Annotated in this window: 41 protein-coding genes and 2 riboswitches (2 of these 43 running past the window's edge); of the genes, 22 read left to right on the top strand and 19 right to left on the bottom strand. The window is 60.4% G+C overall.

Translation table 11 applies throughout. The features are described 5' to 3' along the window. From AC06G5_RS13395 to AC06G5_RS13385, 3 genes are all read left to right on the top strand, one after another. A protein-coding gene (locus tag AC06G5_RS13395; protein ID WP_413423496.1) for an acetoacetate--CoA ligase crosses the window boundary here: on the top strand, window positions 1–872 show its final stretch. It extends 1084 nt beyond the left edge of the window; the window shows 872 of its 1956 coding nt (coding positions 1085–1956); its start codon lies beyond the left edge, outside the window; its stop codon occupies window positions 870–872. 167 nt (window positions 873–1039) lie between these two features. Then, window positions 1040–3577 (top strand): PAS domain-containing hybrid sensor histidine kinase/response regulator, encoded by a 2538-nt coding sequence (locus tag AC06G5_RS13390; RefSeq protein ID WP_413423498.1) that lies wholly within the window; start codon window positions 1040–1042, stop codon window positions 3575–3577. A 67-nt stretch (window positions 3578–3644) separates the two neighbouring features. Beyond that, window positions 3645–3920, top strand: coding sequence for a peptidylprolyl isomerase (locus AC06G5_RS13385; protein ID WP_007898282.1), 276 nt, complete (start codon window positions 3645–3647; stop codon window positions 3918–3920). Between the two features lie 123 nt (window positions 3921–4043). Here the strand turns inward: AC06G5_RS13385 and AC06G5_RS13380 are convergent, their stop codons facing one another. The 8 genes from AC06G5_RS13380 to AC06G5_RS13345 all read right to left on the bottom strand — a co-directional run bounded on the left by AC06G5_RS13380 (window position 4044) and on the right by AC06G5_RS13345 (window position 10645). Beyond that, entirely contained in the window at window positions 4044–4976 is a 933-nt protein-coding gene (locus AC06G5_RS13380) for a sugar kinase (RefSeq protein ID WP_413423500.1), read from the bottom strand. A gap of 129 nt (window positions 4977–5105) precedes the next feature. Then, on the bottom strand, window positions 5106–6323 hold the full coding sequence (locus tag AC06G5_RS13375) for an amino acid deaminase (protein WP_480459658.1): 1218 nt from the start codon (window positions 6321–6323) through the stop codon (window positions 5106–5108). A gap of 39 nt (window positions 6324–6362) precedes the next feature. After that, the gene (locus AC06G5_RS13370) at window positions 6363–7127 is read right to left on the bottom strand and encodes an IclR family transcriptional regulator (protein WP_413423504.1); all 765 of its coding nucleotides are present in this window, start codon (window positions 7125–7127) and stop codon (window positions 6363–6365) included. A gap of 74 nt (window positions 7128–7201) precedes the next feature. Next, window positions 7202–7591: a RidA family protein gene (locus tag AC06G5_RS13365; protein WP_480459657.1), complete on the bottom strand. Its 390-nt coding sequence runs from the start codon at window positions 7589–7591 to the stop codon at window positions 7202–7204. A 29-nt stretch (window positions 7592–7620) separates the two neighbouring features. Then, on the bottom strand, window positions 7621–8415 hold the full coding sequence (locus AC06G5_RS13360) for an amino acid ABC transporter ATP-binding protein (RefSeq protein WP_413423508.1): 795 nt from the start codon (window positions 8413–8415) through the stop codon (window positions 7621–7623). Then, a complete protein-coding gene (locus AC06G5_RS13355) occupies window positions 8412–9074 on the bottom strand; it encodes an amino acid ABC transporter permease (protein WP_413423510.1) in 663 nt (220 codons plus the stop codon). Before AC06G5_RS13355 ends, AC06G5_RS13360 begins: the two co-directional genes overlap by 4 nt. Before the next feature lie 8 nt (window positions 9075–9082). Beyond that, the gene (locus tag AC06G5_RS13350) at window positions 9083–9745 is read right to left on the bottom strand and encodes an amino acid ABC transporter permease (protein ID WP_008015908.1); all 663 of its coding nucleotides are present in this window, start codon (window positions 9743–9745) and stop codon (window positions 9083–9085) included. A gap of 51 nt (window positions 9746–9796) precedes the next feature. Then, window positions 9797–10645 carry a transporter substrate-binding domain-containing protein gene (locus tag AC06G5_RS13345; protein WP_480459654.1) on the bottom strand — a complete coding sequence of 283 codons (849 nt, stop codon included), beginning with the start codon at window positions 10643–10645 and terminating at the stop codon, window positions 9797–9799. A gap of 390 nt (window positions 10646–11035) precedes the next feature. On the opposite strand from AC06G5_RS13345, the gene wecB reads away from it, so the two are divergent. From wecB to AC06G5_RS13325, 4 genes are read left to right on the top strand one after another with little or no spacing between them, the layout of a single operon-like run. Further along, window positions 11036–12190: a non-hydrolyzing UDP-N-acetylglucosamine 2-epimerase gene (wecB, locus tag AC06G5_RS13340; protein WP_413705017.1), complete on the top strand. Its 1155-nt coding sequence runs from the start codon at window positions 11036–11038 to the stop codon at window positions 12188–12190. After that, window positions 12187–14361, top strand: coding sequence for a cyclic di-3',5'-guanylate-activated glycosyltransferase NfrB (nfrB, locus tag AC06G5_RS13335; RefSeq protein WP_480459653.1), 2175 nt, complete (start codon window positions 12187–12189; stop codon window positions 14359–14361). Before wecB ends, nfrB begins: the two co-directional genes overlap by 4 nt. Continuing rightward, window positions 14358–17522, top strand: a complete 3165-nt coding sequence (locus tag AC06G5_RS13330) for an NfrA family protein (protein ID WP_480459650.1) — start codon at window positions 14358–14360, stop codon at window positions 17520–17522. Before nfrB ends, AC06G5_RS13330 begins: the two co-directional genes overlap by 4 nt. Beyond that, window positions 17522–18430 carry a DUF4434 family protein gene (locus tag AC06G5_RS13325; protein ID WP_413423520.1) on the top strand — a complete coding sequence of 303 codons (909 nt, stop codon included), beginning with the start codon at window positions 17522–17524 and terminating at the stop codon, window positions 18428–18430. Before AC06G5_RS13330 ends, AC06G5_RS13325 begins: the two co-directional genes overlap by 1 nt. Before the next feature lie 137 nt (window positions 18431–18567). Here AC06G5_RS13325 and AC06G5_RS13320 read toward each other — a convergent pair whose 3' ends face one another. Continuing rightward, window positions 18568–18972: a MerR family transcriptional regulator gene (locus AC06G5_RS13320; protein WP_413423522.1), complete on the bottom strand. Its 405-nt coding sequence runs from the start codon at window positions 18970–18972 to the stop codon at window positions 18568–18570. A gap of 76 nt (window positions 18973–19048) precedes the next feature. Here AC06G5_RS13320 and AC06G5_RS13315 point away from each other — a divergent pair, with 76 nt between their 5' ends. Beyond that, window positions 19049–20272, top strand: coding sequence for an NADH:flavin oxidoreductase/NADH oxidase family protein (locus tag AC06G5_RS13315; protein WP_413423524.1), 1224 nt, complete (start codon window positions 19049–19051; stop codon window positions 20270–20272). A gap of 145 nt (window positions 20273–20417) precedes the next feature. Here AC06G5_RS13315 and AC06G5_RS13310 read toward each other — a convergent pair whose 3' ends face one another. From AC06G5_RS13310 to cobW, 4 genes are all read right to left on the bottom strand, one after another. Beyond that, entirely contained in the window at window positions 20418–20963 is a 546-nt protein-coding gene (locus AC06G5_RS13310; RefSeq protein ID WP_413423526.1) for a vWA domain-containing protein, read from the bottom strand. A 119-nt stretch (window positions 20964–21082) separates the two neighbouring features. Beyond that, on the bottom strand, window positions 21083–22090 hold the full coding sequence (locus AC06G5_RS13305; protein ID WP_413423528.1) for a magnesium chelatase ATPase subunit I: 1008 nt from the start codon (window positions 22088–22090) through the stop codon (window positions 21083–21085). A gap of 57 nt (window positions 22091–22147) precedes the next feature. After that, complete coding sequence (cobN, locus tag AC06G5_RS13300; RefSeq protein WP_480459647.1) at window positions 22148–26011, bottom strand: cobaltochelatase subunit CobN; 3864 nt, start codon at window positions 26009–26011, stop codon at window positions 22148–22150. A 3-nt stretch (window positions 26012–26014) separates the two neighbouring features. Next, on the bottom strand, window positions 26015–27085 hold the full coding sequence (gene cobW, locus AC06G5_RS13295) for a cobalamin biosynthesis protein CobW (protein ID WP_413705482.1): 1071 nt from the start codon (window positions 27083–27085) through the stop codon (window positions 26015–26017). A gap of 103 nt (window positions 27086–27188) precedes the next feature. Then, window positions 27189–27401, bottom strand: a riboswitch (cobalamin riboswitch). A gap of 195 nt (window positions 27402–27596) precedes the next feature. Further along, window positions 27597–27820: riboswitch (cobalamin riboswitch) on the top strand. A 122-nt stretch (window positions 27821–27942) separates the two neighbouring features. On the opposite strand from cobW, the gene AC06G5_RS13290 reads away from it, so the two are divergent. From AC06G5_RS13290 to cobM, 4 genes are all read left to right on the top strand, one after another. Next, on the top strand, window positions 27943–28134 hold the full coding sequence (locus AC06G5_RS13290; protein ID WP_413423532.1) for a CbtB domain-containing protein: 192 nt from the start codon (window positions 27943–27945) through the stop codon (window positions 28132–28134). Between the two features lie 11 nt (window positions 28135–28145). After that, on the top strand, window positions 28146–28853 hold the full coding sequence (locus AC06G5_RS13285; protein ID WP_480459645.1) for a CbtA family protein: 708 nt from the start codon (window positions 28146–28148) through the stop codon (window positions 28851–28853). Further along, window positions 28850–29263, top strand: coding sequence for a cobalamin biosynthesis protein (locus AC06G5_RS13280; RefSeq protein ID WP_413423536.1), 414 nt, complete (start codon window positions 28850–28852; stop codon window positions 29261–29263). The genes AC06G5_RS13285 and AC06G5_RS13280 overlap by 4 nt, the downstream gene beginning before the upstream one ends. A gap of 85 nt (window positions 29264–29348) precedes the next feature. After that, a complete protein-coding gene (cobM, locus tag AC06G5_RS13275) occupies window positions 29349–30095 on the top strand; it encodes a precorrin-4 C(11)-methyltransferase (protein WP_413423538.1) in 747 nt (248 codons plus the stop codon). A gap of 157 nt (window positions 30096–30252) precedes the next feature. Here the strand turns inward: cobM and nfuA are convergent, their stop codons facing one another. Both nfuA and AC06G5_RS13265 read right to left on the bottom strand, forming a co-directional pair. Next, on the bottom strand, window positions 30253–30837 hold the full coding sequence (nfuA, locus tag AC06G5_RS13270; RefSeq protein ID WP_007912592.1) for a Fe-S biogenesis protein NfuA: 585 nt from the start codon (window positions 30835–30837) through the stop codon (window positions 30253–30255). 202 nt (window positions 30838–31039) lie between these two features. Then, window positions 31040–33337, bottom strand: coding sequence for a fatty acid cis/trans isomerase (locus AC06G5_RS13265; protein WP_413423540.1), 2298 nt, complete (start codon window positions 33335–33337; stop codon window positions 31040–31042). A 155-nt stretch (window positions 33338–33492) separates the two neighbouring features. Here AC06G5_RS13265 and metH point away from each other — a divergent pair, with 155 nt between their 5' ends. Next, on the top strand, window positions 33493–37203 hold the full coding sequence (gene metH / locus AC06G5_RS13260) for a methionine synthase (protein WP_413705020.1): 3711 nt from the start codon (window positions 33493–33495) through the stop codon (window positions 37201–37203). Between the two features lie 65 nt (window positions 37204–37268). Here the strand turns inward: metH and AC06G5_RS13255 are convergent, their stop codons facing one another. Further along, window positions 37269–43943, bottom strand: coding sequence for an NEL-type E3 ubiquitin ligase domain-containing protein (locus AC06G5_RS13255; protein WP_413423544.1), 6675 nt, complete (start codon window positions 43941–43943; stop codon window positions 37269–37271). 178 nt (window positions 43944–44121) lie between these two features. On the opposite strand from AC06G5_RS13255, the gene AC06G5_RS13250 reads away from it, so the two are divergent. Continuing rightward, the gene (locus tag AC06G5_RS13250) at window positions 44122–44340 is read left to right on the top strand and encodes a DUF2970 domain-containing protein (protein WP_413423546.1); all 219 of its coding nucleotides are present in this window, start codon (window positions 44122–44124) and stop codon (window positions 44338–44340) included. 6 nt (window positions 44341–44346) lie between these two features. Here the strand turns inward: AC06G5_RS13250 and AC06G5_RS13245 are convergent, their stop codons facing one another. Next, window positions 44347–45432, bottom strand: a complete 1086-nt coding sequence (locus AC06G5_RS13245; protein ID WP_413423548.1) for an ABC transporter substrate-binding protein — start codon at window positions 45430–45432, stop codon at window positions 44347–44349. 523 nt (window positions 45433–45955) lie between these two features. Here AC06G5_RS13245 and AC06G5_RS13240 point away from each other — a divergent pair. Both AC06G5_RS13240 and AC06G5_RS13235 read left to right on the top strand, forming a co-directional pair. Beyond that, the gene (locus tag AC06G5_RS13240; protein WP_413423550.1) at window positions 45956–47614 is read left to right on the top strand and encodes a nitrite/sulfite reductase; all 1659 of its coding nucleotides are present in this window, start codon (window positions 45956–45958) and stop codon (window positions 47612–47614) included. Then, window positions 47598–48092: a DUF934 domain-containing protein gene (locus AC06G5_RS13235; protein ID WP_413423552.1), complete on the top strand. Its 495-nt coding sequence runs from the start codon at window positions 47598–47600 to the stop codon at window positions 48090–48092. Before AC06G5_RS13240 ends, AC06G5_RS13235 begins: the two co-directional genes overlap by 17 nt. A gap of 45 nt (window positions 48093–48137) precedes the next feature. Here AC06G5_RS13235 and AC06G5_RS13230 read toward each other — a convergent pair whose 3' ends face one another. Then, window positions 48138–52052: a dermonecrotic toxin domain-containing protein gene (locus AC06G5_RS13230; RefSeq protein ID WP_480459642.1), complete on the bottom strand. Its 3915-nt coding sequence runs from the start codon at window positions 52050–52052 to the stop codon at window positions 48138–48140. Window positions 52053–52356: 304 nt separating this feature from the next. Between AC06G5_RS13230 and AC06G5_RS13225 the strand changes: the two genes are divergently transcribed. After that, complete coding sequence (locus tag AC06G5_RS13225) at window positions 52357–52944, top strand: hypothetical protein (RefSeq protein WP_413423556.1); 588 nt, start codon at window positions 52357–52359, stop codon at window positions 52942–52944. A gap of 143 nt (window positions 52945–53087) precedes the next feature. Here the strand turns inward: AC06G5_RS13225 and sohB are convergent, their stop codons facing one another. Continuing rightward, window positions 53088–54110, bottom strand: coding sequence for a protease SohB (gene sohB, locus AC06G5_RS13220; protein WP_413423558.1), 1023 nt, complete (start codon window positions 54108–54110; stop codon window positions 53088–53090). A gap of 201 nt (window positions 54111–54311) precedes the next feature. On the opposite strand from sohB, the gene AC06G5_RS13215 reads away from it, so the two are divergent. From AC06G5_RS13215 to AC06G5_RS13195, 5 genes are all read left to right on the top strand, one after another. Further along, window positions 54312–55022: a histidine phosphatase family protein gene (locus AC06G5_RS13215; protein ID WP_413423560.1), complete on the top strand. Its 711-nt coding sequence runs from the start codon at window positions 54312–54314 to the stop codon at window positions 55020–55022. A gap of 64 nt (window positions 55023–55086) precedes the next feature. Next, window positions 55087–55401, top strand: a complete 315-nt coding sequence (locus tag AC06G5_RS13210) for an SCP2 sterol-binding domain-containing protein (RefSeq protein ID WP_007987439.1) — start codon at window positions 55087–55089, stop codon at window positions 55399–55401. Window positions 55402–55552: 151 nt separating this feature from the next. Further along, window positions 55553–56416 carry a LysR family transcriptional regulator gene (locus tag AC06G5_RS13205; RefSeq protein ID WP_413423562.1) on the top strand — a complete coding sequence of 288 codons (864 nt, stop codon included), beginning with the start codon at window positions 55553–55555 and terminating at the stop codon, window positions 56414–56416. A 105-nt stretch (window positions 56417–56521) separates the two neighbouring features. Next, on the top strand, window positions 56522–57667 hold the full coding sequence (locus AC06G5_RS13200) for a sterol desaturase/SRPBCC family protein (RefSeq protein ID WP_413423564.1): 1146 nt from the start codon (window positions 56522–56524) through the stop codon (window positions 57665–57667). Further along, on the top strand, window positions 57664–57671 hold the 5' portion of the coding sequence (locus tag AC06G5_RS13195; RefSeq protein WP_413423566.1) for an SMP-30/gluconolactonase/LRE family protein. 1072 nt of this gene lie beyond the right edge of the window; only the first 8 of its 1080 coding nucleotides appear in the window; the start codon lies at window positions 57664–57666; the stop codon falls past the right edge of the window. Before AC06G5_RS13200 ends, AC06G5_RS13195 begins: the two co-directional genes overlap by 4 nt.

Raw genomic sequence — 57671 nt, 5'->3', positions numbered from 1 at the left:
CCAGCCCGAAATTTCTCGCGACCCTGGAAAGCAGCGGCATCAAGCCGCGTGAAAGTCATGACCTGGGCAGCCTCAAGACCTTGCTTTGCACCGGCTCGGCGCTGTCGCCGCAGAGTTACGACTTCGTTTATCGCGACTTCAAGGCTGACGTGTGCCTGGCCTCGATGTCCGGCGGCACCGACATCGTCTCGTGCTTCGTCAACGGCAACCCTGTGTCGCCAGTGCGGCGTGGCGAAATCATGGGCAAGAGCCTGGGCATGGCCGTCGAAGTGTGGAACGACGCCGGCCAACCGGTGATCGGCGAAAAAGGCGAACTGGTGTGCACCCGCCACTTCCCGGCAATTCCCGTTGGCCTGTGGAACGATGCCGATGGCGAAAAGCTGCGCAAATCCTATTTCAGTCTGTTCCCCGGCGTCTGGGCCCAGGGTGACTACGCCGAACAACTGCCCCATGGCGGGATGATGATCCACGGCCGCTCGGATGCCGTGCTCAACCCCGGCGGCGTGCGCATCGGCACGGCGGAAATCTATCGCCAGGTGGAAAAAATCCCACAGGTGCTCGACAGCGTGGCCATCGGTCAACAATGGCAGGATGACGTGCGGGTGGTGCTGTTCGTAAAGCTGCGCGAAGGGCTCGAACTGGACGAGGCATTGCAACAGCAGATCCGCCAGACGATTCGCGCCAACACCACGCCGCGTCATGTACCGGCGAAAATCGTCGCGGTCACCGACATTCCCCGGACCATCAGTGGCAAAGTCGTTGAGCTGGCGGTGCGTAATGTGGTGCATGGGCAGAAGGTGAAGAACACCGATGCGCTGGCCAATCCCGAAGCGCTGGAGCAGTACCGGAACAGACCCGAACTCCTGGATTGAAATATGGTTACCTGTAGGAGCGAGCTTGCTCGCGATAAACCCGAGAGCGCCGCGGGGCACCTGGCAACCAGCGTAATCGTTGACGACCATCGCGAGCGGGCTCGCTCCTACAACAACCTGTGCAAGAATGGTTGCCAGATAAAGCGACTCAGGCGCAGGACTCCTTGATGAACGCAATACCGACCGGCAGTGATGCCCAGGCCCTGATAGCCCGGCTCGACTGGGCAAACAGTCCGCTGGGCGCTGCCAGCACCTGGCCACAGAGCCTGCGAACCGCCGTGGACATCGTCATTCACTCACCGATGCCGATGCTGCTGCTTTGGGGCCCGCAACTGACGCAGATCTACAACGACGGCTTCGCCCTGCTCGCCGGAAACAAACATCCACATGCTTTCGGACAACCGGCACACCTGATCTGGCCTGAGTTGAAAGACTTTACCGACCCGATTTACCGCGCCGTCCTGCAGGGTCAGGTGCGAACCTACAGCGAACAACGCTTTACCCTGCAACGTGACGGGCGGGAGTCCGACTTCTGGCTCGACCTGACCTACAGCCCGATCCGCGACGAAAGTGCCGAGGTGGCCGGGATTCTGGTCACCGCCATCGAAACCAACGAACGCCGGCGCATCGCCCTCGAGCTCGAACAGCGCTCGGCGGCCAGCCTCAAGGCCCAACGTGAAACCGAGGAGCGCCTGCAACTGGCCCTCGCCGCCACCGATGCGGTCGGTACCTGGGACTGGGACATCAGCGAGGACCGTTTCATCGCCGATGCGCATTTTGCCCAGTTGCACGGCATCGACCCGGCCATGGCCAACCAGTTGCCGATCAGTGAGTACCTGCATGGCGTACATCCGCAAGACCGTGCCCTGATCGCCCGCAGCATCAAGCATTGCATCACCCACGGCAGCGAATACGCCGAGGAATATCGCCTGCTGCAATCCGACGGCCAGATGCGCTGGGTGTTTGCCCGCGGTCGCTGTTACAAGGATCACCACGGCCGGCCGACCCGTTTCCTCGGCGCCGCCCTGGACCTGACCGAACGCAAACATACCGAACAGGCTCTGCGCCAAAGCCAAACTGAGTTGCAACTGATCATCAACGCCATGCCGATCCTGATCAGCTACGTCGACCGCGAAGAACGCTTTCGCCTGAACAATTCGGCGTACCTCGACTGGTACGGGCTGACGCCGCAAGAGCTTTACGGGCGAACCATTCTTGAAGTGCTCGGCGAAGAAGCCTATGCGCTGCGCGCCCCGTACATCACCGAGGCGCTGTCCGGCCGGCCCTGCTGTTTCAGCATCAGCACGCCACACCGCGACGGCAGCATCCGCCAGGCCTTGATGAATTACCTGCCACGCCACGGTGCGGACGGCGCGGTGAACGGCTTCTACATCTTCGTGATCGACGAAACCGAACGCAAAAAGACCGAAGAAGCCTTGCGCAACCTGAACGAAACCCTTGAGGAACGGGTTGCCGCCCGCACCCGGCAACTGGCCGAGGCCAACGAGCGTTTGCAAAACGAGATGTTCGAGCGTGAGCGCGCCGAAGACGCCTTGCGCCACGCCCAGAAAATGGAAGCGGTCGGCCAGCTGACCGGCGGCATCGCCCATGACTTCAACAACATGCTCACCGGTATCATTGGCAGCCTCGACCTGATGCAACGCTACATCGCCGACGGGCGTTTCAGCGAGATCGGCCGATTCACCGAGGCGGCCGTGTCTTCGGCCAACCGTGCCGCCGCGCTCACCCATCGCTTGCTGGCATTCTCTCGGCGTCAATCGCTCAACCGCAAGCCGCTGAATCCCAACGAGCTGATTCATTCGCTCGAAGAGCTGCTCAGTCGCACCAAGGGCGACCACATCGAACTCAAACTGCAATTGGCCGAGAACGTCTGGCGGGTCAACACCGATGTCAGCCAGCTGGAAAACGCCTTGCTCAACCTGGTGATCAACGCCCGGGACGCCATGCACGAGGGCGGTGAGTTGCAGATCGAAACGGCCAACGTGTACCTCGACGGCAGTGACCTCACGACCCTGGAACCGGTCAAGGCCGGTGACTACGTGATGATTGCCGTCAGTGACAACGGCACCGGCATGACGCCCTCGGTGCTGGCCAAGGCATTCGACCCGTTCTTCACCACCAAACCCATCGGCCAGGGCACCGGATTGGGCTTGTCGATGATTTACGGCTTCGCCCAGCAATCGGGGGGCCACGTCAGTCTGTTCAGCCTGCCCGGTCGGGGCACCAGCGTGCGCTTGTACCTGCCGCGCCTGCACTCGATCGAGCCGGAAAAGGTCCTGTCACCCGTCGTCGGCGAGGCACCGGCGGCGATTGCCGGCGAAACCGTGATGCTGGTCGAGGACGATGCGGCGGTACGCATGCTGGTACTGGACCTGCTCAAGGAGCTCGGTTATCGCGCCCATGAAGCCGAAGATGCCAGGGGCGCCCTGCCGGTACTGGAGTCAGACCTGCGGGTGGACCTGCTGGTGACCGACGTGGGATTGCCCGGCATGAACGGCCGACAACTGGCAGAAATCGCCCGCCAGCATCGCCCCGGACTGAAAGTGCTGTTCATGACCGGTTACGCGGAGATCGCCGCCGAGCGCCAGGGTTTCCTCGAAGAAGGCATGGACATGGTGAGCAAACCGTTTTCCATCGACCTGCTGGCCAACAAGATTCGCACGATGATCGGTCAACCGGACTGAGTTGGGGCATAATCGCGCGCCCCCGCTGGCATCCACATAGCCACCACCGTTGCAAGGTAACCGCCACATGAAAGCTCAAGCCCGCCATATTCTGGTGAAAACCTCGGAAGAAGCCGAGCAGCTCAAACAACGCATCGCCAAGGGTGAAGCGTTTGATGTGCTGGCCAAGAAGTATTCGACCTGCCCATCGGGCAAGCGCGGCGGTGACCTCGGCGAAGTGCGGCCGGGGCAGATGGTCGGCGTGATCGACGCGGTGATCTTCAAGAAGCCGCTGCGGGTGGTCCATGGGCCGATCAAGAGCAAGTTCGGGTATCACCTGGTGCAGGTGTTCTACCGGGATTGATGCATTTGGCTTGAGGGCCTCTTCGCGAGCAAGCCCGCTCCCACAGGTCGTGTGAACACTGAGGATCCATGTGGGAGCGGGCTTGCTCGCGAACCGATGGCGCAGCCAGCGGCCATTCAACGCTTACTTCGGAATCAACGCCCCCGGCAGCTGAATCACCCGGCTCGCCAACCGATGTCCCGCTTCAGCCGCCTCCACCGGACTCCCACCCTTCAGCCGCGAGGCCAGATACGCCGCACTGAACGAATCCCCCGCCGCCGTGGTGTCCACCACCCGCTCGACTTTCTGCGCCGGCACCTCGAACGACTCGCCCGTACAACGAATCAGGCACGCTTCAGCACCGCGCTTGAGCACCACCTCCGGCGTACCGATCTGCTCATACGCGGCAAACACCGCGTCACAATCGGCATAACCGAACAACGCCTGTTCGTCATCCACTGTCAGCAACGCCAGGTCGACATACGCCAGCACTCGGCGATACGCCGCCCGGGCGTCCTCGACCGAGGCCCACAGCCGTGGCCGGTAGTTGTTGTCGAACACGATTCGCGCATCACGCTGGCGCGCTTCGATCAGGGTTTCCAGCAGTTTTCCCCGGCCTTGCTCGCCGAGCACCGCCAGGGTGATGCCGCTGAAGTACAGCACGTCATAATCCGGCAGCGCCGCCAGGATCGGCTCGGCGGCCGGCGTAGTGAAGCAATCGCGAACCGCCGCTTCATTGCGCCAGTACAGGAAGCGCCGCTCACCCGCCGCGTCAGTCTGGATGCAATACAAACCCGGCAGACGCCCGGGCAAGCGCTGAACCATGCCGAGCCCGATGTTTTCCGCCGCCCAACTGCGGCACATCGCATCGCTGAAACTGTCATCGCCCAAGGCGGTGACGTAGTCCACGATGCCGTTCGCCCCCAGTTCCCGGGACAGGTACACCGCCGTGTTCAAGGTGTCGCCACCGAAGCTCTGTTGCAGGCTGCCGTCGGCGCGATGCTGCAACTCGATCATGCACTCGCCGATCAGGGCGATGCGTGGGGTGTCGGGGCCGAGGGTGTTGATGGTGTTCATACGCGGATTTCTCTTTTTGTCTGGTAGGGCCTCTTCGCGAGCAAGCCCGCTCCCACATTGGATCTTCGGTGTACACAAAACCCTGTGGGAGCGGGCTTGCTCGCGAACGGAGCGCCTCGTTCTCAAGCCTTAGAAACAGGTTTCCATGGTCTCGATGACGTTCAGTTGCTCATCCACCAGACAGCCGATGCGCCACTTGTCGAACGTCAGGCACGGGTGCGAAGTGCCGAACGAAATGATGTCGCCCACCCGCAGATCAACCCCAGGCGCCACGGTCATGAACGCATGCTGGTCCATCACAGCGGTGACTTTGCAGGCACTCACATCATCGCCAACAGCTGGCACCACGCCAGCCTTGTAACGCAGCAACGGCACCGGCAAACCGGCGTCATAGGCCACGTCGCGTTTACCCAGGGCAATCACCGCAAACCCGGGTTCGGGCAACGACTGCACGTGCGCCCACACTTCCAGCGCCGGACGCAGGCCTTCGTGCAGGTCGCTGCGCCGGTCGAGCACACAGCACTGAGCTTCCTTGTAGATGCCATGATCGTGAGCCACATAACTGCCGGGACGCAACACGCTGAGGAAACGTCCACCAGCGTTCTGCGCTTCGAAGGACTCGGCAATCAGGTCGTACCAGGCCGAGCCCGATGCCGTAATGATCGGCTTGGCAATGGCGAACGCGCCGCTGTCCTGCAACTGCACCGCCAGACGCACCAGTGACGCGGCGAAATCGCGAATACCGGTCACGGCATGATCGCCATGAATCACCCCTTCGTAGCCTTCGATCCCGGTCAGGGCCAGGGCCGGTTGTGCGGCGATGGCCTTGGCCAGATCCAGCACCTCCTGCTCACTGCGACAACCGCATCGACCACCGACCACGCCGTATTCGATCATGACGTTGAGGCGCACGCCCCGGGAGGCGAAATAGGTGCCGAGATCGGCGACGTTGTCCGGATGGTCGACCATGCAATAGAAGTCGAACGTCGGATCGATCAACAGGTCGGCGATCAGCGCCATGTTCGGTGTGCCGACCAACTGGTTGGCCATCAGCACACGACTCACGCCATGGGCGTAGGCCGCACGGGTTTGTGTGGCACTGGCCAGGGTGATGCCCCAGGCACCGGCGTCCAGTTGGCGACGGAACAATGCCGGGGTCATGCTGGTCTTGCCATGGGGCGCCAGCTCTGCACCGCTGTGACTGACGAACGCCTGCATCCAGCGGATGTTGTGCTCCAGCGCCTCGCGGTGCAGTACCAGCGCGGGCAGGCTGACGTCACGCACCAGGCTGGCACCGATCGGGGCTGCGCCTTTATCCACGTTGGCTGTATTGGGGGCAGTAGACATGGTCGAACTCCTCGTTCACGCGGCCGCAGGCAGCCGCTGTTATTCGTTGATGCGACGGGCCAGGCTGTTGGCGCTTTCGATCAGCACCCGGCGATATTCGTTGTAGTTGTTCCTGGCATCGGCCCTGGGGGCGACGATGCACAGGGTCGCGATGGCCACGCCGCCGGGGTCTTTGACCGGCGCGGCGAAGCAATGGGTAAAGGTGTCGGCGACGCTATCGAAAGAAAAGAAACCATCGATACCGGCCTGACGGATTTCCTTGAGGAACTGCTCAAGCGGCAGACGCTCGCCGTCGGGCAGGATGAAGTCGTCGTGGTCGATCAGGTCGACGATTTCCTGGTCGCTCAAGTGCGCCAGCAACAGGCGCCCGGATGCGGTCCAGGGGATGGGCGCGTTTTCGCCGATGTCCGAGGAAATGCGGAAATGCCGTTCCCCCTCCTTCATCAGCGCAACGGTGTATTTGCGCCCGTTGAGCAGGCACATCTGCGCCGTTTCACGGGTCTGGCTGACGATTTCCTGCAAGGCGTGATCGGCCTCGCGGGTGAGGTCGAAATGGCGCAAATGCGCCTGGCCGAGAAAGTACAACTGACGACCGAGGTAGACATGACCGTCCTTGCCCACCGGCTCCAGGATCCGCCGTTCCAGTAGCGAGGCCACCAGTTCGTAGACCGTGGATTTGGGGCTGCCGATGCCGTTGGCGATGTCGTTCGGGCGCAGGGGCTGGCCGATCTCCTTGAGGAAATCGAGGATATCGAACGCCCGGTCCAGACCGCGTGCCCGGCGCTTGATGGTGTCTTCGGTCATTTCAGTGGTTCCCATTCAAAGTGCCGGGAGTTTACCTGTAGGAGCTGGCTTGCCAGCGATGAAGCCACCTCGGTTCAGGCCTTTTTCTTGTACGCAATGCAGTCGATCTCGACCTTGCAGTCGACCATCATGTTCGCCTGCACGCAGGCACGGGCCGGGGCATGTTCGGGCTTGAAGTACTCGGAGAAGACCTTGTTGAAACTGGTGAAATCCCGCGGATCCTCCAGCCACACACCAGCACGCACCACATCTTCCAGGCCGAAACCGGCCTCTTCGAGAATCGCGATCAGGTTCTTCATGGCCTGGTGGGTCTGTTCGACGATGCCGCCAACAATGATCTCGCCATCCACCGCCGGCACCTGGCCGGAGACGTGCAACCAGCCGTCGGCTTCAACGGCGCGGGCGAAAGGACGAGGCGTGTCGCCAGCGGCGGAGCTGCCGGTGCCGTAACGAGTAATGCTCATGGGTGTTTCTCCTGATTGAAATCAAAGGATCAAAAACGTGTGCTTTTGAGGAATTCCGCCAGTCGTGGCGATTGCGGGCGTTCGAACAGGTCCTTGGGTGGCCCCTGCTCTTCGATTCGCCCCTGATTCATGAAAACGATCTTGTCCGACACCTCGAAGGCGAAGCGCATTTCGTGGGTCACCAACAGCATGGTCATGCCATCATCCGCCAGGCCCTTGATCACATTGAGCACTTCGCTGACCAGCTCCGGGTCCAGCGCTGAGGTCACTTCGTCGAACAGCATCAGGCTCGGGTTCATTGCAATCGCCCGGGCTATCGCCACGCGCTGCTGCTGACCGCCAGACAACTGACCAGGAAAGTGATCGCGCCGTTCCAGCAGGCCGACACGCTCCAGCCATTTCTCGGCCAGGGCCACCGCCTCGTCCTTGTGCAGCTTCTTGACCTTGAGCAGTCCCAGGGTGACGTTCTGCAACGCGGTCAGGTGCGGAAACAGGTTGAACTGCTGGAACGCCATGCCGGTCATGGCGCGATGACGGGCAATGACCTTTTCCGGGTGGCGAATGCGTTTGCCGTTGACCTCGTCATAACCGATGGATTCACCGTCAAGCAGGATCTGCCCGCCCTGGAATTCTTCAAGCATGTTCACGCAGCGCAGCAGCGTGGTCTTGCCCGAGCCGCTGGAGCCGATCAGTGTCACCACGTTGCCGCGCTGCATGGTCAGGTCGACGCCCTTGAGCACTTCGAGCTGGTCGTAGCGCTTGTGCAGGCCGCGAATGTCCAGCAGCGGTTGGCCGTTTTGTGCATTGGATTGAGTCTGAGTCATGGCAAAGCCACCCGCTTTTCAATGTGCCGGCCGAGTAACTCGATGCCGTAGTTGATGACGAAGAACAGGAAACCGGCGAACAGGTAAAACTCCAGGGTCATGAAGGTCCGGGCAATGATCTGCTGGGTACTGAGCAGCAATTCCGCCACACCGATCACCGACAACAGGGTCGAGGCCTTGACGATCTCGGTAGACGAATTGACCCAGGTCGGCAGGATCTGCCGCAACGCCTGGGGCAACAGCACGTACCCGAGGGCCTGGAAGAACGTCAGGCCGATGGCCTTGCTCGCCTCCATTTGCCCGCGCGGCAAGGCCTGCAACGCACCGCGCACGATCTCGGCGACGTGGGAGCCGCAGAACAGCGTCAACCCCAGTGCACCAGCCTGGAACGCGCTGATCTGCCAGCCGAGTGCCGGCGCCATGTAGAAGCACGCCAACACCAGCACGAACACTGGCGTGCCGCGAATCACATCGACATAAAAACGAAACGGTGCGCGCATCCAGAATTTGCCGTAGGTCAGTACCAGACCGGCGACGACGCCAACGAGCGTGCCGAGCAAAATCGCCAGCACCGACACCTGGACACTGGTCACAAAGCCTTGCCACAGCACTTCGCGCGCCACCCACAACTCATGCAACCAACTGGGGGATTCGTACATGGAGCCTCCTATCGGCGAATCGCCAGACGCTGCTCGAGGTAACGCAGCATCATGGCAATGAGGTAACAGGCCGCCACATAGAGCGCCGTGGTCACCAGCCAGGTTTCAATCACCCGGTAGCTTTCGACATTGATCTTGCGCGCGTAATAGGTCAGCTCCGGTACGGCGATTGCCGCCGCCAGCGAGGTGTCCTTGAACAGCGAAATGAAGTTGTTCGACAGCGCCGGCAACACATTGCGCAGCATCACCGGCACGGTGACGTAGGCCTTGACCTGCCATTCGCCGAGGCCAATGGCCAGGCCGGCTTCACGCTGGCCCTTGGGAATGCTCAGCAGACCGCCGCGGAACACTTCGGTCAGGTAGGCCCCGGCATACAGCGACAGGGTGATGATGAACGATGGAATCTTGTCCAGACGAATGCCCAGGCTCGGCAACGCAAAGTAGATCAACAGAATCAACACCAGGATCGGCGTATTACGGATCACCGTGACATACACCGACGCCAGCACCCGCAATGCGCGGTGCTTCGACAGCAAAGCAAACGCCATCATCAGGCCAATCACGCAGCCGATGGCGATCGACACCAGGGCCAGTTCGAGGCCCAGACCGAGCCCCGCCAGCAAGGTGTCGAAATCGCGCCAGACGGCGGCAAAATTCAACTGATAGTTCATGGTCAGCAGTACCTTGAGCGGGGCGCTCGGCGGCGCCCCACTCTCACGGAGTCATTTGAATTCGACGGGAAAGCCAATCGCCGGCGAAGGCAGATCGACACCGAACCACTGCTTGAACGATGCCGCGTAAGTCGGGAACTCAACGCCGGTCATGGCCTCATGCAGTGTGGTGTTGACGAAGTTCAGCCAGTCCTGGTCGCCGCGCTTGACCGCGCACGCATAGGTCTGCGGGCTCCAGGCGTAAGCCGGGCTGCGATATCGGCCAGGGTTCTGCACCATCAGGTATTTCACCGAAGACTGGTCGGTGGCCGCCGCGTCGGCGCGGCCGGAGTTCACGGCCTGATACATCAGGTCCACGCTGTCGTACTGATCGACCTTGGCCTTGGGCAGCGCCTGATGCACCAGTTCTTCGGCATAGACGTTTTGCAGCACCGCCACGGTCAGGCCACTGCCAGCGGCCTGCATGTCGTCGATTTCCTTGTACTTGCTGTTGGCCGGCAGCAGCAGGCCGACGCCTTCGCGGTAGTACGGCAGGGTGAACGCCACTTGCTGGGCACGGCTGGCCGTCACAGTGATGAACTGGCAGCTCATGTCGACTTTGTCAGTCAGCAGGTTGGGGATACGCGCGTCGGACGACTGCACCACGAACTCGACTTTGTCCGGATCGTTGAACAACCCCTTGGCCACCATGCGCCCGATATCAATATCAAAGCCTTGCAACTTGCCATCCGCGCCCTGGAAGTGCCAAGGCGCATTGGTACTGCCGGTGCCTACAATCAGTTTGCCGCGGGCCAGAACACTGTCGAGCTTACTGTCCGCCGCCTGAGCCACGCCCATGGCAGCGGCGGATGCCGCGAAAAGAAAAACACACGCTTTGAATAACGAAGGTCGGCGATGCATGGCAAGCACTCCAGGGTGATGTTTATTCCGCTATACCGGAACTTGGTATGTAACAACGGAATAGACAGCAGAAAGTGTGCCACAGGATGTGGAGGGAATGTGAGGGGGATTGAAATTTGTTTTGAATCAGGGGGATGCGTACAATCAGGAAAAAACGCTACCAAATGCACAGAACCCCGACCGCTACCGTTGGCTACAAAGGGCGGGTATCTGGTTCACAACCTGGCGCGCCATGAGCCAACTCAGGGCAGTCCCTGCAAACGGCAGGACATTTGCCAGTCGCTGCCGCTCATTGGACAACCCCCCGTCCGGCTGCTTTATTCAATGCTCCAGTGATAATCGGTCTCAACAGCCGCGTCGCTTCGGCGTGTGCAGTCCCAGGAGAGGTTCATGTCCTTCAAAGTCATGATGGTTTTCGGCACGCGTCCGGAGGCTATCAAGATGGCACCGCTGGCGCGGGTCTTGCGTAACTGGCCCGGAATCGACCTGAACATCTGCTCCACCGGCCAGCACCGGGAAATGCTCAAGCAGGTCCTCGACTCGTTTGAACTGACGGTCGATGAAGACTTGCAGGTGATGACCCAGGGCCAGACCCTCAACGGCCTCTCCGAACAGCTGCTGGGGCAGCTCGACAAAGCCTACGAGCGGGTGCAACCGGATATCGTGCTGGTACACGGCGACACCACCACCAGCTTCATTGCCGCCCTCGCCGCCTTCAATCGCCAGTTGCCCATCGGCCATGTCGAGGCCGGGTTGCGTACCGGCAACTTGCGCGCACCCTGGCCGGAGGAAGCGAACCGGCGCCTGACCGGTGTCATCGCCGACCTGCATTTCGTGCCGACCCTCAATAACGAAGACAATTTGCTGCGCGAAGGTGTGTCCAAGGCCAACATTGAGGTCACCGGTAACACGGTGATTGATGCGCTGGTATGGATGCGCAATCACCAACAGGAAATCCACTGGCACCCGGCCGCCGACTCGCCGCTGGCCGTGCTCGACGACAACAGGCGCATGGTGCTGATCACCGGGCATCGCCGGGAGAACTTCGGCGGCGGTTTTCGCAACATCTGCCTGGCCCTGGCCACCCTCGCCGAACGATATCCCGATGTGCAATTCGTTTACCCGGTGCACCTCAATCCACAGGTGCAAAGCGCGGTGTACAGCGTGCTATCGGACAAACCCAATATCTATCTGGTGGCGCCGCAGGATTACCAGCATTTCGTCTGGCTGATGGACCGCGCGTATTTCATTCTTACCGATTCCGGTGGCATCCAGGAGGAAGCCCCCGCCATTGGCAAACCGCTGTTGGTGCTGCGCGATGTCACGGAGCGGCCATTGGCGCTTGAAGGCGGAACGGTGGTGCTGGTGGGCACCGACACCGATCGTATCGTCAAGGAATCGAGCCTGTTGTTCGATGATCACGCGACCTTCCAGCGCATGAGCCGAGTCCATAGTCCTTATGGCGACGGACACGCCAGCGAGCGCATTGCCAATCGCCTCGGCATCTGGCTGAAACACCGTGCGGCGGTGGGTAAAGCCATATGAGCCTGGCTTTTGTCGACTTCTTTGCCTATGCGTTGTTCGGACTCAAATACCTCGCGATTATCCTGGCCCTGCTGATGTTCATACTTGGGCTCGATGATCTGTTCATCGACCTGGTGTACTGGACCCGCAAACTGATCCGGCGCTGGCGGATCTATGAAAAATTCGAACGCGCCGATGAGCAACGGCTGTATTCCATCGGCGAAAAACCCCTGGCGATCATGGTGCCGGCGTGGAACGAAGTCGGCGTGGTCGGCGAAATGGCGCGCCTGGCCGCCTCGACCATCGACTACGAGAACTATCAGATTTTCGTCGGCACCTACCCCAACGACGCCGAGACCCAGGCCGACGTCGATGCGGTGTGCCTGCACTACCCCAACGTGCACAAAGTGGTGTGCGCGCGCCCCGGCCCGACCAGCAAGGCTGACTGCCTGAACAACGTGATCGACGCGATCCTGCGCTTTGAAAACGCTGCGAAAATCCAGTTCGCCGGCTTCATCCTGCATGATGCCGAGGACGTGATTTCGCCCATGGAATTGCGTCTGTTCAACTACCTGCTGCCGGCCAAGGATCTGATCCAGATTCCGGTCTACCCCTACGCCCCGGAATGGAAAGGCTTCACCGCCGGGCACTACGTCGACGAGTTCGCCGAGAACCACGGCAAGGACGTCATCGTGCGCGAGGCATTGACCGGGCAAGTGCCCAGCGCCGGGGTCGGCACCTGTTTCAGCCGCAAGGCCATCATTGCCCTGCTCGAGGACGGTGACGGTATTGCCTTCGACGTGCAGAGTCTTACCGAAGACTACGACATCGGCTTTCGCCTCAAGCAAAAAGGCATGAAGTGCATCTTCGCCCGTTACTCAGTGACCGACCCGAAACTGGCGCTGGAACAGCCATGGGTATTCGGGATGGACCGTGCGTTTTCCCAGGTGATCTGCGTGCGCGAGCATTTCCCCCGGGATTTGCGGCACGCGATCCGCCAGAAGTCACGATGGATCGTTGGCATCGTGTTCCAGGGCACCAAGAACCTCGGTTGGAGCCCCAAGGGCCTGCTCAATTATTTTCTGTGGCGTGACCGCCGTGGCCTGATTGCGTACCTGTTGAGTTTCCTGGTGAACATCCTGCTAGTGGTATTGCTGGCGATGTGGCTGGTCACCGTGATCACGCCGAATGCCTGGCGGTTCCCGTCGATCCTCTCAGACTCCACGTTGTTGGTGACCCTGCTGTGGCTCAACGGCTTCATGCTGCTCAATCGGCTGTTTCAGCGCGGATGGTTTGTCACCCGTTATTACGGTCTGGGCGAAGGACTGCTGTCGGCCCCCCGGATGATGTGGAGCAATTTCGTCAACTTCTTCGCCAACCTCCGGGCGCTGCGCCAGGTGATGCAAATGGGCGATTCACGTCGCGTCGCCTGGGACAAGACCACTCATGAGTTTCCGGCCCTGGCCGAGGCCCAACGCACCCCGCTGGGCCATCGACTAGTGGAAAAAGGCCTGCTCTCTGAAGATCAGCTCGAAGCCGCAATCACCAACCCGGTACGCCGGCGCCTGGGTCAGGAACTGCTGCTGCGCGGACACATCGACACCACGCAACTGGTGCAAACCCTGGCCGAACAACTGGACCTTGAGTGGGCCCCACTCAATCCGTTCAAGCTCGACAAACGCCTGATCGACGCCGTGACACGCAAAATCGCCACGCACTACGGCGTGCTGCCGGTCGCCGAGGACAACGAAACCCTGGTGTTGGCGTCCGAAGGTCCCGTGAGCCAAGTGTCTCTGGGGGCCATCAGCCGTCAACTGAAACGCCCGGTGCGGTGCCGCCTCGCACCACAAGGCCGGGTTACGCTGGGGATCCGCTACTGGTACGCCAGCCCTCGTCAAAGCGAGGAAGTACATCAGATGCTTGAGGTGCTCGAGCAACATCAGGACGACGAAGACCTGATCGAGCGCGTCAGCCATCACCAAGTGTTGCTGGGCAATCTGTTGCAAGTACGTGGCATGGTGCCGCCAACCCTGTTCAATCAGGCGCTGATCGATTTCGATGCGGAAAAAATGTCTCTGGGTGAACACTTGATTGAACGCGGCATGATCACACAGGAAATCCTCGAACAGGCCCTGGCCGATCAGACGAGCGAGCAGCACGCTGCCTACTGCATTGCCCGGGAGGCTGCATGAAGCCTGTCCATCGTCAGACCCTGATGGCCGGTAGCCTGTTGCTCTGCCTGAACACGACGGCATGGGTGCAAGCCGAACCCTTGACCGATTTCGATCGCTTCCGCAGTTACCCCTATATGGACCGCAGTTACCGCGAAGCGAAAAACGGCAACTGGAAGGAAGTCGAACGGCTGATGCGCCACCTGCTGAGCAACGTGCCGGAAAACGATGAAGCGCGGGCCCTGCTCGTGCAATCGCTGGTCAAACAGCGACGCTACAACGACGCCGTGCAGGCACTGCCCGACAATCCGGCCAACAGCGACGCCCTGCTCAACCTGCGCCTGACTTGGATAGAACAGGATCCGCCGGATAGCGAACAGGTGGAACAGTGGATCGCCAGCAGCGACATCACTCAGCGCATCCGTTTGTGGCAGGCCTACAGCCTGAGCCTGGCCAGGTACGGCGGCGCGGCCAAAGCCCATGACTGGCTGGCGCAACTGCCGCCCAAAGGTGACGCGCGCCTTCTGCATCTGGCGCGTGCCAATTGGTCCGAACAGTTGCACGACTGGGACGGCACCATCAAAGAGCTGGCGCCCCTGGCCGCGAATCAACAACTCGATGATCAAGGCTGGCAACGCCTGGCCAATGCCTACGTGCAACGCCTCGACGAGCAACCCCTGCAGCAATTGCTGCAGACAGCGCCTGGCCCGGAAGCGGCGCGCAAGGTTCGACTGGCCATGGTCGACCGGGCGATTGCCACGGGCCACGTCCAGCAGGCGCAGCGCTGGATGCAGTCGCTGTCACCTGCCGACCTTGCCGATCCGGCGCAACGCCAGCGCCTGTGGGAACTGGCGCGACAGACCGGCGACAGCGCCACGGTGCAACGCTTGAGTGGCGAGTTGCAGCGTCCGTGCCTTGAGACGGCCGAGTGGTTGTCCCGCCACGACCCACAAGCTGCGCTCGTCCAACTGAACAGTTGCCAACCCGAAGAAAACCCGCAGACCTGGCTGATCCTTGCCCAGCGCCTGCAAGCCACCGAACTGTTGCAAGCGACACGCCTGCCGGAACCCTGGGACTCGCGCCGCCGCGAACGCCTGCTCGACGTCTGGCACAATGAGGGCCGCAGCGACAAAATCATGGCCTACCTCGCCGGCCAGCCGCAGACCGCCGACGTGGTGAAACGTCGTGCCGAACTGCTCCAGGCCTCGGGTCGAAACCGCGAAGCGGCGACTTTCTGGGAGCGGCATTATCAGCAGACCGGCAACCTCGATTCGCTCGGTCAGGCGACCTATCTGGCGCTGAATGCCGGCCAACGGGAACAGGCGCAACAGTTACTCGAAACGGCCTACGACCATCACGGCGGCAAGCTGCCAACAGCCCTGCTACAACGGTTGGCGGGGTTATATGCCGCGTCGACGCCGACCGCGGCACAACAGCAACGCATCGTTTCGTTGCTCAACCGCGTCGACCCCGTCACTCGCGGGCAACTGCTCGCGCAACTGGCGGAAAACGGCCAGTGCGACGCTGTTCAACAGGCGATTGGCGATCTCCCGCAAGCCGCGGGCGACTACCGCGCCCTCGGCCGTTGTGCAATGCCCGAGCGCCCCGGTGAAGCGGTGGTGTATTACCAGACCGCCGAAAAAATGGGCGACCAAAACAGTCGCTTGCCACTGGCTTACGCCCTGGAAGCTGGCGGAGACTCGGCGGGTGCCCTGGCCATCTGGCGCAGTTTTCCGGACGCCGAACTCAGCGACAATGCCCGCCTAACTGCCAGCCGCGGTGCCCTCAGCATCGGCGACACGCAAACGGCCGAACACTACTGGCAACAAAGCCTCACCCGCAGCGCCAATGAGTGGGCGTTGGGCGCGGCGATCGCCGATGCCCGGGGCGATCACACTCTCGCGCTACAGCGTCAGCGTTCCGCCCTGCAGCTGGTACCGGATGCCGAGCATTTCTATGCGGCCTCGGTCACGGCGCAAAAGGCCGGCGACCTGCAACAAAGTACCGAATGGCTGGCCGAGGCCGTGCGCCGCGCCCCGGACAACCCCCGTTATCGCGCCGACTACGGCGTGCGCCTGGCCGGTGCCGGGACCCAGGCAGAACGCGCCCGAGCCATCCCGTACCTGCAACGCGCCACCCGGGACTTCCCGGAGGACTATCACCTTGGCGAAACCCTGGCCTGGCGTTATGACGAGGTCGAAGACAGCGCCTCGGCGCGCAAGGAACTGCGTCGGGTGATCGACCTGGAACAGAACCCGGTAGCCACCGATGACGAGGATGGCAGCATGCAAGCGCGTCGCTATCGCCAGCGCCGCGCCCACGAAAGCCTGTCCCGTCGCGACTCCGTCACCATCGCCAGCACCTGGTCACCGGCCGGGGTATCGACCAACGACATCCTGCGCCCCGACGACAGCACCGGCACGCAACGCCGCTCCAGCTCGCAGAACGTGCAACTGGCCATGTGGGACCACGCGCTGGGCGAGGAACCCAGCCGCGCCGGCAGCACGTTGTCGGTCTACGGCCGTGTATTGCTCGGTGGTGTGGGCCGGTCAAGCTATGCCGAATCCCTCGGCACCGGCGTCGGTCTGCGCTACAAGCCCTGGGGCACCGCCAACATCAACTTCTACGGCGAGATCTACAAACAAAGCCAGTTCGATGCTGAAGACAACCACGGCCTGAGCCTTGGGCAAATGCTGGTTCCGGAAAAACTCTCCGATCAGGTCAGCGATCATCGTCAGGACGGCCACACCACCACCGATTATCTGCTGCGTACAACAGCGTCGTTCCTTGATCAGGGGCGATTGCGCAACGATTGGCGGGTCGATGAAAGCGATTGGGAAGAGCGCTTCCTCTACCTTGACGCGGCATGGTGGACCAAGGCCGGCGAGCATCAATGGCTGTCACGCTTCCAGCAGGGACACACCTGGAAGCTGCCGTTCAACGGCGCGCAAACCCTCATGCCGTACGGTTTTCTCGAGTTCGCCACCCAGGACCCGAGCAACGAATGGCGCCAGGACTTGCGCACAGGGTTGGGCTTGCGTTGGCAATGGTGGTTCAACGATGACCACTACAACGCCTATCGCGCACACCTGTCGGTGCGCACCGAATATCAGCAATGGCTGGGCGGCAATCTGTATGAAGGCGGTAACGGTGTGCTGGTGGGCGTGGAGTTGAATTTCTGATGAGGCGATTTCTTTTGGTTTTTTGCCTGTTACTGGGGGGTGTGGCGAGCCATGCTGACGAGCGGATTTTCTATCAGCCACTCAATGTCGATGCCAACCTGAGCCAGGCGCAATGGCAGCAAATCTGGCAAGACACCGCCCGCCAAGGTGCGCACACGGTGATCGTGCAGTGGACGGCCTACGGTGATTCGGACTTCGGCGGTGCCAACGGCTGGCTCGCCGACAGCCTGAAACTGGCCCAGGCCCAAGGCCTGAAACTGGTGCTGGGACTGCGCATGGACCCGGCCTACTACCAGCGCATCGATGAATTGGACAGCGCCGGGTTGGCAATGTACTGGCAGACGCAGCTGGGGCAGTCCCTGACCCAACAGCAGAAATTGCGCAAAGACTGGAAACTCCCGGTCAGCGGCTGGTATTTGCCCATGGAACTGGATGACCTGCACTTTCTGCCGCTGGATCGCCGGCAAACGCTGCAACGCCAGCTCAAGGACTTTTCCGGCAAACTCGACGCGCCGCTGCACATCAGCGTATTCAACGTCGGCAAACTCGCGCCGCCAGTCAATGGTCAGTGGCTGGGCGAAATGGCGAACGCCGGAATTCAGGTGTGGTGGCAGGACGGCGCCGGCACCGGACGTTTGCCACTCTTGATTCGCAACGGCTACGCCAATGCTCTGCCCTGCTCCATTGGCATCGTCAGGGAAGCCTTCCGGCAAGTCAGCACTGCCGGGCAACCGTTCCGCGCCGAACCGATGCCCCCCCAATCGACATCGCCGGGTTGCCACCTGACATCGGTTTTCTCCCTGCGCTACCGTCCGTGGGGCAAGGTGATCCTCGATAACCAGCACAACAGCAAGGTCGGCGATGTACAAAACCATCAGCATCGGCCTGGCCCGGGTACTCGATGGTGACACCCTGAACCAGGCGCTGGTCAAGGCCGATGAAGCCCTGTAAGCGTCAAAACATACGGGCAAGGGTCGGTATTCGTTTCATCAATGAACTGATCCACCCAATCGCGAGCAGGCTCGCTCCCGTATCCCGACCCGACCTAGTGCTTGAATGACGTCATCACCCGTTCCGCATTTTCATCGCAACTCATGCCTTCGGGCCGGGCCTGGATGGTGTCGATCCAGCCCAGCAACTGTGCCTTGCTATGGGCCAGGTGCCGTTGCATCTCTTCGATCTGCTCGATCTTGCGATGCAGGCCGGCCATCAACTCATCGTGCTTGAACGCGCCCGTCAGATTATCCGGCAGTAACTGCTTGAGTTCCTCCAGGCTGAAACCGGCTTGTTGCGCACACTGGATGATTTGCAGGGTTTGCAACGCCTGTTGCGAGTAACGCCGATAACCGTTGGCAGAACGCTCGACCTGCCGGATCAATCCCTGAGACTCGTAAAAACGGATGCGCGAGGCGGTCAGCCCGCTCAACTGTGCCAATTCACCAATCTTCATACGGATCTCATTTACCTGCTTGACATTAAAGTTAACTTTAAGCTTAGCCTCTGCTCATCACTACGAGGAGTCAAGCATGTCGCCCTTCCAAACCTTGAATTTGCCCAACGGCCAGACCATCGGTAATCGCATTGCCAAAGCCGCGATGGAAGAGAACCTCGCCAACACCGATCAGGTGCCCGACCAGGCGCTGTTTCGCCTGTACCAGGCCTGGGCCGAGGGCGAGGCCGGCTTGCTGCTGACCGGCAATGTAATGATCGACCGCCGTGCAATGACCGGACCCGGTGGTGTAGCGCTGGAGGACGAGCGTCATCTGGAACGTTTTCGCCAGTGGGCCACTGTCGGCCGGGCTGGCGGTGCGCACTTCTGGATGCAGCTCAACCATCCTGGCCGCCAGACCATGGCCAATCTTGGCCAGCAAGCTCTGGCGCCGTCGGCGGTTGCACTGGATCTCGGCCAGTTCTCGAAGATGTTCGCCGAACCCAAGCCCATGAGCGAGGACGACATCCAGGAGGTGATCCGGCGCTTCGCCACCAGCGCCGCACTGGCGGAGAAAGCCGGCTTTACCGGTGTGCAGATCCACGCCGCCCATGGCTACCTGATCAGCCAGTTCCTTTCGCCGATCACCAATCGGCGCACCGATCATTGGGGCGGTTCGCTGGAAAATCGTGCGCGCCTGCTGTTGTCCGTTGTCGAGGCGGTTCGCCAGGCGGTGTCGCCGCAATTCTGTGTATCGGTAAAACTCAACTCAGCGGATTTCCAGCGCGGTGGTTTCGATGCCGATGATGCACGGCAAGTGATCCAGTGGCTTAACGAACAACCGATCGACCTGCTGGAACTCTCCGGTGGCAGTTACGAAGCACCGGCCATGCAGGGCGAAGCGCGCGACGGCCGGACCCTGGCACGGGAGGCGTACTTTCTGGAAATGGCCGGTGAACTGGCCAGCGTGGCGCGGATGCCGGTGATGGTGACCGGCGGAATCCGGCGTCTGGCAATCGTCGAACAGGTCCTCGACAGCGGCCTCGCCATGGCCGGCATCGGCACCGCCCTGGCCGTGGAACCGCAATTGGTCAAACACTGGCGCGAAGGCCAGAACAGCCATCCGCAACTGCCGCCGATCCGCTGGAAGCGTAAACCCCTGGCAGCGCTGGCGAGCATGGCAGTGGTCAAGTTCCAGCTGCATCGCTTGAGCCGTGGGCGCAAAACCCGGCCTGAAGTCTCGGCGCTATGGGCGTTGATTCTCGACCAGCTGTACATTGGCAAGCGTACCCGGCAGTACAGGCAGGCGATGGGCAAGTAATCCGAAATGGATGGTGACTGACCCACCGCTTTCGCGGGCAAGCCCGCTCCCACAAGGTTTGGCATCTACCGAATGTTTCAGGCAAGGCAAATAACCTGTGGGAGCGGGCTTGCCCGCGATGAGGCCAGTACAGGCGAAACAGATCTCAGCCAGGAATCAGCTCGTCAATGTGCCGATACTCAGCCTGCAACTGCGCAGCCAGCAACTTGCTGCGCCCAAGCCGGATCGGCCCGCGCTCGATGTCGATCAACAGCCCCGGACATTCCAGCGTCGGCAGCAGCGGCCAGTCCTTCAGCCGGCCATCGGTCACCAACAACAACCGCTGCTGCTCTGCCGGAAAGCGCTTTTGCCGTGCGCCAAGCCATCGCCCTGCTTCGCTCAATGCCGCCAGCAACGGCGTGCCGCCACCCGCGCCAAGGCCATCGAGCCAATGGCGCAGCCCCGTGAAAGCCTTGAAGCCCTGCACCTGCCACTTGGGCGCAGAACCGCTGGCCGTGAGCAGGGCCAGGCGTGCACGCTGGCGATAGGCATCGTCGAACAGTTGCGCCAGCAAGCCCTTGGCATCGCTCAATGCCTGATGACGGCGGGTCGATGCGGAGGCATCAACGATCACCAGCCACAGTTCATGGGGCGAGCGAGTACGCAGGTGAAACAACAGATCGTCGCGCTGACGCGGCCGGCCATTGAGCAATGTGCCGGGCCAGTTGACCGAACCACTGCGGGCTGCGTGACGTTTGCCCAGTTTGCCGTGGTCCAGCCGCCCGGCTCGAGGTCTGGCATTCGCCCCCGCGTCGGAGCGAGGGCGAATGCCTAGGGCTTTTTTGGCCAGCTCGGCACTTCACGTCGGGCGCCGACCGCCAGCGCCTGGGCAGGCAATTCGCCCCACTGGCCCTGCCCTTCGCTCGGGTTGGCGTTCTGCGGTGCAGTGGATTGCGGCGCGTGGGATTCCTGAGACGTCGGCGCCGAATGCTCGCGACGGCGATGGCGCAAAGCGAACTCGGCGACTGCGTCGATATCTTGTTCGGCGATAGCGTTTGCCCCGCGCCAGGCGGCGTGAGCCCGTGCGGCACGCAGCCAGACCAGATCGGCGCGCAAGCCATCGACGCCGGCGGCAAAGCAACGTTCAGTGATACATGCCAGCGCCTGGTCGTCGAGGGGAATGCTTGCCAGGGCGTTGCGTGCGTTCTGGCAACGTTCGCGCAGAGACGCCTGCGCCGATTCCCATTCGACGCAGAAAGCTTGCGGATCGCTGTCGAAATCCAGGCGACGGCGAATGATCTGGCCTCGTTCTGTCGGAGCTGTTTGGCCACTCAGGGCGACGTTCAAGCCGAAGCGGTCGAGCAGTTGCGGACGCAGTTCACCCTCCTCCGGGTTCATGGTGCCAATCAGCACGAACTTCGCCGAGTGCCGATGGGAAATGCCATCACGCTCGACCAGATTGGTGCCGCTGGCGGCCACATCGAGCAGCAGGTCAACGAGGTGATCAGGCAACAGATTGACCTCGTCGACGTAAAGCACGCCGCCGTCAGCCCTGGCCAGTACGCCGGGCGAAAACTGCGCGCGACCTTCGCCCAGCGCCACGTCGAGATCGAGGGTACCGACCAGGCGTTCCTCGGTGGCACCCAAGGGCAATGTGACGAACTGACCGCTGGCCAGCAGGTCCGCCAGACCGCGGGCCAGGGTCGACTTGGCCATGCCCCGCGGGCCTTCGATCAGTACACCGCCGATTTTCGGGTCGATGGCGGTCAAGTACAGGGCCAGCTTCAAATCGTCGGCGCCGACCACGGCGGAGAGGGGGAAATGCGGGGTGTAGGTCATCTTGAATACTCGGTCATGGTCGGTAATTTCACAGTCACTTGAGTGCCATGTGGCGCATCAGCTGTCTTCTTCTATATCCAGCAACAAATTCTCCAGCGCCTCGCGGTACTCGCCCGGGTCCTTCCACATCCCGCGTTGTTGCGCCTCGAGCATGCGTTCAGTCATGTCGCGCAAGGCATGGGGATTGTGTTCGCGAACGAAGTCCCGGGTGTCCGGGTCGAGCAAATAGGCATCGGCCAGCAACGCGTACTGGTGATCGTCAATCAACTGCGTAGTGGCATCGAAGGCGAACAGGTTATCGACTGTCGCGGCCATTTCGAACGCACCTTTGTAGCCGTGGCGTTTAACGCCTTCGAGCCATTTCGGATTGGCGGCCCGGGAGCGGATGACCCGGTTCAGCTCTTCCTTCAGGGTGCGAATCTTCGGCAGATCCGGCTGGCTGTGATCGCCATGATAACTGGCCGCCGTCTCGCCCTTCAGGCTTTCCACCGCCGCGAGCATACCGCCCTGGAACTGGTAGTAATCGTTGGAGTCGAGCAGATCGTGCTCGCGGTTATCCTGGTTTTGCAGCACCGCCTGTACCTGGCTCAGGCGCTGGGTGAACTGTTCACGAGCGGCGGTGCCCTCGTCAGCACCACCGTAAGCGTAGCCACCCCAGTTGAGGTAAACCTCGGCCAGGTCCTCGCGGGTCTGCCACAGCCGACCATCGATGGCGCCCTGCACGCCTGCGCCGTAGGCACCGGGTTTGGCCCCGAAAATCCGCCAGCCGGCCTGACGTCGCGCCGCGTCTTCATCGAGCCCTGCCTGCAACAAGGCTGCACGCTCGGCGCGCACCTTGGCCGCCAACGGGTTGAGGTCGTCGGGCTCATCCAGGTCGGCGACCGCTTGCACCGCCGCGTCGAACAAGCGAATCAGATTGGCAAAGGCATCGCGGAAGAAACCGGACACACGCAAGGTCACGTCCACCCGCGGACGGTCAAGCAAACTCAACGGCAGAATTTCGAAATCATCGACCCGCTGACTGCCAGTCGCCCAGACCGGACGCACCCCCATCAACGCCATCGCCTGGGCTATGTCATCGCCGCCGGTGCGCATGGTCGCGGTGCCCCATACCGACAGGCCGAGCTGGCGCAAATGATCGCCGTGGTCTTGCAGGTGCCGTTCGAGAATCAGGTTGGCCGACTGGAAACCGATGCGCCACGCCGTGGTGGTCGGCAGGTTGCGCACGTCCACCGAGTAAAAGTTGCGCCCGGTGGGCAGCACGTCCAGACGACCGCGACTCGGTGCGCCACTCGGGCCAGCGGGGACGAAGCGACCGCTCAGGGCATCGAGCAAACCGCGCATTTCCGCCGGGCCGCAGGCGTCCAGCCTTGGCGCGACCACCTCGAGCAGGTTGTCGAGGATGGCTTGTACCTCAATCCAGCCTGCCCCCTGTAGGAGCAAGCTTGCTCGCGATGGAGTGTCAGTCGACACCAATGTGGCTGACACAACATCGCGAGCAAGCTCGCTCCTACAAGGGCCAGGTTTGGTTTGGGAGGGAGCATCCACTGCCTGCGAGATCAGTTGTGTGGCGAACAGCTCGAGGCGTTCGCGGGTATCGCCAGTGGTGCGCCAGAGTTCATGGCTGATCGACAACAAGGCATTCGGTCGAGGCCCGGTCCACGGCTCGGCCAATGCACAATCGAGCGGATCGAACCCCAGCTCGAAAGCCTTGGCCAACGCCCGCAGCAGACTCGACTGCGCCCCACGGCCATCGCCCCGTGGAATGCGCAACAGCGCGAGCAAAGTGTCAATGCGCAAGCGCCCGGTGGGCGATTCGCCGAACACATGCAGGCCGTCGCGGATCTGCGACTCTTTCAAGTCGCACAGGTAAGTGTCCAGACGCGGCAACCAGATCGCTGCGTCAGCATCGCTGTCGAGTTGCTCGTCCAGTTGCAGTTCACGGTCGATGTGCGTATCGCGCACCAGTTGCAGGATGTCGCGCTGCAACTCTCGGGCGCGGCGCGGATCGAGCAGCTGCGCTTCGTAATACTCGTCTGCCAACAGTTCGAGGTTGCGCAGCGGGCCGTAGGTTTCGGCACGGGTCAGCGGTGGCATCAAGTGATCGATGATGACCGCCTGGGTGCGCCGCTTGGCCTGGGCGCCCTCGCCCGGGTCGTTAACGATGAATGGATAGATGTTCGGCAGCGGCCCGAGCAAAGCATCTGGCCAGCAATGTTCCGACAGCCCGACGCCCTTGCCCGGCAGCCATTCGAGGTTGCCGTGTTTGCCGACGTGGATCACGCCGTGGGCGCCATAGGTGTTGCGCAGCCAGAAATAAAACGCCAGGTAACCGTGGGGCGGTACCAGGTCCGGGTCGTGATACACCGCGCTCGGGTCGACCTGATAACCCCGGGCCGGTTGAATGCCGACGAAGGTCAGGCCGAAGCGCAGGCCGGCGATCATCATCCGCCCGCTGCGACACATCGGGTCGTTTTCCGGCGCACCCCAACGCTCGAGCACCGCCGCGCGGTTGGCTTCGGGCAGTGTGTTGAACATCGACAGGTAGTCGTCCATGGCCAGGCTTTGTTGGCATGGACGCTGGTCGATCGTGTCGACGTCGTTGCTGACTCCGCCCAGCAACTGCTGGATCAGCGCCGTACCGCTGTCCGGCAACTCAGCCGGCAATGGATAACCATCGGCATACAGTGCCTGCAGGATATTCAGCGCGGCCGCCGGAGTGTCGAGGCCGACGCCATTACCGATGCGACCGTCGCGGGTCGGGTAATTGGCGAGAATCAAGGCAATGCGTTTATCCGCATTGGACACCCTCGCCAGATCGACCCAGCGCCGCGCCAGTTCGGCAACGAAGTCCATGCGTTCCGGCTGCGGCCGGTAGCAGACCACATCCGACTGGCTGCGCTCACTGCGCCACGCCAGGTCCTTGAAGCTGATTGGGCGGCTGATGATGCGCCCGTCCAGTTCCGGCAAGGCGATGTGCATCGCCAGGTCGCGAGGACCAAGCCCCTGTTCACTGGCGCGCCAACCCGGTTCGTTGTCCTGGGCGCAAATCGCCTGGATCACCGGAATATTGCGGCGAAACGGGCGCAGATGGGGTGCTTCCGGGCTGGATTGGGCGAAGCCGGTGGTATTCAGAATCACCGAGACGTTGGCCTCGTCGAGCCAGTCCTCGACCACGCCAAGGCAGCCGGGCTCTTTCAGGCTCGCCAGCGCGATCGGCAACGGATTCAACCCCGCTGCCTGCAAACGCTGGCAAAAAACATCAATGAAAGCGGTGTTCGCCGCCTGCAAATGCGAGCGGTAAAACAGCACCGCCGCCACGGGTTGATCGGCGTACCAGTCGGCCTGCCAGTCGCGCAGTGCGGCAGAATGTTTGTGCGGATGGTAAATCGCTGTGCGTGGCAGGGTTTGCGGTTCGCCCCAGGTGTAATCACGTGCCAGCCAGCGATTGGCCAGACAGCGGAAGAAGTCCAGGGCGTTACCCATGCCACCCTGACGCAGAAATTGCCAGAGCCGGTCGCGATCCTCGACGCCGACGGTGCTCAGGTCGCTGAGCTCCGGGTCCGGGCGATCATCGCCCGGTACCAGAATGACCTGCACACCGCGCTGCGACAGCTCGACCAGGCGCTCGATGCCATACCGCCAATAGGCGATGCCGCCGTGCAGTGAAATCAGGATCACCTTGGCGTGACGCAGCACTTCGTCGACGTACAAATCGACCGAGGCATGGTTCTGCACCTGCATCGGGTTGGCCAGGCGCACGCCCGGATAATCGTCGGGCAACTGCTGCGCCGCTTCGGCGAGCAGCGCCAGGCTGGAATCGCCGCTGCACAGGACCACCAGCTCGGCGGGGGTTTGTCCAAGGTCGGCGATGTTGTCATCCGACACGAAACCGCCGGGCTGGGTCCTGAGCAGGTGCATGGCTTACACGCTGAGCGCGGCGCGCAGTTGCGCTTCGAGAACAGTAGCGTCGAGCTCCTGGCCGATCAGCACCAGGCGGGTGATGCGCGCTTCTTCAGCACCCCACTGGCGGTCGAAGTGCTTGTCGAAACGCGTGCCCACGCCCTGGATCAGCAGGCGCATCGGCTTGTTCGGCACGGCGGCGAAGCCTTTGACGCGCAGGATGCCGTGCTGGACCACCAGTTGGGTCAGCGCGTCCATCAGCAGGCTTTCGTCGGCTTGCGGCAGTTCGATGGAAATCGAATCGAAGGCGTCGTGATCGTGGTCATCATGATCGTCGTCGCCATCGTGGTGATGGTCGTGGTGGCTGTGACGGCTGTCGATGTGTTCTTCGGAGCCGGCACCGAGGCCGATCAGCACGTCCAGCGGCAAGCGACCGCTGCTGGCTTCGACGATTTTCACCGCTGGCGGCAACTCTTCGGCGACTTCCAGGCGCACGCGGGCGAGGTCTGCCGGGGCGATCAGGTCAGTTTTGTTGAGGATCACCAGGTCGGCGCTGGCCAGTTGGTCAGCGAACAGTTCGTGCAGCGGCGATTCGTGGTCCAGGTTCGGGTCGAGTTTGCGCTGGGCGTCGACCTGGTCCGGGAACGCGGCAAAGGTGCCGGCGGCCACGGCCGGGCTGTCGACCACAGTGATGACCGCGTCAACGGTGCAGGCGCTGCGGATTTCCGGCCACTGGAAGGCTTGCACCAGCGGCTTTGGCAGGGCCAGGCCGGAGGTTTCGATGAGGATGTGGTCGAGATCGCCGCGACGGGCCACCAGTTCGCGCATCACCGGGAAGAATTCTTCCTGGACGGTGCAGCACAGGCAGCCGTTGGCCAGCTCATAGACACGGCCGCTGGCTTCTTCTTCGGTGCAACCGATCGAGCACTGCTTGAGGATTTCGCCATCAATGCCCAATTCACCGAACTCGTTGACGATCACCGCGATGCGGCGACCCTGGGCGTTGTCGAGCATGTGCCGTAGCAGCGTGGTTTTGCCCGAGCCGAGAAAGCCGGTAACGATGGTGACAGGGAGTTTGGCCAGTGTTTTCATCGGATGCCCTATGGCTAAGGTGGCGGGCATACGGGACGACAACCGGCAACGCGCATGCGGTTGCCTGAAGAGTTCGCCACCGGATCACCCCGCCCGGTTGAAAGTGAGAATCTGTGTCGAGGCAGGTCTCCTGGCTGACGGTGTGCCGGCCTTGAGCCTGGCATTCGCTGCGCCTTCCCGCCGGTCTCATGGATTGAGCCTGCAGTGGCGTGGCAACGAACATCACCGTTCACAGTTGCGGGGGCAGCCGCGGCATCGACCGCGTTCCCTTCTTAGCTTCGACAAACGCCGAAGAACCTCGAAAGCGCAAGGCTACGCATGGTATTGGGGCGGGTCAATGTTCACGTGACTTCTGCGGTGTGCCCTTCGCGAGCAAGCCCGCTCCCACATTTGATCGGGTTCTTTCAGGGGAAAAGGGTCAAGTGTGGGAGCGGGCTTGCTCGCGAAGAACGCAACTCGGTTTCCAGTTGAGAACCCCTGCCAATTGACGCCCAACCCCCGCCCATGCTCTCCTACACACCTTGTTACGGGTGCCCTTCACAGGGTGAAACGGGAAACCGGTGAATCATGTGCTTTACTTCTAAGCCATGTCAGTCCGGTGCTGCCCCCGCAACGGTAAGCGAGCGAAGCATCAGATCCACTGTGCCATCACGGCATGGGAAGGTGATGCTTGCAGGATCAGGCGATGCCTGCCCCCTCGTGAGCCCGGAGACCGGCCCGCAACACAAAAGTGACCAGAACGGTCACTGAAACAACAAACCCGCGGTGGGCGGGCGCTGTTTGAAACGCTGCGCGCCTGGCCGTGCAGGTTTTTGCATGCGCTCTCATTCCCCGCTGACAGACCAGAGGGAAACGCCATGTCGATCATCAGCAGCACCGGCCACACTACAACCAGCACCACTTCTACCCTGGCTCAACGCCTGACCGCCGCCGTCTGCGCGTCGATCCTCGGCGCGTGCCTGGTGTATTTCGCCGGCTTCTCGCACATCGAAGCGGTGCACAACGCCGCCCACGATACCCGTCACAGCTCCGCGTTCCCGTGCCATTGAGACCTGCCAATATGATCAAGCGTATTGCGCAAACAGCAGGTTTCACCGGGCTGCTGGCCGCCCTGTTGCTGACCCTGCTGCAAAGTTTCTGGGTCGCTCCCCTGATTCTGCAAGCCGAAACCTACGAAAAAGCCGAACCGGCCGCTGTTGAAATGCATGAACATGCCGACGGTGCGATGGCTGCCCACACTCATGATGCCGAAGCCTGGGAGCCGGAAGACGGCTGGCAACGCGTACTATCTACCACCGGCGGTAACCTGGTGGTGGCTGTCGGTTTCGCCCTGATGCTGGCCGGCCTGTACACCTTGCGCGCGCCGACCAGAACCTCCCAGGGCCCGCTCTGGGGCCTGGCCGGTTATGCGACATTCGTGCTCGCGCCAACCCTCGGCCTGCCACCTGAATTGCCCGGCACTGCCGCAGCCGACCTGGCGCAACGGCAACTGTGGTGGATCGGTACCGCCGCCTCCACCGCCGTCGGTATCGCCCTGATCGTATTCAGCCGTCACTGGCTGATGAAAGTCCTCGGCGCGGCCATCCTCGCCGTTCCCCATGTGATTGGCGCACCGCAACCGGAAGTGCATTCGATGCTCGCTCCCGAGGCGCTGGAAACACAATTCAAAATCGCTTCGCAACTGACCAACATGGCGTTCTGGCTGGCCCTGGGCCTGATCAGCGCCTGGTTGTTCCGTCGCAAAAGCGATGGCCAATACCGCGCATGACGGATGTCAGCACAGCGCCGACCCTGGTGGTCGGCCTGGGCTGCCAGCGGGGCTGCCCTGTCAGCACGTTGCGGGCGCTGCTCGACCAGGCGTTGGCGGCGCATCAAATCCCGTTGCATGAAATCAAGGCCCTGGCCAGCATCGACCAGAAACGCGACGAACCGGCACTGATCGAGTTGGCGACGCAACTTGGCCTGGAATTGATGTACTTCAGCAGCGAACAACTGGCCGTTTATGAGGCGCAACTCAGTCATCAATCGCAAATAGCGTTTGAGCGCACCGGTTGCTACGGCGTGGCGGAAAGCGCCGCACTGGCCCTGGCAGAACAACTGGCTCAGGCCCCGGCAAAACTACTGATTCCACGACAAAAATATGCCCAGGCAACACTGGCATTGGCCGGCGCCGCCTGAAATCCCCGATAATCCCCGCCATCGATCATGAACATTCTTCATCTGAAGCCCTGTTCAGCCCCTTTTTTCCCCACAGGAACCGACGATGACCGTCTACTTTATTGGCGCAGGTCCCGGCGACCCCGAACTGATTACCGTCAAGGGCCAGCGTCTGATTCGCAGCTGCCCGGTGATCATTTATGCCGGCTCCCTGGTGCCTGCCGCCGTACTGGAAGGTCATTGTGCCGAACAGGTGGTCAACAGCGCCGAACTGCACCTGGAACAGATCATCGACCTGATCAGGACCGCCCACGCCAAGGGTCAGGATGTTGCCCGGGTGCATTCCGGCGATCCGAGCCTGTATGGCGCCATTGGCGAGCAGATTCGCTATCTGCGTGAGCTGGGCATTGCGTTCGAAATCGTACCCGGCGTGACGGCCACAGCCGCTTGTGCAGCGCTTTTGGGCGCAGAACTGACACTGCCGGATATTTCACAGAGTGTGATCCTGACGCGCTACGCCGACAAAACCGCCATGCCACCCGGAGAGGAGTTCTCCAGCCTGGCGCAGCACGGCGCAACCATGGCGATTCATTTGGGGGTCAGTCACCTGCCGAAGATCGTTGAGGAACTGCTGCCGCATTACGGCGCCGATTGCCCGATTGCGGTGGTGCACCGCGCGAGCTGGCCGGATCAGGATTGGGTGGTCGGGACGCTTGAGGATATTGCCGGGAAGGTTCAAGCCAAGGGCTTTCGCCGTACGGCGTTGATTCTGGTGGGTCGGGTGCTGGGCAGTGACCACTTCAGCGAGTCATCGCTGTATCGCGCGGGGCATGCGCATCTCTATCGCCCATAAGCCCTCTTCGCGAGCAAGCCCGCTCCCACAGGGGAATGCATTGCAAATGTGGGAGCGGCGGTGCGGCGATCCGACTTGCTCGCGAAGGCGTCAGTGAGTTCAACCCATAAAAAAACGGCGCTCACGGGGCGCCGTTTTTTATGCCGCAGCGAACACCTTAGTAGTAGGCGTTTTCTTTCTGCGTGTGGTCGGTCACGTCGCGAACGCCTTTGAGCTCGGGAATACGCTCGAGCAAGGTACGCTCGATACCTTCCTTCAGCGTCACGTCGGCCTGGCCACAGCCCTGGCAACCACCGCCGAACTGCAGGACGGCGATGCCGTCTTCGACCACGTCGATCAGGCTGACCTGACCGCCGTGGCTGGCCAGCCCCGGGTTGATCTCGGTTTGCAGGTAGTAGTTGATGCGCTCGTTCACCGGGCTGTCGGCGTTGACCATCGGTACCTTGGCGTTTGGCGCCTTGATGGTCAGCTGACCGCCCATGCGGTCGGTGGCGTAGTCGACAACGGCATCGTCCAGGAAAGCTTCGCTGAAGTGGTCGATGTACGCGGTGAAGCTTTTCAGCCCCAGCGCGGTGTCTTCGGGTTTTTCTTCGCCCGGCTTGCAGTAGGCAATGCAGGTTTCGGCGTACTGGGTGCCAGGCTGGGTGATGAAGACGCGGATGCCGATGCCCGGGGTGTTCTGCTTGGAGAGCAGATCAGCCAGATAATCGTGGGCGGCGTCAGTGATGGTAATAGCGGTCATGGAAACTCCTCGCAGGCTTGGGCGCAGTTTACGCCAATCAACGCGCCGGACAAAGTCCTAGTATTTTTGTCGGGAAAGATTCCGACAATTCCCCTTGTGGGAGCGGGCTTGCTCGCGAAGACGTCGTGTCAGGCAACCGCGATGGCGACTGATACAACGCTTTCGCGAGCAAGCCCGCTCCCACAGGGGCTCAAGTGGTGTTTCAGAGGTTCTCGTAGCGGTTCATGTCCAGCACGCCCTCTTCCACCGGATCGGTTTCATGGATGTAGCGGCTCATATCGTGGAAATAAGACCAGAATTGCGGATGACTGCGGCGTATCCCCCAGCGTTCGACGATTTTCTCGAAGCTGTCGGTATCCCTGGCGTTCTCCATCGCATCCACAAACGCCGGCACTTGCCCGGCCGGGATGTTGAACATGAAGTTCGGGTAGCTGCTGAGCACGCCCGGGAAAATCGTCAGGGTGTCGAGCCCAGGCTGATAGCGCAGCGATTCGCCGAGCAGGAACGCGACGTTACTGTGGGCACGATTGCGCAGCAGGCTGTAGACCTCGCGTTTGCCGCTACGGGTCTCGATCCGCAGCAGGGTCGCTTCCGGCAATTGATCGATGACTTTGAGTCCCGCCGCCGGGCGCGAAGCCAGGCGGCTCAACGCCTGTTCGGCACTTTGCAGGTCCGGATCGATATTCGGCCGCGAGCAGTAGGCGCCATCGCAGCGGTTGATCGGGTCGGGCCTGGCATTGAGATCGCCATAACGGGCCAGCAATTGTTGGGCGAAATCCCGCTTTGGATCCCGCGGATCAAGCTTCAGTGCAGTCGGCTTGTCATCGTCGATGGACTCGTAGTCCAGCCACATCTTGAATTTGCCACTGTTCTGATACCAGTCATCGAGGTAGCCATCCCGGGAATCGGCGGGCATCAGGCGCAGGAAGTTTTGCTCGGCACCGTTGCGGATCAAGTCGAAATACAGGCGCGTCTGGGCCTGGTGGGAGACGTTGCCGAACACATCGAAGTTCACTGCCAGTTGATAGTAGGTGCGCTCCAGCAGCGGATAGTCGAACAGCCACATCGTTTGCGGCACCTCGCCGATCAGGCCCTTGGTCACCGAAGCACTGTCGAAATGGCGGAAGATACTCAGCAACGCATTGTCGTTGCCGGCCCACAGGGTCGACCAGCTCGGCGCAGGCTGGTCGGCGTAGCTGTCCCGGCGCAAGGCTTCGTATTCATTGCGTTTGTCGCGGTAGTCGTGCCACAGGCTGAGGACGCTGCCGACATCGTCGTTCTGCCCCGGCATGGCCAGCAGCGGCGTAGCCTGCCCGCGATAGTTCGGATCAGTGACATAGAGGTCGTGCTCGGGTGCCTGGAACAACGCCCAGAAATTATCGCGGATCACGTCGGTGGCGATCTGGCCACGACACACTGGCCCACGGATAAACGTGCGCACAAAGTACTCGGCGTTATCGAGCATGAACTGGTAGCGCGCCTGGGCCGGAATCGCTTCGAAGGTGGCAAACGGGTTGGCCCGGCTCTGCGGCCCATAGCCCGGCAATGCGTCGACCTGCCAGTTGCCGCTGTAGAACAGGCTCTTGACCCGCGCCAGCTTCGCCGCATTCAGGGGGTAGGTGATGTGGGTCTTGTGCACGATCACGCCCTGCACCGGCCACAAGCGGTAGTAAAACTGCGTGCCCGGATCATCGTTCGGGCGACGGGTGTTGATCAGGTCGATCGGCTGGCCGGTCGGGGTGCGCGAACGTACCCACTGGAAGAAATGCCCGGGCTCGCCATCCTTGAAATAGAGATGGGCGAGGAACCAGTGCTCGTACAGCCAGCGCCCCACCAGACTTTCCCGGGCGCCCGGCGAATTGAGCAGGTTTTCCCACTGGACCACTTGCCGGGCTTCCGTTGCGCTGGGGGCAAGGTCCTGCCGGTCGATGGGCGCGCCCGCCGCCAACCAGCGTTGCAGTGTCTGGTACTGCTGGTCGGTCAGGCCGGTCACTGCCAGCGGCATGCCCTCCTTCGGATGCTTGGCGGTGTAGCCGTCGAACTCCGCGGGCATGGCACACATGTTTTCCCGGTTCAGGCCCAGGACGATGTCTTCCGGCAGCTTCGCGTTGGGTTGCAACGGGGTTTTGTGGCCCAGTTCCAGCATCCGCGCCATCAATGCGGCCTGGCTGCCCTGGGCATCGAGTACCGAATAGAAGCCTTTTTGCTGCCAGGCCTGTTTGCCTGAGGCGTCATAGAACAGCCGGGTCGGTGCAACCGCCTGGCGGCGGTCCCCGTCGTAGACCGGGACTTTCGTCGCGCCACGCGCCGCGCCCTCGCCGCTGCCCAGGTTGAGCTGACAGGCGGCGTCGTTGCAGGCGTGGCAGGCCACGCACTTTTCAGTGAAGATCGGTTGAATATCGCGGCTGTAGGAAATGGCAGAGGAAATCGCCGGACTTTGCGCCACGGCGCCCCAGCTTAAAAACAACAGCAATGTGCCGATGACGAAGCGATACGACATGTCCCTGGTCCCGAATCCTGAAAAACGCCGCGATTCTACCGGTCTGTCACCCCTGCCAACATGAACGATATTCATGCAAAACCGAGTCATGCTCTAAAAGCGCACAGGTTTGCTATCATCCCGGCCCTTCGTCATGGTCTTACCGAGTAGTCCAAATGTCCGATCGCAGCGTTCGCCTTCAAGCTCTCAAGCACGCCCTCAAAGAGCGCATCCTGATTCTCGATGGCGGTATGGGCACGATGATCCAGAGCTACAAGCTCGAAGAACAGGATTACCGTGGCAAACGCTTTGCTGACTGGCCGAGCGATGTCAAAGGCAACAACGACTTGTTGGTGCTGACTCGCCCGGACGTGATTGGCGGCATTGAAAAAGCCTACCTGGACGCTGGCGCCGACATTCTGGAAACCAACACCTTCAACGCCACCCGGATTTCCATGGCCGATTACGGCATGGAAGAACTGGCCTACGAGTTGAACGTAGAAGGCGCTCGCCTTGCGCGCAAGGTCGCCGATGCGAAAACCCACGAGAACCCGGGCAAGCCGCGTTTCGTTGCCGGCGTACTCGGCCCGACCAGCCGCACCTGCTCGTTGTCCCCGGACGTGAACAACCCCGGCTACCGCAACGTGACCTTCGATGAGCTGGTGGAAAACTACACCGAGTCCACCAAGGGCCTGATCGAAGGCGGCGCCGACCTGATCCTGATCGAAACCATTTTCGACACCCTGAACGCCAAGGCCGCGATCTTCGCCGTCCAAGGCGTGTTCGAGGAACTGGGCGTCGAACTGCCGATCATGATTTCCGGCACCATCACCGACGCCTCGGGCCGCACCCTGTCCGGCCAGACCACCGAAGCGTTCTGGAACTCCGTGGCCCACGCCAAGCCGATTTCCGTCGGCCTGAACTGCGCCCTCGGCGCCCGTGAATTGCGCCCGTACCTCGAAGAGCTGTCGAACAAGGCCAATACCCACGTCTCCGCGCACCCGAACGCCGGCCTGCCGAACGAATTCGGTGAGTACGACGAGCTACCATCGGAAACCGCCAAGGTCATCGAAGAATTCGCCCAAAGCGGCTTCCTCAACATCGTCGGCGGCTGCTGCGGCACCACGCCGGGCCACATCGAAGCCATCGCCAAGGCCGTGGCCGGTTATGCGCCGCGCGAAATTCCGGACATTCCCAAGGCTTGCCGCCTCTCTGGCCTGGAACCCTTCACCATCGATCGCAGCTCGCTGTTCGTCAACGTTGGCGAACGCACCAACATCACCGGTTCCGCCAAGTTCGCCCGCCTGATCCGCGAAGACAACTACACCGAAGCCCTGGAAGTCGCCCTGCAGCAGGTCGAAGCCGGCGCCCAGGTAATCGACATCAACATGGACGAAGGGATGCTCGATTCGAAGAAGGCCATGGTGACCTTCCTCAATCTGATTGCCGGCGAACCGGACATCTCCCGCGTACCGATCATGATCGACTCCTCGAAGTGGGAAGTGATCGAAGCCGGCCTCAAGTGCATCCAGGGCAAGGGCATCGTCAACTCGATCAGCATGAAAGAAGGCGTCGAGCAGTTCATTCACCATGCCAAACTGTGCAAGCGCTATGGTGCCGCAGTGGTGGTGATGGCCTTCGACGAAGCCGGCCAGGCCGACACCGAAGCGCGCAAGAAAGAAATCTGCAAGCGCTCCTACGACATTCTGGTCAACGAAGTGGACTTCCCGCCGGAAGACATCATCTTCGACCCGAACATCTTCGCCGTGGCCACCGGTATCGAAGAGCACAACAACTACGCCGTCGATTTCATCAACGCCTGTGCCTACATCCGTGACGAGCTGCCGTATGCGCTGACCTCCGGTGGCGTGTCCAACGTGTCGTTCTCGTTCCGCGGCAACAACCCGGTGCGCGAGGCGATCCACTCGGTGTTCCTGCTGTACGCGATCCGCGCCGGGCTGACCATGGGCATCGTCAACGCCGGCCAGCTGGAGATCTACGACCAGATCCCGGTGGAACTGCGCGACGCCGTCGAAGACGTGATCCTCAACCGCACCCCGGAAGGCACCGACGCCCTCCTCGCCATCGCCGACAAGTACAAGGGTGACGGCAGCGTCAAAGAAGCCGAGACCGAAGAGTGGCGCAACTGGGACGTCAACAAGCGTCTGGAGCATGCGCTGGTCAAGGGCATCACCACCCACATCGTTGAAGACACCGAAGAATCGCGCCTGTCCTTCAACCGCCCGATCGAAGTGATCGAAGGCCCGTTGATGGCCGGCATGAACATCGTCGGCGACCTGTTCGGCGCCGGTAAAATGTTCCTGCCGCAGGTGGTCAAGTCCGCCCGCGTGATGAAGCAGGCCGTGGCGCACCTGATCCCGTTCATCGAACTGGAAAAGGGCGACAAGCCGGAGGCCAAGGGCAAGATCCTGATGGCCACCGTAAAAGGCGACGTGCACGACATCGGCAAGAACATCGTTGGCGTGGTGCTGGGCTGCAACGGCTATGACATCGTCGACCTCGGCGTGATGGTCCCGGCGGAGAAAATCCTCCAGGTGGCCAAAGAACAGAAGTGCGACATCATCGGCCTGTCCGGCCTGATCACGCCGTCGCTGGATGAGATGGTCCATGTCGCCCGCGAAATGCAGCGTCAGGACTTCCACCTGCCGTTGATGATCGGTGGCGCCACTACCTCCAAGGCGCACACGGCGGTGAAGATCGAGCCGAAGTACAGCAACGATGCGGTGATCTACGTCACCGACGCCTCCCGCGCCGTGGGCGTGGCGACGCAGTTGCTGTCCAAGGAGCTCAAGGCCGGTTTCGTCGAGAAAACCCGCCTGGATTACATCGAGGTTCGCGAGCGTACGTCCAACCGCAGTGCCCGCACCGAACGCCTGAGCTATGGCGCGGCCATCGCCAAGAAGCCGCAATTCGACTGGGCGTCCTACACGCCGGTCAAACCGACGTTCACCGGCTCGCGGGTGCTGGACAACATCGACCTCGACGTCCTGGCCGAATACATCGACTGGACACCGTTCTTCATCTCCTGGGACCTGGCCGGCAAGTTCCCGCGCATCCTCCAGGACGAAGTGGTCGGTGAAGCCGCTACCTCGCTGTACAACGATGCAAGGGAAATGCTGCGCAAATTGATCGATGAAAAGCTGATCAGCGCACGCGCGGTGTTCGGCTTCTGGCCGGCCAATCAGGTGCATGACGACGACATCGAGCTCTATGGCGATGACGGCAAGCCAATGGCCAAGCTGCATCACCTGCGCCAGCAGATCATCAAGACCGACGGCAAGCCGAACTTCTCCCTGGCCGACTTCGTCGCGCCCAAAGACAGTGAAGTGACCGACTACGTGGGTGGTTTCATCACCACCGCCGGCATCGGCGCCGAAGAAGTGGCCAAGGCTTACCAGGACGCTGGCGACGATTACAACTCGATCATGGTCAAGGCCCTGGCCGACCGCCTGGCCGAGGCATGCGCCGAGTGGCTGCACCAGCAAGTGCGTAAAGAACACTGGGGCTACGCCAAGGATGAAGTGCTCGATAACGAGGCGCTGATCAAGGAGCAGTACACCGGCATCCGTCCGGCACCGGGTTACCCGGCCTGCCCGGATCACACCGAGAAAGCCCAGTTGTTTGCCCTGCTCGATCCAGAGGCCCAGGAAATGCGCGCAGGCCGCAGTGGTGTATTCCTCACCGAGCACTACGCCATGTTCCCGGCGGCGGCAGTCAGCGGCTGGTACTTCGCTCACCCGCAGGCGCAATACTTTGCCGTGGGCAAGATCGACAAGGACCAGGTGCAAAGCTACACCTCGCGTAAAGGCCAGGAGTTGAGCGTGACCGAACGCTGGCTGGCGCCGAACCTGGGTTACGACAACTGAGAACCTGACAGGAAACAACCCCGGCGCCGGGAAGACCGGCGCCGGGGGTTACCAACCGTGATGTTTCACGCCCGCGGCAGATCCCCCGATGTGCCCGACTGCCCTGCCCCGCTGGCAGACAGGCCCATTTCCTCGACTTCCTTGCGAGACAGCTCGATCATCTTGCTGTTGCGTGCGGCTGCAAGTTCGAATAACTGATTCATCAATGCCGCTTCGTCGGCGTCATCCACCTCCTCGGAAACGTCCGCCTCGTCGAGTTGCCTGAACTCTTGCGGGTATTTTTCCTTGAGGTAGTCCACCCAGTAATCGCGCTGGATGAGGTCTTCGAAAAAAACATCACTCTGTTCGGCATGGCTGACTTGCATACGCGCATCAGCCAGTTGTTGGGGTGTTACACCCGAGGCATACGTCATGTGCCTGGGCTGACCGGGCAACTCAAGACCATCGTCCCACCCTCCCGTCAAACCGATTCGATAGCCCAGGCGCACCTCTGCCTGATCCTGACCGCCATGGGTGGCAGCTTTGGTCGCCAGATCGTCGACCTTGTCCAACCGGAACAGTTGTCTGGACAATTTCAACAGCGCTACACCTTTGGCCGCCGGACGCCCGACCGGAATATCCAGCAAGGCATTGTGGGTGAACACTTTGCTCTCCAGGCCACTGAAAGTCAGGATTCGACCATCGACACAGGTGCCATGGGTACTGGAGCTGGCGAACAGGACTTCCCGCAGCTCACTGTTGCTGGCGGCGGCCTCCAGCACCGTCCACACCCGTCGGGTCAGGTCCGCTTTGGCCACCCTGAACTCCTGCGTATCCTGCAAGCGCGACAGTAAATGGAAGAACGCAGCATTGTCCGGCTCCGCGGCGAGCTGGTTCCAGATTCGCGTTTTTCTGCCCGATTCTTCGGGGGAGGCATCGGTCAGCCACGCTGCTTCTTGTGCAGAATCAAGCGCCATATCGGAGAGATCTTCATCTGATTCGGCGCTCTCACTTTCGCTGTCATCGCTGGGTTCAGCCATCATATCGTCAAGTTCTGGGCGCGAGATCCCCAGCACAGAGTCGCGCCTGCCGGTTTCGCGGTATTCGCGCAGGAGTTCAAGACTCTCATGCGACAGGTTGTGGTTGTCACTCAGGTCGGTACCGGCCATCAAAGCTTCGTGACTGTTATCCAGGGCCTCTGGCGCAATCGTTGTGATGTCGTTACCACTCAGGTTCAAGATTCTGAGATGGCGGGCTTGCAGCACACCCTCCGGGAAGGCGGTCAGATCGTTGCGACGCAGATCGAGTGTCTCGAGTCGCTCAAAATGACTGACATCGAAAGTCTCCAGATCGTTGTAACCCAGATCCAGCCATTGCAAACGCTCCAGGCGGCTCAACGAGGTATAAAGGTGCTCGGTGTCGCTCAACCGGTTAGTAGAAAGTTCCAGCCGTTCAAGCTGACTCATGGACTGGATCGGCTCAGGCAAGTACTGCAGTTTATTGCCGTTAAGCTCCAGTGTTTTCACTTTTGCAAAGGCTCTGAAGAAGCCATTGGAGCCTTGTGCGGTAAGCCTTACTCCGGTCAGGTTCAAGGTATCCACATGAGAAAATTCTGCCGGCAGCTCAGGCAGATCACCCAGTTGCAGACCATTGAAATTCAGCTTCGAACCTGTCACTGCACCAGTGTCGGTCAGCCCTTCGCGCCAGCATTCCATGATTCGCAAGGCAGCCGCCTGGCGGCTTTCGGACGACACTATCCAGCCATCACCGTGTGACTCCCGCGTAAACAGCCATCCATTCACCCGGCGCGTCAGTGCTTCGAACGTCTGGTCCCATCCGTCAAACCGCTCGCCGATCTGCACGTCGGTTGCCCCGTTCTCGCGCATCTGTTCGATCACTCGCAAGGCATCATCATCGGCCAGAGTCGGTTTCAACCGTTGCAGGCGCCTGGCGAAATGCACGCTGCCCTCGCCCATTGGGACAGGCGGCAGAGGCAACAAATGACGACTGATCGAATAGCTGCTCTCCTTCGGCGGGAAGGTCGGCGGCACTTGTTCCCGGGAGAATCTCTCCAATGAACCGGCCTCCAGCCCTTCGGCGGATTCGATCCGCTGCCAGGCGCCTTTCAGAGCCGTCACGGCTTGCGGGTTCAACGGCGTGCCGGTCAAATCGATTTTCAGCAGCACCTCATCCGGCAGTGTTGCCGGCAGCGAGGAAACCTTGCTGTCACGCAAATCCATCCAGATCAGCTGCGGCAGATCCTGTGCCCCAACGGGCCACTCATGCAGCTGCGTCGCTCGCAGATTCAGGGCCTTGAGCGAAGTCATTGCACTTACATCCAGTGAGTCCAGCGGGTTGCCGCTCAAGTCCAGGGATTCCAGAGCGCCCATACCCTCGAACGCTTGCTGAACTGCCGGGCCGACGACTATCCGGTTGCCGGAGAGATCCAGACGGATCAACTTCGCAAGGTCCTCTGCTGCAACCGGTACATCGGTCAAACCATTGCCACTGAGGTCGAGATTTTCAAGTTCGGAGAATCCTCTGACAAAGCCTCGAAATTGTTCAACGGGCACGCGCGCCGCCCTCAGATTCAATGTCCGCACATGGGGGAAAGCACCCGCGGGCAACTCCGGAAGCTCACTGACGTCCAGATTCGTCAACTCAAGCACCCTGGCATCGACATTCAAGCCGTACCGCTTGAACACTCCGTTTCGCCAGCAGGACTTGATAAACCCGGCCGTCCGCGAGCGCCCCACAAACTGATTCATATCCAGTAGCGCACGGTTGATCCAGTCATTCAATTGCCGCTCCAGTGCATTGAATTCCTCGCTCATGGCTTCAACCGCCTTGAACCTTGGCTCGGCCCCCAACCATTGCTGAAGGAAACCGTTGAACACCGCCCCAGAAGAAGCGTTCCCCCTCAACACGTCCAAACGGGTAAGTTCACCCTTGCAGTAGTCGCTGACCATTTCCTCCTGATCAACCAGATGTTCCGGGTGATTCTTGACGTACTCATACGCGAGCTTGAAGTTTTCGCGCGGGAACAGCGACCAGTCCAGCGACAACCCGGACCAGAGCTTTTCATGCCCCTCGAAGATGCCGTCGGGTAGCCTGCTGATGCTTGTACCTTTGAGGTTCAGGCGTTCAAGGCGGGGCAGCTCAAGAACTCCGGCCGGCCATTGGTTCAACGAAGGGGCAACGACCTCCAGTGTGCGCAGATTGCGCATCTGACTGACATCCAGGTTCATCGGCGCGAACCCCGAAGAATAAATACTCAGTTCCTCGAGCAATGTCAGGGAACTCAATTCTGATGTCAGATCTGCTGCCACGGAAGCGGATGAGTACAGCTCCAGAGCGGTGAGCTCACTCATTCCGCGCAATGCTTTCGGCACCTTGGTGAACTCACTGCTCGTTGCATTTATTCGTAGCCTTTTCAGCCCGGGAAAATTCGCCAGCAGTGCATCGGCATTGGCGTCAGTGATGCACCTCCCTCGAACGCTCAGTTCACGCACGTGTGAAAAGTCCGCAGTCAGAGAGGGAAGCGGATCATCGCAGACCAACTCCAGTGAATTTGAATGGGGAAGCTCTTCGGCCAACGGTGAGTTGCGCCAGCATTGCTTGATGTTGCGCGCGACCGAGGTCTTGCCCCCCTGCATGTACTGCAAAAAAGGATTCGCTGCGGGCTCACCCACCCATTCATCGAGCGTGGTCTGAAGTTCATCCCACTCACACATACGCGCCTGCAACAGATCATAAATCTGTGCATCGGTTTTCCCCGTCCGCAACTGCCTCAGGATAAAACCGTTGGCTTGCTGATTGGACAGCCCCGGATAAAGGTCCTGTACGCGCGTCAACAGAGAAGGATTGACGCCTTGCCCGCGTCCGCTGGCGTAGTAGCCCACGGTGCGCTCTGTTACACGTACGGGTGGTTTGAACCTTCTGTTGCTGCCGAAACGCTTTTGCAGCAATTGCGCCAACTCCATTCGATGTTTGCCGGCAGAATCGATAATCGCCATCTGCAGTTCGGCGCTCCGCCATACATGTGGAACGCCCAATGCCCGGCGGGACTCATCCGGCAAGGCGTGCATGATAGAGTCGAAAAAGCTGGCGCCGGGACCAGGTACACGGTTGAGTGCCATTCCCCGTTCATCAAACGCTTGAAAGGCCGGCCCCTGCTTCACCACATACCTGCGTGTCGCGGCAGTCTCGCTGCCAATGCCATCGATCAGCGGCCCGCTGATGTGGCCGTCGCGGATTTCCAGGCGCACATCGCCGGACCAGCCCGGCAGTTTTTCCAGTGCCCGCAATGCGAGCCACTGGCTGTCAGTCGACACCATATTCTCCATATGCAGACCGGCGAAAGCCTGGCTTGTACGCCCTACCCGCGCATACCAACGGGCCTCCTCCAGCATTCTCAACGGAATTCGTCGAGTGGAATCCAGGCGCGCGAGCTCCTCTGCGCTGGCATCCAGCAGAACTCTTTTCGCAGCAGACTCACTGAGGCCAGGACAAGCGCGCTGTAACCGACCGATGGATTGTCGGTGAACTGTCTGTTTGATGACCGGAGCCCCCCCAGGATCGGCCTTGAACAGCCGTAGGGCATCAAGCAATTCAGGGGGCGGAGGCAAATGATCCATATGCATTTTGCGCAAGGCGTTGTCGTTGACGCCACTGACATCGGCAACCTTGAGCAGTTGCTCGTCGCTGAGCTCATCGGTGACATGGCCCATACGCCGCAACAGGGTCAGTCGGTCCCATCCAAGCGGACGTTCAAACGTATGGCGCCAGGCGCCATGCCCGTTGTGTTCAAGAATGGGTTGCCAGGCCTGCTCATCCGTCGGATGGTTGATTCGCCATTTTTTCAGCGACTCATCGTAGGTTGTCTCGTAGTGCTTGCCGTTCTGCCGCACGTAAGTCTTGCCTTCGGCCCGGTACTGTCCCAACGCGTCAGGAGCAGCGTCGCGCCCCAGCGCGACATCACTCTCATAACCACGAAGGTCTGGTTTCCACAATCGTGTATCGCCATTGGCCCGCTGGATCTGCTCCATCCCCTCGATCATGGGTTCGGGCTTCACTGCTGCCAGTTTGCCGACGCCTTTGCCCACCCCAGCCATCACTCCTATCAGTGCCAGGTTTTCCGCCACATCGATCAGATGCGCCTTCGCCGCGTTGCGATCGCCCTCACTCCACTCGATGACCCCTTCGAAGGACTCGTACAACAGTTGCCCGGCCATCACTGTGAGCATGACCTCGCCCAGAACCGGTACGAACATCGACACCAGGTTCAACCCCAGCATGCCGATTTCCAGCAGATGATTGAGCTTCTCGGCGCGTACTTTTGCATCGACATCCGCAGTAGGGACCGCATGGCTGCGCGCATCGGCAATGACCTTCGCGCGGTTTTGCTCATAGAGATATGTCCAGAGGTCGGTGTTGGGGGCCCAGATGCCGGCAGCCCCTTGGCGAACGACGCTGCGAGGGTCGAGATAGGGATCTTCCACCGGTTCCCGCTTGCCCTGGTGCTCTGGAGGCAGCTCTTTGATACGGGTAAAAGTCGATAAAGGCGGAATGAACTGGGTGACTTTCACCCAGCTGGACCGCAATGGGTCAGACGGCGAGTCCGCCGTTTTGCGGGTGAACTGACTGAAATAATAAGGCCGGTCGGCGTAGGCCACAAACTGGCTGAAAAAACGCTGGTGCGCCGTCGGTGTGGCGTCATCTGGCGATGATGCCCCCCGGGCCGTAAACTGCCGTTTGAATTCTTCCCTCATCTGCGAAGACGTGTAGCGCTTGAGCGGATGCTCCGGGTCGTGGGGAACGTAGACAATGAAATCATTGGTATAACGATATTTTTCACAGATGCCGAACACAACGCAGCCAGTCATCCGCCGCTTCATCAAACTCAGGTCACAAAACCAGACCTGCCTGTCGCCAAGCCACGGATGGACTTCGCCATCAATCACCTCCTGGATCATTGCGTAGTCTTGCGGTTCGATATCCTGTTTCAACAAGGCCAGCTCAGCGGCCGCCCTCATCGCCGTTTTTTGGCTGGCAATGAATTGTTCACGAAGTGTCGTTTCCTTCTGCACCTGCGCGGGGTGGAAAAAGCCGTTCATATGGGCTTGATACTGCGCGCCGATATCCAGCGTGCGACAAAGTGACAAAAACTGACTGGTCGTCATATTGACGCTGACAACTTCGAACGTAGCGGGCGTCGATGTTTCTACGACAAACCCGGAGCTGCGGTGAAATGCGCCCTCCTCACACTCGGATTCTTCGAAGTTATGCAGTGCGGCCTGCAACAACGTCAGCTTCATGACCTCGAACGTCGAGACCTCTATCTCAAGGGCGCCAATTTCCAGGGGACGCCGCAGGCACACCATTGTTTTGTTGACGTCTGCCTCAATACCGAACTGATCCTTCAGGGCTTTGGCGAGTATCGGTGCAGCGAAGGTATCGATGTCCTGCAGCAACGACATCGTCTTGTCCAATCGGGTCTGCGCGGTGAAGCTCGCGTTGAAACTGTCGGTCAAAACCTGCTGTTGATACGCGGAGGCCTGTTGATACCAGTCCGGTAGGCGCGCATTGGTGTTTTTCATCGAAGCACGCCTTTGCGGCGTGGCGTCAACCAACCAGTCGGGAGCCATCAGCTGAAGAAGTCGATGGTGAACACTGCTTTTTCCTGGAACAGGATTTTTATTGTTCAAGGTTTGGGTGTGAATATCCGTCTCGGTGGACGAAGTCGGGGAATGGCTGGACATACTGTCTCTCCTGACAAATGGAGCGACATGACAGCATTGCGGATGGCCGCTGCTGCGGTAGATAGTTATTGCGGTCGCGAGGATTGATTACCCGATGCTTCGACAGCTGGCTGCTCAACCCCTGCACGAAGCGCCGGATTGGCTATGCTCTGAGGAACTACGTTCACGCGAGGGTTTTATGGACGATCCGGCCGACAACAAGCCGCCAACCTTCTGGCAAATGCTGCACAGCGTCATGGCAGCGGCTTTCGGGGTGCAGAGCGGGAAGAACCGGACCCGTGATTTCACTCACGGCAAGCCGAGTCATTTCGTGATTCTGGGGATTGGGTTCACGGTGGTGTTTGCATTGACGCTGTTCGGCATCGTCAAGCTGGTGCTGCTTCTGGCCGGGGTTTGAGGCGACTCAGTGCATCAGGGTTTGCAGGGTGAACGGGTAACGCCAGGACGCGGGACGTCCCTTGGCCGAGAGCTTGTGGAAATCCACGCCGAAGTCCTGCCCGGCGCCCATCGCCAGCAGCCGCCTGGCCTGTGCCCGGTCGATCAGCTGCAACAACGGAACCTGCCGGTCACGGCCACCGTACTGGCTGATGTCCACACCTTCATCGTAGTCATGCAATTGCACCAGCGCCCAGCCACCGAGGGTGAAGTGCCCGCCCAGCAACACACTGAGGCGACCGTCCAGCAGTGCCTGCAGCGCCGCGGGTGAATTGTTGATCGCGCCGAACAACACGCCTTTGCCCGGCACGCCTCCAGCTTCGACATATGCCTGCATCACGCCGAACGCCATTTCGTCATTCGCGGCCCAGACCAGCGACGTCTGCGGGTAGCGTTTTAACAACAACCTGGCCTGCTCATAGGCGCGTTGCCGGGTCCAGCCGCCGTATACCAATTGCCGCAAACGCACCTCGGGGTGCTCGGCCAGGGCGCGCCGCATGCCTTTCTCGCGAAACTGCGCGGACGGGGTGATTTTCAAACCGGAAAAAGCCAGCAAATCGATGGTCTGGCCGGGAGCTGCCGGGCCGTGCTGTCGGATCAGTTCCTTGAGCATCAGATAGCCGCCCTCCTCGTCATTGGGCACCAGGCTGCCGAGCAGGTCGGGATACTTGTCAGGTCGTGCGCCGACGAGCTTCATCTGGTCCGGGGTCAGGGCGTTGTTGACCATGAACAGCTTCACACCGCTGCCTTTGGCCAGCCGCAGGACTTCGGGGGCGATGTACTGCTCGTTGACGAAGACCAGGTAGTCGGGACGATGGTGGCCCTGAAGGGCTTCACGAGCCTGGCGGATGGTGTTTTCGGAGACGCGGTCGGAATACTGGATGCGCAAGTCCATCCCCAGGTCGGTCGCCGCGGCCTGCATGAACTGCGAGTAACTCAGCCAAAAAGCTTCCGTGGGGGTTCCCGGGTTCAGGAACAGCACTGACGCCGCCTGGGCACAAGGTCCCACGACCATGCCCAGCGTCAGTAAAACTCCACACAGAAACTTCAACATTGGTCGTCCGAGCCCCCGGAAATTCGCTGCGCATTATAGCCAGCGAACGCCCGTAAAACGGCGAATTATCCGTTTATTGTCGGACAATCGTCGGAACCGGGCCCGGACGGGGTCGTTTATTGATGGCTGACCCAGAAAACCGCCGTCCCCACGACCAGGATGATCAGGAACAAAATTGCCCAGGCATCAACGGTGCTATCGCTTTTCCGTGCTTTGGTTGGGTTGCTCATTGCATCGCCTCTTGTCGGTTTTATCGGTGATTGCATAAAGACTCGAGCAGAGTAAAGACGACGATTGCCCGCACCACAAACAGGGTCTTTGCAACAACGATTCTCATTAGGCGATTTGGTTCTTTACATATGCTCAAACATCACTTTTACGCATAACTGCAAACTGTTATCTTGCCCCGGCTCCGAAGGGAGTGCGCGGCCGTGCGCGCAGAATTGCAGAGGCTCCATCGGACTCCGGCAAGCACAAAAACGCAGCTGTATCCGAGCGACCCAAGCCTGAGAACAGGACTTATATGTACGTATACGACGAATACGATCAGCGGATCATCGAGGACCGCGTCAAGCAGTTCCGTGATCAGACCCGACGCTATCTGGCAGGCGAGCTGAGCGAAGAAGAATTCCGCCCCCTGCGCCTGCAAAATGGCCTTTATATCCAGCGTTTCGCACCGATGTTGCGAGTCGCCGTGCCTTACGGCCAACTGACTTCGCGGCAAGTGCGAATGATGGCCAGGATTGCCCGCGACTACGACAAGGGCTACGCCCACATCAGTACCCGGCAGAACGTGCAGTTCAACTGGCCTGCCGTGGAAGACATTCCGGACATTCTCGCTGAACTGGCCACCGTGCAGATGCACGCGATCCAGACCAGCGGCAACTGCCTGCGCAACGTCACCACCGACCAGTTTGCCGGCGTCGCCGCGGACGAACTGATCGACCCGCGCCCATGGTGCGAAATCGTTCGCCAGTGGACCACGTTCCACCCGGAATTTGCCTACCTGCCGCGTAAATTCAAGATCGCCGTCAACGGTTCGACCTCCGACCGCGCCGCCATCGAAGTCCATGACATCGGCCTTGAGCCTGTGCACAACGCCGCTGGCGAACTGGGCTTCCGTGTGTTGGTCGGCGGCGGCCTGGGCCGTACGCCGGTGGTGGGTGCATTCATCAATGAATTCCTGCCATGGCAAGACCTGTTGAGCTACCTCGATGCCATCCTGCGGGTCTACAACCGTTACGGCCGTCGCGACAACAAGTACAAGGCGCGGATCAAGATCCTGGTCAAAGCGCTGACGCCTGAAGTCTTCGCGCAGAAAGTCGATGCGGAAATGGAGCACCTGCGCGGTGGCCAGACCACACTGACCGACGCCGAAGTGCAGCGCGTCGCCAAGCACTTCGTCGACCCGGACTACAAGGCGCTGGAGAACCAGACCGCCGCCCTGGCCGAGCTCGACCAGCAGCACCCAGGCTTCGCCCGTTGGCGCGCACGCAACACCCTGGCCCACAAGAAGCCAGGCTACGTGGCCGTGACCTTGTCCCTGAAGCCAACCGGCGTTGCACCGGGCGACATCACCGACAAGCAGCTCGACGCCGTAGCCGACCTGGCAGACCGTTACAGCTTCGGTCAACTGCGTACCTCCCACGAGCAGAACATCATTCTGGCCGACGTCGAGCAGGACAAGCTGTTCGCCATGTGGGGCGAGCTGCGCGAGCAAGGCTTCGCCACGCCGAACATCGGCTTGCTGACCGACATCATCTGCTGCCCGGGTGGTGACTTCTGCTCCCTGGCCAACGCCAAATCGATCCCGATCGCCGAATCGATCCAGCGCCGTTTCGACGACCTGGACTACCTGTTCGACATCGGCGAACTGGACCTGAACATCTCCGGTTGCATGAACGCCTGTGGTCACCACCACGTCGGCCACATCGGCATTCTCGGGGTGGACAAGAAAGGCGAAGAGTTCTACCAGGTTTCCCTCGGCGGCAGCGCCAGTCGCGACGCCAGCCTGGGCAAGATCCTCGGCCCGTCCTTCGCCCAGGAAGCCATGCCTGACGTGATCGAGAAGCTGATCGACGTGTACATCGAACAACGTACCGAAGACGAGCGTTTCATCGACACCTACCAGCGTATTGGCATCGACCTCTTCAAGGAACGCGTCTATGCAGCGAATAATTAAGAACAACGAGGTCGTCGACGAGACCTGGCACCTGCTGCCCAAGGATTTCAATATCGACGGGATCACCAACTGCGACGACTACATCGTCCCGTTGCAGCTGTGGCGCGAACACAGCCGTATGCTCCTGGCCCGCGACGGTGGCCTGGGCATCTGGCTCGACGCTGATGAAGAAGCCGAGGAAATCGGCGAAGACGTGGCGCAGTTCCAGGTCATCGCCCTGAACTTCCCGGCCTTCACCGATGGCCGCAACTACTCCAATGCCCGCCTGCTGCGTGACCGTTATGGTTTCAAGGGCGAATTGCGGGCCATTGGCGACGTGCTGCGCGACCAGTTGTTCTACATGCATCGCTGTGGATTCGACGCGTTTGCCGTACGCCCCGATAAAGACCCGTATGAAGCGTTGGAAGGTCTCAAGGACTTTTCGGTGACCTACCAGGCCGCCACTGACGAACCGCTGCCGCTGTTCCGTCGCCGCTGACCGTGATGCCTTGAGCCCTTGGCAGGGCTCAAGGCTCATCGGCTGTTACCGGCCACTCTCCGGAAACGGAAACGGCCGACCCAAAGCCACCCAGTCGCTGTAGAGCTTCGCCCGGCCTTCCAGTGCGGTGAACGCCGCAAACGGATTGTCGAACGCACCCGCGGGCAGCGGTGCATCCTGAGTCAGCCTCCCCCACAATTCCTGCGAAGCGTCTGCTTCAGTCAACAATCGCCATACTCGCGCCTGAAGGTCCGGATAATCCACTTGGAAATCCGCAGTGAGCGCCAATGAACTCACGGTCCCCAGAAATCGCTGGCCACGAGGCCTGAGTGCCAGGCGTTGCCAGACCTGCAGCCGGGCATCCCGCTGCGTCTCGTCAATGCCATGCAACCAGGCAGACGGTTGCAAATAGTCGGGACCTGGCGTGCCCAGCCAAAGATTGATGCCCGTTTGTTCCCGATGCCTGACCAGCCGCTGCAACGTGTCCTCATCGGTCAAGGGGTTGTTCCACAGCAATACACGGTCCCTGGCAATGGCCTGGTTCAGGACTGCCTGTGGTACTCGATGAATCAGGTTATCGCGCAGGTCCAGAGTGGTCAGGTACGGCTGCTCCATGACCCCCACCGGACACGTTGTGATACCCGTATTGTTCAGCTTCAGCATTCGTAGCTGGTTCATTCCAAACACCATCGGGGGGACACCCAACGGGTTCTCGCTCAGGTCCAGCGATTGCAGATTGCCCAACTGACTCAACTGCGCGGCGGTATGTTCCTGGAATGTCAGGTGCGTGGAACGAAGATTCAGTGAAACGAGATGTTGTAGCTGGGGGATCGTCGATGGCAATGCGCTTTCCACTTGCCCCGAGATATCGGTCAATCTCAAGTCGGTGCCCTCCATGTCCAACCTGCGCAACTCAGGGAAGCACTCCAGAAAACCATTGAGGGTGCCTGGTTCTGTCAGGTGGAAGTTCTTCAGGTTCAGCTCCACTACATCGCTGAACCGCACGTTCAGTACCGGCAATCGATGATAGTCCTCATGGCTCATGTCAATCGTGAAACCGCGTCGATAATCCCCCGAGTAGTGGCTGTTGTGCTGCGGAGCACGCTTTTGCCAGATGGCAATCAGCTCTTCCCCCAGCTCGTATCGGGACTCGCCTTCGTGCTCCATGACGCCTTGCAGCAACTCAGTGTTGCGCAGTTCGATTTGTGCAGGCGTCAGTCCCTCTGCTGCGGGATCACCCATTTGCAAAAAAGGCACATCCATGTCGTCGATATCCACCGCCACCTGGTCGAGCCAGCCTTGCAGATCCGTGTACAGTTGCTGCAACTGCAGTTTTGAGCTGTCGATATACGCCTGGGCTCCGCTACCCAATTGCCGTAGCGCCCCGTCGGCCTCGTCGTCGGAGAATTCGGGATAGATCTCCTTGAGCTGCATACGCATCATGGCGTGGGTCAAGGCTCCCTCACGAGGCGTGTCCGGATAACCTCCTCCCCTGAGACCCTGCGCTTCGAAGGGCAACCCTGAGTCCATTCTGTCGAGCCCCAGGACCAGTTCCGGACGGGACAACGCGTATTCGCTGACGCAAAGTTTCAACCCGGCAACCGGATCATTCGACGATAGCTGCAAGGCCGCACGCTCCTCCTCGGACAGGACACCGACAATAGCCTCATGAAATGGCGTGCCGACGAAGGGTCGAGTCGAAAAGCCGTAGGGTTGATAATACTCTCCCACCTTGATCAGGCGTCGACAGTCAGGCGCTTCGAGCGGCCCTCCACGGTCCAGGACCCTACCGCCGGGTGAACCATCGAGCACTTCGATTCGCAGGCTCTTCGGCCAGCCGGGCAGGTTTTTCAGGGAGTGCATGGCCAATATGTCCGACTCGGGATTGGTTGCCGCGCGAAGATATAACCCTTCATAGGCACGATTGAGGCGCACATGCTTCTGGTATTGGCGTGCCTTGTGGTCCAGCTGCTTGAACGTTCGCTTGGCTTCGACCACATCCAATGGCACCTTGAAATCGATGCCATGACGATCGAGCATTTGTTCCACGGCAGCTTTGGGCAGCCCGGGATATTGTCGTTGGAACAATCGCACCCACTCATGCTCGGACTGCTGCAGCGCCTGGTAGCGCTGATTGAACAATTCGATACGTGCAACCAATGAATCAGCGAGCACTGAAACCTCCTGATCGATCCTGAAGCGCTCAATGGTATCGGCCAGCAACGGGGTGGGTGCCCGACCCGCCTGCATCAGGCGCAGCATGTCGTCATCGACTGCGCTGACCTTGCCGATCTGTGCCAGCACCTCATCGCTGAATGAAGCAAATGGTGCGCAGACACCGCGCATCAACTCCAGACGGGTCACCACCGTCGCTGGAGCAGGTACAGGTTTGATCGTCACATCAGGCAAAGAATGAGCGCCCGGTTCACGGACCGGTTCACCGGGTTCGTGCAGCGTTTCACCCAGTGCCTTGGCACTTGAGCCTTCGCCCTTGAGTGCAACTCCCGCCCCGGCCAGCGGCAACGCGTTGAGCAAACCGAATACCGTACGGGTGATGCCTTCGGAACGCTGCTCCGGGGTTTTTCCGTTGACGGCCTGATCGAGGCCGTAGCCGGCATCGATGATTCCGGCCAGCACCAGCAAGCCCTCGCCACCAGGAACAAACAAGGCCAACGGGCCGAACTGGTTGATCCAGCGCACAAGCGGTTCAACCACCGCACTGAGGTTGTCACGATTGACCTGGGCATCGTCGCGGATGGTTTTGACGCTGGCCATCGCCGCTTGCCTCATGGTCAATACCAGTTGTGCAAAAGGGTCTGTGGCCGCAGAAGAGCGTTCGAAATCGATGTAGTCCTGCGGATCCCAAAAACCGTCGTCATTGAAGAACCCGGCGGTCTTTTTCAGCCTGTATTCATTCGGATAAGCCGCCAGGCCCTCCAGCGCAGTCAGTACACCCGCATGGAAGGTGCCGTCGTCACGGTCTTCTTCGGCAAAATGGCTGGCCAGAGCCTGTTGCGTGTCGCGATTCCTGCCTTGGGCCACGACCCAGTCGCGCATGTGCCGGATGTCGGCGAACTCATGCAAGGGCGAGGAGTTGGCCGGGATATACAGCAGTACTCGGGCGCTGCTGCGCTGGCGAAAAAACCAGATGTCGGACGAGGTGTAGCGGTAGATCGTCAGGCGTCCCGCTTCGATCTGCGTACCAACGCGGGTTGGCGCTTGCAGTTGGGCGATGGCCAAAGCTTCCCAGATCTGCTCCGCCGGCAATCCTGCCGCCTGCATCGCCAATGCCAGGCCGCCCTCGCTCAGGCTGCCTTCCTGATGTTGCAGGCAAGCGCTCATGACAAAAGCCGCCTTGACCGATGTCCTCATCGCGTAAGGCTCGGCCCGCACGATCCGCTCAGCGGAGGGCCAGGCTTGGTCGAGATAGGCCTGATAGCGGGACTGCAGCTCCAGCTCCCAAACCCACCTCTTGAAGTCGGCCGGCCTGAGGGCGATTTGTGTCGAGGGACCGTAGGTCTGTGGTGTTGTACTCCGATAGATCCCTTCATAGTCGTGGTAGTAATCCACGGCTCTGGCCGCCGCATCATCGACTGGATCAACGATATGAATCTCAGGCCCGATGTCCGGAGGTGTATACAAACCGAACGCCGTTTCGCCGAAACGGCCGTCAGCCGCAGTTTGATAATTCGACAGTAATGCCTGCACCAGGGTGCGTGAGTTGTTTACCCGCCCCTGATGGATCGCGCCCCGCCCGGCACTCGCGTCGGAGTCGTAGTCAAGCGTTACCAACAGGGCTGAATCTGGATCGATATCCTGCCCCCACTTTTCCCGGATCAGTTGTGCACCGAATTGCTCCGGCGTTTGCGGCAGTGCGGTCGCAATCGCCGTTTTCAATTCATCACGCATGGGCCGAGCTGGATGCGGCGGTGCTTCGTGGTCGCGCAGAGGGTCATTCATGTGCATTCCATGGCAACTATTTTTGGAACACCAACATAACCAGCCGCCGCGTTGCCGAAAGCAGGAACTGTCGCCTGTTACCTACAGAGATTTCGCCATGCCGTGGAGGACACAGGACACACAGGAGAAGCATTCACAGGCAAAAAAAGCGGGACACAACTCAAGCTAATTGACCAACCAGACAACCAGCATCACAGTAATAACTTTACAACTTGAAAACCCCGGAAATACATTCCGCACAATGCTATTTATTTTACGCGATAGAGTTTGAAAAACTCAGCTAAGCGCAAAAGGATCTTGCACGATGTATATTTCAGATGAAGCCCGAAACTCTGCACTCAAAACACTTTGGAAAGAAGAGGATTTTAGTTATCTCGCCATTTTATACTGCGATGCCAATGGCGACATTGGCTACATCCCCATCCAGACAGATAACACTCTTATCCATATTCAACACGAGGAATGGCCAGAAGTTGACAATGTTCGCTTCAAGAGCCTCGAGAACCTGCTTGAAGCCCTGGAGTCAAATGGCTTTAAACAGCTTCCAGGTGAAATGGACAGCATAGAGCTGCCATGGTCTTCATATTCTGACCTCCCGACTACATTACAAGAGCAACTCAATGAGCCCGGGATGTTTATACTCGACCGCGACTATAGATTCCAGTTTCAGTTCAATGGATACACGCCAGGACCATCGGCATTTCCAATATCGCTTGATGGCGACAGTGTTTACCTGAAAAAAGGACTGATCAGTGCAATGGATGAAATTCGCTTTGCCGACATCGATTCACTGATCAAGGCGTCGGCCACTTATGGCGATGAGGGAAGGATCCTGGATTGGTATATCAATAACAGCCTTGCCCGAATTCCGAAAATAACATGGCAGCGCTGAGCAACGAATCAACACTTGCCCTCTTAAGGTATTAATCTCCATTAAAAGTGGCCTTGAACATTGCCTGCATGGCATCGCTCAAGGCCTTTTAATCGTTCAAAATACAAAAGCGGACAATAGCGATTAGCCGATTGAGCGCAGAATTACCAGAAGCGTTGCTGGGTCAAACGGCTCCACCAGCTCAGCAACAGGCGGTCGACCGAACCGCTGGCGGCCATGCCAATGCGCTCCTGCAGGCTTTTGCGCTCGGCATAGTGCAGGTGATAAAGCTCGGACTGCCTGGCGCGCTCGGCGAGGTATTCATCGCTGGTCTTGAGTTCGTCGACCAGGTGTTTTTCCAGTGCCGCGACGCCGAGCCAGATTTCGCCGGTGGCCACTTCATCGATCGCCAGTTGCGGGCGATAGCGCGACACGAAGTTCTTGAACAGTTGATGGGTGATGTCCAGGTCTTGCTGGAACTTCTCCCGCCCCTTCTCGGTGTTTTCGCCAAACACGGTCAGGGTGCGCTTGTACTCACCGGCGGTCAGCACTTCGAAGTCGATGTCGTGCTTTTTCAGCAAGCGATTGACGTTGGGCAACTGCGCCACCACGCCAATCGAGCCGAGGATCGCGAACGGTGCACTGATGATCTTCTGGCCAATGCACGCCATCATGTAGCCGCCGCTGGCCGCGACCTTGTCGATGCACACGGTCAAGGGCACGCCGGCTTCACGGATACGTGCCAGTTGCGAGGAAGCCAGGCCGTAGCTGTGAACCATGCCGCCGCCGCTTTCCAGGCGCAGCACCACTTCGTCCTTCGCAGTGGCGAGGGTCAGCAAGGCAGTGATTTCGTGGCGCAGGCTTTCGGTGGCCGATGCCTTGATATCGCCATTGAAATCCAGCACGAACACCCGGGGCTTGGCCTCGGTTTTTTTCTTCTGTTTCTTGTCGGTTTTAGCCTGGGTCTTGCGCAAGGCCTTGAGCTGGTCCTTGTCGAGCAGGGTTTGCTCCAGGCGTTCGCGCAGCCCTTTGTAGAAATCATTGAGCTTGCTGACCTGCAACTGACCGGACGACTTGCGCCGCCCTTTGCTGCGCAAGGCCGCAAAACTGGCCAGGACCACCAGAATGGCGATCACCAGGGTCACGGTCTTGGCCAGGAAAATGGCGTACTCGGAAAAAAACTCCACAGGGACTCCTCAAACGATGCGCGGCTCGAACGCGCGCGGGATACTTCCAGCATACCCATGCGCCGGCCTTGCGACCAGTCGCGTAACCTCCGGCAACAGGCCTGTAACGGGCATTTCAAACAAGCGTATGTTTTTTCATTGACAGCTCACCGCCATCCTCATAACCTCGCCAAACCTTCAACGTACCGGGATGACGCGGACGTGGGCAGCATCTATTTGATTCGACATGGCCAGGCCTCCTTCGGTGCAGACGACTACGACGTCCTGTCGCCGACCGGCATTCGTCAGGCTGAAATCCTTGGCCGGCACCTTGCCGAACTCGGGATCAGCTTCGACCGCTGCCTGGCGGGGGATTTGCGCCGTCAGCAGCACACGGCCAACAGCGCGCTGGAACAGTTCGCAGCAGTGGGCCTGCCGGTGCCGCTCCTGGAAACCGACTCCGCCTTCAACGAATTCGACGCCGATGCGGTGATCCGCGCGCTGCTGCCGGCCATGCTGCCGGACGAACCCGAAGCGTTGCATATCTTGCGCAACGCCGCGCAAAACCGGGGTGAGTTCCAGCGTATCTTCGCCCTGATCATCGAACGCTGGCTAACCGGCACCTACGACACACCGGGCCTGGAAAGCTGGCTGGGGTTTGTCGAGCGGGTACAGGCCGGCTTGCATCGCATCCTCGACCAGGCCGACAACACCCAGAAAATCGCCGTGTTCACGTCCGGCGGCACCATCACCGCCCTGCTCCACCTGATTACGCAAATGCCTGCCCGGCAGGCCTTTGAATTGAACTGGCAAATCGTCAACACCTCGCTCAACCAACTCAAGTTTCGTGGTCGCGAGGTGGCCCTGGCTTCCTTCAACAGTCATGCGCACCTGCAGCTGTTGAAGGCCCCGGAACTCATCACGTTTCGCTGAGTCCGGACTATTGTGACCCTGGCTGTAATCAACCAGCTCTTAATACCCAAGAAAGGATCGAACCATGACCTCCGTAGCTGATGCCGTACAAGCAATGAAAGCCAAGTTCAACCCAGCCGCTGCTGCCGGTCTGGACCTGGTCTTCGGTTTTCGCATCGACGACACCAAGAACTTCTCGCTGATTGTCAAAGACCAGACTTGCGAGCTGCAGGAAGGCGAGAACCCGGACGCCCAGGTGACCCTGGTGATGGACGGCGAAACCCTGGAAGGCATCGTCAGCGGCGAAACCGACGGCATGCAAGCGTTCATGGGCGGCAAACTGCGCGCTGAAGGCGACATGATGCTGGCCATGAAACTGTCCGAGCTGTTCCCGTCCTAAGCACCCGGTTCCCGCTCTTCGGGAACGTGCAAGGCCGCAAACGAATCCCGCCCCTCGTGGCGGGATTCGTCGTTTTTGCCCTTCGAAAATCGGGGTACCGATTGCCGGCCCCCACTCCTACAATACGAACACTTCCCACACCGGCCGCCCCATGGACATCGACCTCGCCCGCACCTTCCTCGAAATCGTCCGCCATGGCAGCCTGGCCGCGGCTGCCGAGAAGCTCCATGTCACCCAGACCGCGATCACTGCACGGGTGCAAAAACTCGAGAGCCAACTGGGCAGCACCCTGTTCGTGCGCAATCGCGCCGGGGCCCGCCTGACGCCCAACGGTGAAGCCTTCGTGGTCTACGCCAATCAACTGGTGCAAACCTGGGAAGCCGCACGGCGTGATTTGCCGTTGCCCGAGGGTTATCGCGATGTACTGCACATCGGTGGCGAGGTCAGCCTGTGCAATCCGCTGATGCTCGGTTGGGCCGGTGAAATCCGCGAAAAGATCCCCAGCCACGCCTTGCGCATGGAAATCCGTGATGGCGAAAACCTGCTGCGCCAACTGGAGTTGGGCGTACTGGATGCCGCGCTGGTGTATCAGCCCGAGTATTGGCCGCGCTTACAGGTCGAGCAGATTCTTGAAGAAAAGCTCATCCTCGTGCGCTCAGTCGAACGGCCCGAGCCTTACGTGTACATCGATTGGGGCCCAGGCTTTCGCCGCCAGCACGACGCTGCCCTGCCGGAAAAAGCCAAGGCTGCGCTGACCTTCAACCTTGGCCCGTTGGGTTTGCAGTACATTCTCGAAAACGGCGGGAGCGGCTATTTCCGCACCCGCGTGGTACAGCGCTACCTGGAAAGCGGTGTGCTGGAACTGGTGCCCAAGGCTCCGGAATTCAGTTATCCGACCTACCTGGTCTATTCCCGCGACCGCGACTCGCCAACCCTGCAACACGCCTTCGACCTGCTGCGCACGGTCATCGATTCCGACGAAGACTGGTCACAGCGCTGGGACCCACTGACCTGATAACGGTTTGCACCGGATCATGGCCAATGTGCCTTCAAGGTTCGGCCAGTCAACACGCTGGAATCGACTAATCTGCAGAGATAACAATAACGACAGGTGATTGCAGTGAGGCAGACCACCGCAGGATTCCGCAGCCGCTACCGCGCCGACATTCATCCGCTCTACAACCCCTGGTTGCACGGCGCTTTTGTCCTGGCGTTCGGGGCACTGGCGATCAGCATTTTCTGGAGCAACGTGCATCAGGTACGTCCGGCGCAATGGCTGGCGGTGCCCGTCACGCTGCTGCTGTTCAACTTCGGCGTGTACATGGTGCATCGCCACCTGGGGCATCATAAAAAGAGTTTCGCCCGGCTGTTTTATGCCCGTCACGCTGGCGACCACCACAGTTTTTTCACCCCCGGCCACATGACCTACGACAGCGCCCGCGACTGGCGGGTGATTCTGTTTCCGGCATGGCTGATCGTGCTGCACACCCTCGCCGTCGCCCTGCCCCTCTGGTGGCTGCTCAAGCCATTGGATGCGAACGTTGCCGGATTGGCCGGCGGCTTGCTTGTCCTCGGTTACCTGATTTATGAAGTGTTTCATGCCTGCGAGCACCTGCCGCCGCGCAATCCGGTCACACGATTGCCATGGATCCGCCAGATGCGCCGGCTGCACGAGCTGCATCACCGCCGCGAACTGATGCAGGAGCGTAATTTCAACATCGTTTTCCCGCTGATGGACTACCTGTTCGGCACCCTCTATTGGGAACCGGAACCTGCGCCACTCAACCCGCCGAGAACGCCCATGACCCGCATGCAGCATCAGATTGTCATTGCCGGAAACCCGCTGGACGTATTGGCCTACGCCAGTACCGCGAGCCTATGGCCGCAATGGCACCCCTCGTCGCTGCATATCGATGGGCCAAAAGGCCCGTTGCATGCCGGCGCACGTTTCGAGGAGGACATCCGCGCCGGTGGCCGCGACGGGCGCTTGAGTTGGGAGGTAGCGGAGTACCTGCCCGGACGGCGCTGGAGCGCCCGGGCCCGGGGTGATCATGGCCTGTCGCTGGTGGTGACCTATGAATGCGATGCCACAGGCCAGGACACACGTTTCGTCCGGACCCTGGAATATCAATTCAGCGGTCTGGCGATGCGGATTGCCAACCGGTTGTTGCTCCAGCGGCGCATCGATCGGGAATCGGCGGAGTCGATGCAGGCATTGCGCGACATGGCGCAGAAGTATCTGGTCGCGACAGGGGTCAGCGCGTGAGCAG

It is taken from the genome of Pseudomonas sp. WT-JTC (genome assembly GCF_056711565.1).
The sequence above is the reverse complement of the archived record's forward strand: the minus strand, read 5'-3'. Positions and strand labels throughout refer to the sequence as shown.

Bases quoted from the DNA above. Each gene is read 5' to 3' on its own strand.
- AC06G5_RS13390 (WP_413423498.1), top strand. From the start codon at position 1,040: ATGAACGCAATACCGACCGGCAGTGATGCCCAGGCCCTGATAGCCCGG.
- AC06G5_RS13385 (WP_007898282.1), top strand. From the start codon at position 3,645: ATGAAAGCTCAAGCCCGCCATATTCTGGTGAAAACCTCGGAAGAAGCC.
- AC06G5_RS13380 (WP_413423500.1), bottom strand. From the start codon at position 4,976: ATGAACACCATCAACACCCTCGGCCCCGACACCCCACGCATCGCCCTG.
- AC06G5_RS13375 (WP_480459658.1), bottom strand. From the start codon at position 6,323: ATGTCTACTGCCCCCAATACAGCCAACGTGGATAAAGGCGCAGCCCCG.
- AC06G5_RS13370 (WP_413423504.1), bottom strand. From the start codon at position 7,127: ATGACCGAAGACACCATCAAGCGCCGGGCACGCGGTCTGGACCGGGCG.
- AC06G5_RS13365 (WP_480459657.1), bottom strand. From the start codon at position 7,591: ATGAGCATTACTCGTTACGGCACCGGCAGCTCCGCCGCTGGCGACACG.
- AC06G5_RS13360 (WP_413423508.1), bottom strand. From the start codon at position 8,415: ATGACTCAGACTCAATCCAATGCACAAAACGGCCAACCGCTGCTGGAC.
- AC06G5_RS13355 (WP_413423510.1), bottom strand. From the start codon at position 9,074: ATGTACGAATCCCCCAGTTGGTTGCATGAGTTGTGGGTGGCGCGCGAA.
- AC06G5_RS13350 (WP_008015908.1), bottom strand. From the start codon at position 9,745: ATGAACTATCAGTTGAATTTTGCCGCCGTCTGGCGCGATTTCGACACC.
- AC06G5_RS13345 (WP_480459654.1), bottom strand. From the start codon at position 10,645: ATGCATCGCCGACCTTCGTTATTCAAAGCGTGTGTTTTTCTTTTCGCG.
- wecB (WP_413705017.1), top strand. From the start codon at position 11,036: ATGTCCTTCAAAGTCATGATGGTTTTCGGCACGCGTCCGGAGGCTATC.
- nfrB (WP_480459653.1), top strand. From the start codon at position 12,187: ATGAGCCTGGCTTTTGTCGACTTCTTTGCCTATGCGTTGTTCGGACTC.
- AC06G5_RS13330 (WP_480459650.1), top strand. From the start codon at position 14,358: ATGAAGCCTGTCCATCGTCAGACCCTGATGGCCGGTAGCCTGTTGCTC.
- AC06G5_RS13325 (WP_413423520.1), top strand. From the start codon at position 17,522: ATGAGGCGATTTCTTTTGGTTTTTTGCCTGTTACTGGGGGGTGTGGCG.
- AC06G5_RS13320 (WP_413423522.1), bottom strand. From the start codon at position 18,972: ATGAAGATTGGTGAATTGGCACAGTTGAGCGGGCTGACCGCCTCGCGC.
- AC06G5_RS13315 (WP_413423524.1), top strand. From the start codon at position 19,049: ATGTCGCCCTTCCAAACCTTGAATTTGCCCAACGGCCAGACCATCGGT.
- AC06G5_RS13305 (WP_413423528.1), bottom strand. From the start codon at position 22,090: ATGACCTACACCCCGCATTTCCCCCTCTCCGCCGTGGTCGGCGCCGAC.
- cobN (WP_480459647.1), bottom strand. From the start codon at position 26,011: ATGCACCTGCTCAGGACCCAGCCCGGCGGTTTCGTGTCGGATGACAAC.
- cobW (WP_413705482.1), bottom strand. From the start codon at position 27,085: ATGAAAACACTGGCCAAACTCCCTGTCACCATCGTTACCGGCTTTCTC.
- AC06G5_RS13290 (WP_413423532.1), top strand. From the start codon at position 27,943: ATGTCGATCATCAGCAGCACCGGCCACACTACAACCAGCACCACTTCT.
- AC06G5_RS13285 (WP_480459645.1), top strand. From the start codon at position 28,146: ATGATCAAGCGTATTGCGCAAACAGCAGGTTTCACCGGGCTGCTGGCC.
- AC06G5_RS13280 (WP_413423536.1), top strand. From the start codon at position 28,850: ATGACGGATGTCAGCACAGCGCCGACCCTGGTGGTCGGCCTGGGCTGC.
- cobM (WP_413423538.1), top strand. From the start codon at position 29,349: ATGACCGTCTACTTTATTGGCGCAGGTCCCGGCGACCCCGAACTGATT.
- nfuA (WP_007912592.1), bottom strand. From the start codon at position 30,837: ATGACCGCTATTACCATCACTGACGCCGCCCACGATTATCTGGCTGAT.
- AC06G5_RS13265 (WP_413423540.1), bottom strand. From the start codon at position 33,337: ATGTCGTATCGCTTCGTCATCGGCACATTGCTGTTGTTTTTAAGCTGG.
- metH (WP_413705020.1), top strand. From the start codon at position 33,493: ATGTCCGATCGCAGCGTTCGCCTTCAAGCTCTCAAGCACGCCCTCAAA.
- AC06G5_RS13255 (WP_413423544.1), bottom strand. From the start codon at position 43,943: ATGTCCAGCCATTCCCCGACTTCGTCCACCGAGACGGATATTCACACC.
- AC06G5_RS13250 (WP_413423546.1), top strand. From the start codon at position 44,122: ATGGACGATCCGGCCGACAACAAGCCGCCAACCTTCTGGCAAATGCTG.
- AC06G5_RS13245 (WP_413423548.1), bottom strand. From the start codon at position 45,432: ATGTTGAAGTTTCTGTGTGGAGTTTTACTGACGCTGGGCATGGTCGTG.
- AC06G5_RS13240 (WP_413423550.1), top strand. From the start codon at position 45,956: ATGTACGTATACGACGAATACGATCAGCGGATCATCGAGGACCGCGTC.
- AC06G5_RS13235 (WP_413423552.1), top strand. From the start codon at position 47,598: ATGCAGCGAATAATTAAGAACAACGAGGTCGTCGACGAGACCTGGCAC.
- AC06G5_RS13230 (WP_480459642.1), bottom strand. From the start codon at position 52,052: ATGAATGACCCTCTGCGCGACCACGAAGCACCGCCGCATCCAGCTCGG.
- AC06G5_RS13225 (WP_413423556.1), top strand. From the start codon at position 52,357: ATGTATATTTCAGATGAAGCCCGAAACTCTGCACTCAAAACACTTTGG.
- AC06G5_RS13210 (WP_007987439.1), top strand. From the start codon at position 55,087: ATGACCTCCGTAGCTGATGCCGTACAAGCAATGAAAGCCAAGTTCAAC.
- AC06G5_RS13205 (WP_413423562.1), top strand. From the start codon at position 55,553: ATGGACATCGACCTCGCCCGCACCTTCCTCGAAATCGTCCGCCATGGC.